Genomic DNA, 57,671 nt, shown 5'->3' on the forward strand with positions numbered 1-57,671 from the left:
GCGGCGAGCACCACCGTCTCCGCGTCGCTCGCGCGTGAGGAGAACTCGCCCTCCGTGGTCATCAGCCTGTCGTCTTCGGGCGGCGGGGACGGCCTGCTGGGCTACGAGATCAAGCGCAACGGCGTGCCGGTGGCCTTCGTCACGGCCGACCAGGATCGCTACGTGGACACCATCGCCACGGTGAACAACCGCGTCTTCACCTACGAGGTGTGCGGCGTGGACAAGCACCTCAAGCGCACGCGCTCGGTGACCCTCGATCCGGTGAAGGTGTCGCACGACGGCTCGCTCGACAAGACGGGCTGGACGGCCACGTCCACGCTCTACGCGGCCGACGATGCCACCGAGCCCGATCCCGACGGGACGAGCTGCGGCATGCCGGAGCCGGCTGCCGCGATGCGCGCCATCGACGGCGATGCGGCCACGGTGTTCGACGGCGCCCTGCCCGAGGGCAGCGCCGAGGAGGCCTCGGTGACGGTGAGCTTCGGCGAGGAGCTGGCGGTGTGCGCGCTCAAGTACCGTGCCGGCGCGGAGCATGCCGTCAAGGACTACCGCGTGGAGGTGAGCGCCGACGGCGTACGCTGGACCGTCGTCAAGGAAGGCTCCTTCGAGCTGGACGCCGACGGCCGCGCCACCGTGTGGTTCAACCGCGAGGGCGACGGCTGGCTCTACACCTACGACGCCGCCTACCTGCGGCTCGTGGCCGTGGGGCAACGCGAGGCCTCCGTGGCCGAGCTCGACGTGCTCGGCCCGACGGGCGATGACGTGGAGCTGCTGGCGAACGGCGTCGGCCGCCTGCGCAGCGACCTGCGCATCGAGGGCGGCGAGGTGGTGCCGGCCGGCTCGCTGGTCATCACCGGCTCCTACAAGGGCAACCCGGCTTACAACGCCCTCAAGCTCTACGACCAGGACGGCCGGCTCATCCCCGGCACGCAGGTGATCTTCGCCGACGTGCCCGAGCAGGGCGACCTGGGCGAGACGGCCGAGGGCCGCTGGCTGTACTACCTGACCCCCGACGACCTGAAGGAGACGGCCGTGCCCACGAAGGTGCGCGCCGAGCTGTACCGCGTCGACGACGCCCACAGCCTGGAGGGCGAGCGCCTGGTGGCTGACACGCTGCCGGTGGCCGTGCCCGCCGTGCTGCCGGACATCGAGATGTCGTTCGACCGCGTGGAGATGAGGGAGGCATGATGAGGACGAACGAGCGAAGGGAAGGCGCGCGCTGCGTGCGCGGCGCGGGATGCGGAGCGGCCGCGGGGCGCGCCGGGCGCGCCGGGGGCGTGAGCCGCGCCGCCCGCCTGCTGGCGGGGACGCTGCTGGCCGCGTGCCTGCTCGCGCCGGCGACGGCGTGGGGCTCGCCGGCTGACGGCGCGGCCGGCGACGGGGCGGCGACGGCGAAGGCCGCGCTGGGCGTGGCCCCGCTGGAGGCGCGGGACGGGGGCATCCCGCTCGCGCTGACCGGCATGGCGAAGGAGCGCTCGGTGCTCGTCCGGGTGTCCGTCGAGCCGGCCGAGGGCGCCGAGCTGCAGGAGGTCGGGTTCGCCTTCGACGCCGCCCTCGAGGAGCGCGCGGTGGTGGCGGAGTCCTCGTTCGAGGACGGCGTGCTGAGCATCGTCGCCTCTGCTGGCGATGACGACCTGGGCGCGGGCGAGGACGGCTCGCTGGCGCTCGGCGTCATCAAGGTGACGGCCGCGCCTGCCGGCGCGCGCGTGACGGTGACCGTCGAGCGCGTGGAGGCCGCGGACGCTCGTTACGTCGAGCGCGCGACGGCCGGCCCTGCGGCCGGCCCGGTGACCCTGGCCGTGACCGACGGCGCGGGCGGATCGGGCAGCGCCGGCGGAGACGGCGGCACCGGGAACGGCTCGGGCGTCGGCGGCGGCTCGGGTGACGGAGGCGGCTCGGGCGCCGCGGGCTCGGCTGGCTCGGGCGCCGCGGGCGAGCCGGGCGGGTCCGCGTCCGGCGACGGGCTGGTCGCGGCGGGCACGCCGCTCGCGCCCACGGGCGACGCCGCTCCGCTTGTGGCCATCGCGATGGCCGTCGTGGTGGTGATCGCCCTCGTGGTGCTCATCGTGGCCTGGCGCCGCCGCTAGCGCTTGGGAAAAGGGGGCGCGGGGAAAGACCCGCGCCCCCTTTCTGCGTTTTGGGCGGGAGCGGGGGACGGTGGCGGAGGGGCCGGCGTTTGGCGTGCGGGGCGCCCGGCGCGTGGGCGCCGGGGGGGTCTGCCGCGGGACGGCTGGGGAGCTGCCGCGGCGGGGCGTGCGGGACGTGCGTCAACCTGGCGCCTGGCGCGGGAGTGGGGGGGCTTGGAGCGCAGGGGAGCGCTTGGCGTGCGGGGCGGCTGGGGCTGCCGCGGCGGGGCGTACGGGACGTGCGTCAACCTAGCGCCTGGCGTGCGGGTACGCCTGCCCCCGGGCGGGCGCGAGGCGGCCGGGGGCTGCCTCGCGCACAGCGCTGGGTGAGGCGCGCGCCAACTCGACGCGTGGGCGCCGGGGGGTTGCCGCGGGGCGGGACAACAAGGTGACGGTTCTGCTTCCGTTTATGGGCTGATCGTGTGGGCTTGGTAAGGTTGCGCGCAGGACTACTATACTTCCTACCCTGAGACCACGAGCTACGCTGAAGCACACGAGAAGGATCCGCACCGTATCATGGCCGACGCCATCAACCACAACGAAGAGCAGCCCGCGACGGGGCGCGCGTCCTCTCCTGAGGGCGGCGTCCCGCCGGCGTCTTCGGCGGCGGACGGCAGGCCTCGCGTCCGTGCCCGCCGTCCGGAGGCGCGCCCCGACGACGCCCGCGTCGCCACGCGCCGGCTCAGGCGCGACGCCGCCCGGCCCCGTGCGGCGGAGGGCTCCCATCCCACCCGCCGCCTTCCCGACGCGCCGCAGCGTCCCCGCGGCTCCCGCGACGGCGTCTCCACGCGCCCGCCGCGCGTCGCAGCTGGCGGCTCCGCGTCGGCTCACGACGCGCGCACCGCCCGCCTCGGTGCCCCGCGCGAATCCCGCGGCCCTGCGGCACCCCCGCGGCAACCGCGGCAGAACCCCATCACGCGCCTGGTCAACCAATGGTTCGACCGCGTGATGGGCGCCATATCCGACGGCGGCCTCTCCGGCCAGGAGGAACACTACGCGGCCCATCGCACCACGCGCGACTTCATCTGGAACACCGTCGGCGTGGGCACGTGGGGCATGGTGTTCCCCCTGCTCACGATGATTGCCACCCAGCTCATGGGCGTCGAGCAGGCCGGCATGCTCTCCATGGCCTTCGTCACCGGATCGCTGCTCATGATCCTCGCCAACTTCGGCGTGCGCACCTACCAGATATCCGACGTGGAGGAGACCCACTCCTTCGCGGATTACCAGGTCAATCGATGGATCACCTGCGTCATCATGGTGCTCGTGGGCGTGGCCTACTGCTACGTGCGCGGCTACGAGACCGAGATGTTCTACATCTCGGTCGGCATCTACCTCTACCGCATGGTTGACGGCCTGGCCGATGTGTACGAAGGGCGCCTGCAGCAGGTGGACAAGCTCTACCTGGCCGGCGTCTCCCAGGCCATCCGCTCGGTGCTCGCGCTCGCGGCGTTCGCCGTCGCGCTGCTCGTCACGCGCAACATGGTGGCGGCCGCGTTCGCCATGGCCATCGCCGCCGCGGCTACGTTCGTGGTGGTCACCTACCCGCTGACCCTGCTCGAGACGCCGAAGTCCCGCAAGGCGCGCCCGACTAGCGTCGTGGCGCTGTTCAAGAACACGGCGCCCCTGTTCCTGGCGCTGTTCCTGTACGCGGTCATCGACAACATGCCCAAGTTCGTCATGGAAGGCTCGCTTTCCTACGACAACCAGCTGTACTTCAACGCGCTGTACTTCCCGGCGCAGGGCATCCTCATCACGGCGCAGCTCGTGTACAAGCCGCTGCTCGTGCGCATGGCCGAGGTGTGGCAGGATGCGCGCAAGCGGCGGCAGTTCGACCTGATCCTGCTCGGCATCCTCCTGGTGATCCTCGGCATCACCGTGGCGAACGTGGTGGTGATGGCGTGGATCGGCATCCCCGTGATGGGCTTCCTCTACGGCATCGACTTCGAGCAGTTCCGCGGCCTGCTGTTCATCATGCTGGCCGCCGGCGGCGTGACCGCGGCCATCGACTTTCTGTACCAGACCATCACCGTCATGCGGCGTCAGAAGGACGTGACCACGCTGTACCTGGTCACCTTCGGTTTCTCGCTGTTCGTGCCCATCCTGCTGGTGACGTTCACCGGGCTGCCCGGCGCTGTGCTGAGCTACCTCATCGTGATGAGCATCCTGTTCGTCCTGCTGGTGTGGGAGTACTTCCGCATCCGCTCCGACCTGGCCCGCCGCCCTCAGGAGACTGTCGGTTCGGCCGTGCCGCCTGGGGCGGCTGCGGGCACGGGCGCGGGAATGGGGGCAGCCGCCGCCGACCCTTGGGACATCGAGCCTCCGGCTCACGAGATAAAGGAGTAAGCCATGACCGATTACAACGATCCGGGCCAGCCGACCCCGCAGGGCCAGCCGGCCCCGACTTGCGCCCCGCAGCAGCCTGCCGCCGGGGCGCCGACCCCTGGCGCCGCGCAGCCCGCGGGAGCAGCCGCGCCGGTGGACGGTTCCGCGCAGCAGGCCGATTGGCAGGGCCAGGCGCCCGCCGGAGCCGCGCCGTCCGGCTGGCAGGCCCAGCCCGGCGCCGGTGGCACCATGCCGCCCCAGCCCCAGTCGCCCTACGCCGCGGCGCCCGTGCCGCCCCAGCCGCAGCCCGTCTATGCGGAGGGCTGCCTGAAGGCTGCCTGGCGCGACATCTCCTCATCGGAGGGTTGGAAGGGCCGCATGGCCCTGCTCGGCCTCATCGGGTGCGTGCCCATCCTCAACTTCATGGTGTACGGCTACAGCCTCAACTGGTCGCGCGAGGTACCCTTCGGCGCCAAGACGCCGCTGCCGCGCGAGGTGGTGAACGGGCGCAACTTCGAGTACGGCTTCTACTACTTCCTGATCGCGCTCGTCATCGGGCTGGTGGCCTCCATCGCGAGCGCCGTCGTTGGCTGGGTGCCGCTTATCGGCTGGGTGGCGGCCATCGCGATCATGCTGTTCGCGGGCATGCTCGAGACGCTGCTGAGCGTGCGCATGGCCATGATGGGCTCGCTCGGCGAGGGCTTCCAGATCGGCCATGCCTGGAGCGTGCTTAAGCGCAACTGGACGAGCCTGCTGGGCGCTGCCGTGGTTCCGAACCTGATCATGGGCGCCGTGGTGTCGATCGTCGGCTTCGTGTTCATGGCGATCGGGCTCGTCGGCTTTATGGGCCCGCTGATGGCGCTGGGCTCGGGCTACGGCTCGGCTGCGGTCGCTGCGGCCGCGGGCGGCATGGGTCTGGTGGGCATGCTGCTCATGCTCGTGTGGTGCGTGCTGTGCGCAGCCGGCTGGGCTCTGGCGACCGTCGTCTCGATGCGCGCCGTCGCGCATTGGGTGGGTCGCAACGCCCCCGAGTGGGCTGCCGACGCCTGGCGAGCCTCCCAGATGCGCTACTAGGAGGTCGCCGGCGCTACGCCCTGCGGTGCGGGAGCGCGCCCGCGAGGCGCTGCGGGCGGCGAGCGAACGCCATGAGATACGATGAAGGCGGAGTCGTCTGAGTGACGGCTCCGCTTTTTTTGTGGGCGCGTGCGCGGGGCGCGCGGAGGCCGCGCGAGGCCGCGCGAGGGCAAGGCGCGGGTGCGGTGGGCACGCGGGACGCAAGGCGCGGAGGGCGCGCGAGGGCAAGGCGCGGGTGTGGTGGGGGCGCGGCACGCAGGCACGCGAGGCGCAGGGGCGGTGGGGCTGTGGGTGCGCAGGGCGTGTGGTGGGTGCGCGGAGGACGCGGCGTGCAAGGCGCGGAGGGGCGCGCGAGGGCAAGGCGTGCGTGTGGTGGGGCTGCGGGCATGCGGGGCGCAGGGGGCAGGGGGCAGGGGAGGGTGCAAAGGTGGGGTGCGCAGATGCGGTGGAGCCGCGGGCGCGGCGGGTGCGGTGGGGCTGCGGGTGCGCGGATGCGCGGGACGTGGGCACGCAAGGCGCGGAGGGCGCGCGAGGGCAGGGCTGCTGGTGTGGTGGGCGCGGGGGGGGCGAGGACAGGGCGCGGAGGCCGCGCGAGGGCAAGGCGTGCGTGTGGTGGGTGTGCGGGGCGCGTGGGCGGCGTGGAAGCGCGGGGTGCAAGGCGCGGAGGACGCGGGGCTCAGGGGGCTCGCAGGGGCGGTGAGGCTGCGGGCATGTGACGGGGCGCGGAGGCGTGGGGCGCAGGAGGGGGCAAGGGCGGGTACGCAGATGTGGTGGGGCTGTGGGTGCGCAGGGCGTGTGGTGGGTGCGCGGGGGGCGAGGACAGGGCCGCGGGCGCGGTGGGCGCGCGAGGCCGGGGCGGGGCACGGAGGACGTGGCCCCCGAATGGCGTTTGGTGGACGGTGCTGCTAATGCGAGGGGGGTGTCGCCGGGACGGTTCCAGATTATAGAAACGAATGTTTCACGTGAAACACTCTGGAGTTTGATTACGCTCTAAATAATGGCGCCTTGCTGGGGCTGCGATCATGGGTGAGGGAGCGGCTTGGCGGCGGGGAAGCGACGAGCGCATGGGTCGCGGCGCCTCGGGACGTGGAGGACGGTGCTGGTAGCGCGGACGGAGGACGGCGCAGGTGCAGAGGGCGCGAAGTGGGGGCGGACGGCGGGACGCGCGGCGAGGTGCGGACGGCGGGATGCGGACGGCGGGGCGCATGGGGCACGGTCACGTGACGGACGGCGGGGCGCGCGGCGAGGTGCGGACGGCGGGGCACGCGGCGAGGTGCGGACGGCGGGGCACGCGGGGCGCATGGGGCTCGGAGGGCGGTGGCCCTCAAAGGACATTTGGCGTGCGATGCGGATGCGAGGCAAACGAGTGTTTCACGTGAAACACTCGCGAGTTGGATCCAAATGCAGGTGGCGGACGACGGGCATGCGGCCTTGCGGATGGGAGCAATGCGGCTGCGGGATACGGCGTGGGGGTGCGGACATGTAGGGCATGACGCTGGCGGCGCGAGTGTCGGGTGCGGGCACGGTGGGTCGACGCGAGTGTCGGGTGCGGGCACGGTGGGTCGACGCGAGTGTCGGGTACGGGCTCGGCGGGCTGGCATGGGCGTCGGGCGGTGGGCCACGATGAGGGCGGCGCGACGTGGCTCGCGGCGGGCCGCGCCGGCGACGTGGGCGGCGGGCGCGGGGGCGCGTGCGGGCGGCGCGGAAGCGTGGGGCGCAAGGCGCGGAGGGCGCGCGAGGACAGGGCCGCGGGGCAGCGCGGCGGCGGGCGCCGCGGGCACGACGGGTTCTGCGGCTGCGAGCGCGACAGATGCTGCGGCTGCGGCGAGCGGCGGGGCAGCGCGGCGACGGGCAGCGCGGTGGCGACGTGATGATGGGGCGTGGCGACTGCCGGGTGTCGGAGCCATGACGCGGTGGGGGAGGGACGCTGGGGGTGTCGGGGCGCGGCGCGGTGGAGGAGCGAGGGGGTGCTGGGGCGTGGAGGGCGCCGAGACACGAGGCAGGCTGCGAGTGGCCCTCGAGGCGCGCTGCCGACCGAGGAAACGCAAACGAGTGTTTCACGTGAAACACTCTGGCGTTCAATTCTCGTTCTAGATGACGGCGCCGAATTAGGGCTGCGGTAGCGGGCGGACGGGAGGGAGGAGCGGAGGAGGACGTCGCGCATTTCACGTCGGTGTGCAGGGGGCGGCTCTGGCATCGTGCTAGGATCGCTCCGCCTCAGCAGGCTCCCGCGCCTCGCCTTGCTGCGTCAGGCACGCTTCCGGGCGCTCGTGTCTTCGGGTCATCTGCATGGCTGCGTCGGCTGCTTGCTCCGCTCTCGCCTGTCATGTTGCGGCCGACCCTCCTCGTCGCTCATCCTGCGGTTGCGCGACGCGTCAGCCGGGGTTTCGTCCCGTCGCGACATTCCCGACTGCGCTTGGGGCGATCGCTCGATCCGCTTCGCTCATCACGATGACCCTCGCAGCTCTTGGCGGGGGCGTTCCGCATCCAATTTCGTGAGCTATCCGAGGCTTGGGGCCGGGAAATCCCGCACTTTTCCGGTTTTCCCGCGAGTTTTCGTCGACCTGGGCAAATGCATTCAGCGCGGGCCGCATACGCCGCTCTGCCCTTGGATAACCCGCGAAATTGGATGCGAAACGCCCCTCGCGCTGGCCCCTGCCGCCAGGGAGGGGCTAGGCGTGGGCGCGCTTCGGGAAGAAGGGGCACGCCGTCCGCAGGCATTCGGCATTGCGCGCCATGAAGGTGCAGGTCACTTGAGCGGGCAGCTCCATGGTCACGCCCATTGTCTCGGCGGTGTAGGCTGCGGCTTCCTGCAGGGCGATGAACGTACTGCGCTTGCAGCAGCGCGGGCCGCCCACGTCAGCCAGGCGATCGAGGATGCGGGAGGTCAAGCGCGCTGTCTGCCCCCAAGGACCGAGGGTCATCGGCGTGGCGCCGAGTACGATGGAGCAGTACATCCCCGCGCTGATGGCCGCGCCGCAGGTGCCCCAGTAGCCGCAGACGCCGCCGGGCACCGCCAGCGAGCGGCGGCGCAGCTCGACGAGCGCGGCGCTCAGATCCAGCGCGCCGCCGGCGTTGCGGTAGGCGGTCAGCAGCGCGGCGCCTGCTAGTGTGTGGTGCTCGGGCCCGTTGGGGTAGAGGGCGTCGTCGGCCATGATCTGCTGGGCTAGCGCGATGGGGTCGCGCAGGTCGCTTGTGGCGCAGGTGGCGAGCACGTGCTCGACGCCGCGGGCGCGATGGCACTGGTCGCATACGTAGTGCCCGGACTGGCAGATGGCGTGCGCCGTCTCGACGCGGCTGCACTCCTCGCAGGTGACCTCCTGCGCCGCCTCGAAGTAGCGCAGCGGCTCCCCGCATGCCAGGCATACTCCCAAGCTTCGAGTCATCCCGCCTCCTGTTCGTCAGCCAGTTTCGCCGCCATTATAGGCCACCTGGCGTCGGCGGGCCTTCCCACGCCGCCTTCCTTGGCGTCTACCCCGCCGCCGCCCGCCGCCGCCCGCTGCCAGCGAGGCCTTTCGCTGCGAGGGGCTTCTCTGCGTTCGGCGTTTCCCGCTTGCCGGCAGGTGGCGCTTTCCGCCGGGTCGCTGTGCCTCGTCCGGCTGCCTCGCTCGCTTCCCTCCTGTCGCCGACGCCGCCCCTCCTTGCCCCGGCTCCCGTCTTAGCCGGGCCGTCGCTCGGCGTCACCCTGATTGGCCGGCTCGTCACCCCGCAAGCTGCCTGGCGGCCTGTTTGCATGAGTCGACTGGCGCATGGGGCGGAGCGCGAGCGGTACCTTGCGCGGATTCCGGCGGAAAATGGCCATTTGCTTCGAAATTCCGAGGATGAATCCGAGAGACGGGCGCCTACGGAGGTCTTGCGTGTCGCTTGACGCCCAAAAGGGGGCGTTCGTTACACTCGTGCGTGCGGGAGACCTGCCCAAGGCCGCATCAGCCTCGGAATTTCGAAGCAAATGACCCAAAAACGGCGTCTCCTCTGCAAGGGGGCGCAGGCGGGGCGCACAGGTGGCGGGCGCGCTCTCAGGCCGAGGCGATTGCGGTGGCAGGCGCGGTGGGCGCGACGGGCGCGGCGGGCGCGATGGGCGCGGCGAGCGGAACTCCTGGCGCTTTGGGGCGCTCGTGGGTACAATAGAGCCAGCACTGACCCCGTCGCGGCCGCGGCCCGACGGAGGCTTGAGGAGAGGAAACCCATGGTACGTCCCTACGATGACGCCCCCGACGCCGAAAAGCGCGCGTCGGCTGCCGCCGATGCCCCTGGTGCGGAGGGCGCTTCCCCTGATGAAAAGGCCTCCGAGGCCGACCTGACGCCCGTCGCCGACGCATCTGCCGAGGATGGCGCGAAAGCGGCTGAGTCCGCGCCCGACCCCATCGCCGCCGCGGCCGCTGCTGCGCGGGCGGAGGCGGAGAAGGTGCGCGCCGCCGAGCGCGCTCGCGTCGCGGCCCCTGCCGACCAGACGGCTCCCGCCGACGCGACCGATGCCGCGGCCTTCGCTGGCCCCGATCCCGACCCGGCCGCCGATCCCGCGCCTGCCGGCCGCCCCGATCTCGCCCCCGACCCTGACGCGACCTCCGATCTCGCCCCCGACGTCTCCGACGCGTCCTCTTCTCGCACGGCCGCCGCGGACGACCTCGCCTACCGCCAGCCTGCTGCCACCGCTGTCATGCCGCCGCAGCAGGAGGAGCGCGTGCGCCCCGCCGTCCCTCGCCCCGCGCGAGCGGCGGCGTCCTATGGCACCGTCGAGCCGGCGCGCTCGCGCAAGGCTCGCGGCGGACGGCGCGGCATCGCCGTAGCGCTCGTCGTGGTGCTGCTGTTCGCGGCTGCGGCTGGCGGCGCGTACTGGTTCTTCCTCGCCGGCAAGTCCGAGCCTGCCGTCTCCCTCGACCGCGGCCAGCGCGTCACGCTCACGCTGACCCGCGCCCAGCAGGTGCTTGAGGGCCTGAGCATGGAGGCGCCCGACCTGGCCCAGTTCCGCTACGTGCCCACCGACAACCTCGTGGGCCCGAAGTTCGAGAACGTGGCCGTGGGCGATGTCGTGGAGCAGAAGGAGGGCGATAAGGTCGTCGCCACGCGCGAGGTCACCGCTGACGCGCTCTTCCGCAACAAGGGCATCCTGCTCACCGTGCCCGTGAAGCTCGCCTTCGCCTACGACGAGGCGGGCGAGACCTGGCGCGAAGGCGACCTGGAGCTGGGCGATATGACGGCCCAGCCGCTCTCGGCGCCGAATGCCACGCTCATCGTGGAGGACCTCGACGCGTTGCTGGCCGCCTACGACCCGGCTGTGGGCACGCTGTTCGCCGGCGTCGCGCCCAAGACCTCGTCGCGCCTGACCACCGAGGGAGGCGCCATCACTGTTGCCCTCGCCAAGGACGAGCAGGTGACGGAAGGGGAGAAGCAGCTGATCAAGCACCATAACTGCTCTGCGCAGATAGCCGTCACCTGGTCAGACACCGAAGGCTGGGTGGCGAAGGTCGACCGCCTCAACGACGAGGTGACCGTCGAGGATGTCACCACGGCCCAGCCTGACGGGGAAGACCAGGAGGAAGAGGGCGACCAGGGCGGCGAGGACGGGCCCGTCGGCCAGGAGGGCGGGCGCCCCGAGTACGGGCTCAAGTGCTCCACGGGCGACCTCGTGGAGTTGGGCGGCACGGTGAGCGGCACGCCCGGCGCGCTCACCTTCAAGCCCGACGGCGGTCTGCGCCTCACGCTCGACGGCAGCCAGCGCGATGTGTGGGCGATGACCCTCACGCTTGGCGAGGGCATTGACGCCAATGCGCTCGTCGGCCGCCACGTCACCGTGGTGGGTACCATCGGATCGGGCACCCTCGCCGCTGAGGAAGTGGCGATCGGGTAGGGAGGCCGTTCCTTCGAAGCGCGCTTTGCCGCAGAAGTCGAGGGCCCCGCAGCGCGGGGTCCCCGTGCGTTCGGGGGGGGGCGGCGTGTAGCGCCTGGCGCCTGCCGGGGCGACGCGGGCTCGCGTCGGGCGCCCGCGTGGCAGGGCTCCGCCCTCAAGGGCGCAAGCGTCAACTGCCCCTTTTCCCTCTCATACCAAGTGGTACAATGGCCAGGCATTGGCATGATGGTTGCGCCGGCAGGCGCAGGCGGGTCGCAAGGGGCGGCCGGTCTTGGGGGAATGCGGGTGAGAGTCCCGCGCTATACCAGTAACCGTAAACGCCGGCAGCGCTTCCCGCCTTGCGGGATCGCGGGCACGCGACGCGCCGCCGATCAGGCAAAGTCGGAATACCCAGCCATCGCAGAGAAGCCCTGGAAAGCGAGGTTCCGACTATGGTTGGACGCACTTCCGCGCCGCCGTCCGGCGCGAAACCCCTCACGAAACTGTTCATGCTGCTGATGGCGGCGGCGCTCTGCCTGGGCCTTATGCCCATCGCCCCCGCCTGGGCCGACGAGCCTGCCCCCGACGCCCCGGCGCCGCAGGCGGCCGAGCAGACCGTCACCCTCACGGTGCTGGCGGGCACGACTACCGATTACACCACTGGCGTGACCACCTACAATACCTGGGTGAACAAGAAATACGCCTTCAAGGAGGGCGCCACGGTGGAAGACCTGCTGAACGCTGCCGTGGAGGCCGGTGACCTCAAGGCCTACGATGCGCCCGAATCCTCGTATGGCGGCAAGTACGTCGGATCCATCACGTCCGCCAAGGGCATCGACCTGAAGAACTGGAACAGCGACGACTTCTCGGTGAGCCTGTACTGGTCTTACTACGAGAACGGGGCCTACGGCCAGGGCGACTGCGCTATCGATCATCGCGAGCTCAAGGCGGGCACGAACTACCAGCTGGCCTGGAACAAGTACTCGTCTGCGGACGACAATCTCACGTCAGCCGACTGGGATGCCTACTACGAGAAGCATCCGGTGGCTGGCGAGTCGGCCGACACGGTAACGCTTTCGCTTGTCGCGGGCTCCAAGTCCGATCCGGATACGTACGAGATGCTGCCCGTCATCTGGCTCAACAAGGCCTATCAGAGGGCGGACGTCCTGGCGGTTGCCAAGGAGCGCGACGCGAACGCGACGCTCGACACGATCACCTTGGAGGATCTGCTGAACACGGCGGTGAAGGCTGGCGACATCAAGTCCTACGCGGCGCCCGAGGGCAAGTACGGCAAGGCCGTCGAGTCCATCACCTCGAAAGAGGGCGTCAAGATGGCGAAGTGGGACTCGGCCGACTTCTCCGTGAGCCTGTACTGGGCCTCCTATCGAGATGGCGGCTATGGTGGCGCGACGCTCGACAAGGAGCTGCTGAAGGGCGCGAATGCCTTCCAGTTTGCCTGGACCATCTACAGCAGCGCCAACGCTCCCGCCGACGCGGCGGCGTGGGCTGCGTACTACCAGGACAACCCGCCTGCGGCGGCCGGGTCGGATGCCGTGCTCCCCGGCGGCGAGGAGCCGGTGGAGCCGCCGACCTCCGAGCATCCGGCCACGGGCGTGAGCCAGGCTGCCGTCGGCTCGCTCATGACCGGCATCGTCGCCTCCTACGCGGGCACCTCCGATCCGTGGGTCGTCATGAGCCTGGCGGCGCTTGACAGGGATGAGGGGGCCGATCTGGACGCCTTCTACGCCGAGGCCCTGGCCCAGGCCAAGGATCCGGGCTTTGATCCGACTGCCCTTCAGCGCAGCATCATCGCGCTGACCGCCGCGGGCTACGATGCGCGGGCGCTGGCCGATTCCCCCGCTGCCCGCGCGGCGGGCGATTTCGACGCCATCGCGGCCCTCGGCTCGCGCGTCTCCGGCTCCACCCTTCCCAATGCCCGCATGGCGGCCCTGTGGGCCTATGCCAGCGGTGACTACGCGGTGCCGGCTGACGCCGCGCTCTCCAAAGACGCCCTCATCGCCAGCGTGCTGGCCGACCAGCAGCCGGGCGGCGGCTTCGCCCTATCGGGCACCGAGGCCAACGCCGACATGACGGCTATGGCCATTAGCGCGCTCGCGCCCTACCGCGACAATCCCGAGGTGCGCAACGCCGTCAACCGCGCGCTCGTGGCGCTCAAGGGCATCCAGCTGCCCACCGGCGGCTTCGCCGACAACGACGGGCTGCCGAACGCCTGCTCGACGGCCTTCGCCGTCATCGCCCTGTGCGCGGCCGGCATCGACCCGGCCACGGAATGGGCGGTAGAGAGCGGTGCCACGCCGTTTTCCGCGCTGCTGGCCTACGGGCTGCAGGATAACTCCGGCTTTGCCTTCGAGGCGGGCGGCGATCGTGACGAGAACGCAACGGAGCAGGGTCTTCGCGCCCTTGTGGCTTATCGTGGCCTGAAGGCGGCTGGCGCGAACGGCGATTACAACCTCTATGCGCAGGCTCGCGAGGGCGGCGTGACCATTCCGTCTGCCGAGGGCCAGGAGCCGCCGAAGCAGGAGCAGCCCCAGCCTCAGCCTGAGGCGCCGGCGGATGGCGACAAGGCGGGCGCGGGCTCGGCCAAGGGCACGCCGCTGGCCCCCACGGGGGATGCGGCGCCGGCCGGGGCGGCTGCGGTGGTCGCGCTCGCGGCGGCGGCAGCCGGCGTGGTTGCGCTGCGGCGTCGAGAGGTCGCGTAGAAGGAGCCGAAGATGGCAGAGGATAAGAAGCCGGGGGCGGACGAGCGCGTCGTCCCCGATCGGATACGAGAGGATGCCGTGGAAGCCGGGGCGCCCGTCGTCCCGGAGCCGCGGCGGCGCGGGCGCGTGCCGCTGGTGGTGGGGTCGGTGTGCGCTGCGTGCGTGCTGGCGCTCGCCGTCGGTGGGTTTGCGCTGGGGGCAGCCTCCCAGGAGGGCGCGGCGGTCGACTTGTGGGCATCCACGACCGTGCCGGTGCGCGAGGTGAGCGAGGCGTCGTCCCTCGATGACTACCTGGCCGAGGTGGTGCCTGCTGCCGGCGAGGGCGCCGAGGAGCCCGCGGCGGAAGAGCCCGCCGCCGAGGAGCCTGCGGCCGGCGCATCCGCCGCCGAGAAGCCGGACGCGCCTTCCTCCGAGGCGCCCGCGACTCCGCCGGCAAGCGACTCGTCCTCTGCCGGATCGGGCGGCGGCCAGGCCGCCCAGCCCCCGGCATCGTCCGGCGGCGCGGGATCGAGCGGCGGGTCGTCCTCGGGGGGCACGGCGGAGACCCCCTCCGCGCCCCCGGCACCCGATCCGAAGCCCCAGACCATCACCGTCACCATCTCGGTCGATGGGTCGAAGGCCAAGCCCTCGGGCTACTCCGTGGGCCTGGGCTCCCGCTCGGTCACCCTGCCTGAGGGGGCCACGGTCTATGACGCCCTCAAGGCCACGGGGCTGGCCATCGGCGGCAGCGCGAGCTACGTCAGCTCCATCGGAGGCCTGGCCGAGTTCTCCTGCGGGGCTGGCAGCGGGTGGATGTACGGGGTCAACGGGTCGTATCCGAAGAAGGCCTGCAACGCCTACAAGCTGTCCTCAGGCGATAGCGTGCGCTGGGTGTACACCCTGGACAACGGCAATGACGTCTAGCGCCTCGCCGGACGGGGAGGCGCTAGACGGCGGCCAGGCGGCGCAGGCGGGGAAGGCTTCGGCCCGCCCTGCCTGCGCGCCGCCCTCCTCGGCGGGGAGCGCGCGATGGGCGCCGCCATCCTGCGGCGATGCGCGCCCGCCCGATGGCGCGGCGGCCCCGCGCGGCGCGGCCTGCGCGCCTGGCAGCGAGTCCCGGCCTGGCGCGGCGACCTCGCCCGATGCGCCGTGCGCGCCTGGCGGCGAGCCCTCGTACGGCGCGCCGCGCCGATTCGACCCGGCCTTCGCCGCGGCCCCGCCTGCGGGTGCGCCCGCCCTTGACGCGGTGCATCCCGCCATTCCCCTGGCGTTCTTCGCGACGGCACTCGGGCTTACCATGGGCGCCTTCCAGCCGGTTCTCATCGCGACGTCGCTGATGGGGGCGCTGGCCTGCGGCGCTCTGCTGCGAGGCGGCCGCGCCGTGGCCCGCGACCTGCGCTGGCAGCTGCCGCTTCTCGTGATCGTGACGCTCGTGAACCCGGTGTTCGCCGCCCGTGGCGCCACCGAGCTCTTCCGCGTGGGCAGCTTCGCCTTCTACGGCGAGAGCCTGGCCTACGGCGCGGCCATGGGCGGCCTGCTTCTGGCCACCATCGCCTGGTTCGCCAACGCGGCGGCGGTGCTCTCGGCTGATCGCGTGATGACGGCACTTGGCGGCCGCGCGCCGGCGCTCGCCCTCATGCTGTCCATGACCCTGCGCCTCGTGCCGCGGTTCAGCCGTCACGGGCGGGCTGTCGCGGACGCCCAGGCGGCTTGCTCGCGCGTGGCGCCGGCCGGCAAGCGGCAGGCGATCGCGGCCGCCGTGCGGCAGATGTCGGTGCTCGTGGGCTGGTCGATGGAGGACTGCCTGGAGACGGCGGACTCCATGCGCGCCCGCGGCTGGGCGTCGGGCGCCCGGCGAACCGCATACCGCCGCCAGCGCTTCCGTACCCGCGATGCCGCGTTCATGGCCGTGGTGCTGGGCCTCGGCGCGCTCTGCGTGGCAGTGGCCGTGGCGGCCGTCGGGCAGTTCCGCTTCTATCCCACCCTCACGCCGCTTGCACCGTGGTGGGGCTATGTTCCCTACGCCCTGTTCTTCTTTCTGCCCTGCGTTCTGATTGGAGGCGAGCGCTTGCGATGGATGCGCTGACCTACCGCGGATTCTCCTTCGCCTATCCCCGTCATGCGCCCGTGCTGGCCGAGGCGGACTGGTCGGTTCCGGCCGGCGCCTTCGCCGTGCTGGTGGGCGACACCGGGTCGGGCAAGACGACGCTTTTGCGCTGCGCCAAGCCCGAGCTGGCACCGACGGGCGAGCGCACGGGCGAGGTGCGGCTGTGGGGTGAGCCGCTCGCGGCGGGGGAGCGCGAGCCCCGTGTGGGCTATGTGTCCCAAGATGCGGACAACCAGATCGTCTGCGACAAGGTGTGGCACGAGCTGGCCTTCGGCCTGGAGAACCTGGGCGTGGCGCCCGATGACATGCGCCGCCGCGTGGCGGAGGTGGCTCACTTCTTCGGCATGGAGCCGTGGTTCCGCCGGAGTGCCGAGGAGCTCTCCGGAGGCCAGAAGGCGCTCGTGTGCCTGGCATCGGTGCTGGTCATGCAGCCGTCGGTGCTGCTGCTCGACGAGCCTACCGCCCAGCTGGACCCGGTGGCGCAGAAGAGCTTCCTGCACGCGCTGTTCCGCCTCAACCGCGAGCTGGGGCTCACGGTGGTGGTGGCCACGCACAGTCCCGAGACGATGGTCGACTACGCCACCATGGCTGCGCGCGTGGAGGGCGGTCGCGTGACGGACGTCCCGCTTGGCGAGTTTCGCTACGGCCGCGCTGCGGGCCTGCGCCCGGCGACGGGGGACGTGCGGGACGCGGCGGTCGCGCAGGGCGCGCGGGCCGTTGGCGGCGCTCGGGATACGTGGGACGCGGCGGTCGCACGGGGCGCGCAGGCCGCGGCGGGGCGCGAGCCGGGCGGGCCGTCCGCGGCTTTGGGCGCGCCTACCGGGCGGGCCGAGCGCGGGCTGGGCGAGGCTGCGGCTCGCGCGGCTTCGCCGGCTGTCTCCTTCTCCGACGCGTGGTTTCGCTACGACCGCGGGGCCGACTGGGTGCTGCGCGGCCTCGACCTCACGCTGGGGGAGGGGCTCATCCACGCCGTGGTGGGCGGCAACGGCTGCGGCAAGTCGACCATGCTGCGCGCGCTGGCGGGCACCCTGCGCCTCGAGCGCGGTCGTGTGGCCAACGCCCTCCGCGCTGACCAGGCGCTTCTGCCGCAGAACCCCAAGATGCTGCTCGTGTGCGACACGGTGGCCGAGGAGCTGGCCGAGTGGGCCGGCCCCGGTGGCTACGGCGCCGACGCCATCGCGCGAGTGACTGCCCGCCTGGGCCTTGAGGGCTTGGGCGACCGGCACCCCTATGACCTGTCCGGCGGCCAGCAGCAGAAGCTCGCGCTGGCGAAGCTCCTGCTCATCGAGCCGTGGCTGCTGCTGATGGACGAGCCTACCAAGGGCCTCGACGCGCCCTCGCGCCTGGAGATAGCCCGTATCCTGCGAGGCCTGCGCGACGAGGGCCGCACTCTGGTCATGGTCACCCACGACCTCGCCTTCGCCTCGCGCGTGGCCGATACGGTGACCATGCTCTTCGACGGCGAGGCCGCTTGCACCCAGCCCCCGGCCGAGTTCTGCGCGCGCAATCTGTTCTACCGCCCCCAGCCCGACGGGTTCACCGTCCTGTGGGATGCGCAGGTTGCCCAGGCGCAGGCCGCGAATGCCGTGCCGGCGGGCGGAGCGCCCCGACCTGACGAGGACATGCGCTCGGGCGCGGGGGAGGGGCGCGCATGAGGGCGCCGACGGCTTCCCGCGGCGGCGGGCCCGAGGCGCCTGACCGGCGGCTTCCCGCGGTCGCGGAGGCGCTCATCCTGGCTGCGGTGCCGGCGGCCCTCGTGGCGTGCGCCCTGCTCCAGCTCCAGCAGACGGCGCTGCTCACCTTCGCCGTGGCCGCTGGCGCCCTGGCCTTGTTCTTCGCCGACTTCGAGCGCTCGCGCCCTGCTCTGCGCCAGGTGGCGCCCACGGCGGTGCTCGGCGCCCTGGCCGCGGCTGGGCGCATCCTGTTCGCGCCGCTGCCGGACGTGAAACCGGTGAGCGCCGTGTGCATCCTGGCCGGCGCCGTGTTCGGCCGCCGCTGCGGCTTCATGGTGGGAGCGCTCGCGGCGCTCGTGTCGAACTTCTTCTTCGGCCAGGGCCCCTGGACGCCGTGGCAGATGTACGCCTGGGGCCTCGTCGGCTACCTGGCTGGCGTGCTGGCAGATGCCGGCCTGCTCGAGCGCCGCGGCGTGCTGGCGACCTACGGCTTCGCGTCCGGCCTGCTGTTCGGCCTGCTCATGAACACGTGGACGCTCGCGGGGTTCGTGCAGCCCATCACCTGGCCGGTGGCGCTCGGCGTCTACGCGGCCGCGCTTCCCTTCGACCTCGTCCACTCCGCAGCCACGGTGGGGTTCCTGCTGGTCATCTACGTGCCGTGGCGCAGGAAGCTCGTGCGCGTGAGGGAGAAGTTCGCGCTCTAGACTCCGCGGCGGGGCGTGATGGCCAGCCTCGCCTTGGGGCGCGATGCCACTCGCTCTCGCAGCCATTTTCGCCTCGCAACCCGCCCGCGCTGACCCTTACGGCCACTTTTTCGCCGCCGAATGGCACTAATCGACGGTTTGGTACGCCTCATCGCCCTCATTAACGTCCCCCGTCGCCCGTTCGGGGTGCGGGCGGTGGCGTTTTCCCAGGTCGGCTTTCGCGGCAGAGCCTCCGCGCGCCCGAAGCGCACCCACGCACCGTACCAAAACGTCGATTAGTGCCATCTGAGCACGGAAACGTGGCAGCGGCGTTGGTTGACGGGCCGGCTTGACGCCAATCCGGGCAGAGGGCGTTGGGCGGGCAGCTTGACGCCTGACCGTCGGCGAGCGCGAGGGGGGGGGCGACTCTCTGCCCGTCTAGCTAGCGGGCATGGGGATTCGCATCCCGTCTGCGCGCTGTGTTATGCTTGTATGAGAATAATTCATCGGGCAAGAAGGGAGTCGCCATGCTTTTCGTACTCACCGGTCAGGTGCAGACCGGGAAGACCCGCTGGCTCGAGGATGTTCTCGGCGAGCTGGCGGCCGAGGGAGTGCCTGCCTACGGGGTGACGGCCCCGGGGGTGTGGGTGCCCTCCGCCGGTCCCGAGGCTGATTCCAACGGCTTCGAGAAGCTCGGCATCGACCAGGTGCTCCTCCCAGGTGGCGAGCGCATCGGCTTTGCGCGGCGTCGTGACCTGGCCCAGGCGGATGGCGCCTACGACGCTGCCAGTCAGAGCGCTCGGGCTCAGCTGGCCTGGGCCATCGACGACGCGGCTCTCGCCCAGGTCAACGCTCACCTTGCCTCTCTCGAGTTCCGCGTGGGGGAGGACGCGCCGGGGCTGCTGGTCATCGACGAGCTCGGGCGCCTGGAACTGGAGCGCGACGGGGGTCTGACCGAGGCCTTGGCGCTGCTCGCCCGCGGCTCCCTGCCCTCGTGGCCTCATTCCCTCGTGGTGGCACGCGCCCGTCTGGCCGAAGTCGTCTCCGCGCGCTTTGGAAGTCTGTGGGGCGGCGCGCAGCTCATCGCCCCCAGCGACGAGGGACGCGCGACCTTGCGCGCCGCCCTCTCCTGAGACTGACGCCCCTTGCGGCCGGCGCCGCTCATCCCGCCGCCCGAGGCTGACGCCCCCCCCCCGCGGCCGGCGTTTCGTCCGGCCAGCCCCCCCCCTCCGGCCAGCGCGCCTGCCCCGCCGGCGGCTGCCCCCCCCGGCCAGCGTCCCCCTGGCTTGCGGCCGACCCCCCCCCCTTCCCGGGCAGCGCCGGCGTTCCGCCCGTGACCGACATCTCTGCCCATGACCGGCGTTCCCCTCCCGGCCAGCGTCGACGCCCCGCCCATGACCTGCGTCTCAGCGGTCGGCGTCTCTCCTCGGCCAGCGCCGCCCTGGCTTGCGGCCGGCGTCCCTCCCAGTCAGCGCCGCCCATCCCTGACCAAAATTATCCTTATTGCAAAATAATTACCAACTCGCTATTATTCATAATTGTGAATATCCACATATGAGAATAATATGGAGGAGGGGTGATGGAGAAAGACGAGCGCTTGGCCGCCTCCGCCAGCATGCGGCCTGGGGGCGATTGCGGCTGCCCGCGGGCCTCGGAGGCGGCGCGTCGCGGGCGGGCCGTCGTGGCGGGGCTTGCGGTGTTCGTGGTGGTGGCTGCCGGCGTCTCGCTCATGCTCGGCCGCTATCCCATCGATCCCCTCCAGGCCATCGCCATGCTCGTCGACCAGGTCGTCCCCCTCCCGCAGACGTGGACCGACCAGCAGGCCACCCTCTTCTTCAACGTACGGCTGCCCCGTGTGCTGCTGGGACTCATGGTGGGCTGCTGCTTGGCCGTGGCCGGCGCCGCCTATCAGGGCACCTTCCAGAACCCCCTCGTCTCGCCGGACATCCTGGGCGCCAGCCAGGGCGCGGCCTTCGGCGCAGCCCTGGCCATCCTGCTGGGCTTCAGCGTGGCGGGCGTGTCGCTCACGGCCTTCGCCATGGCGCTGCTCACCGTGTTCCTCGTGCTGCTCATCAGCGCCCGGGCCAAGGGCAACCACATGATGGTGGTGGTGCTGGCCGGCGTGATGGTGAGCTCGCTGTTCCAGGCGGGCGTCTCCTACGCCAAGCTGGTGGCCGACCCCACTGACGAGCTGGCCGACATCACCTACTGGCTCATGGGCTCGCTCACCGGCGCCAAGATGAGCGAGGTCACCACCGTGTTTCCCCTCATGCTCGTTGGCTGTGCTGTGCTCTTCGCGCTGCGCTGGCGCATCAACATCCTCACCATGGGCGACGACGAGGCCGCCACCATGGGCGTCAACGCGCGGCTCATCCGCATCGTCGTCATCGTGGCCGCCACCATCGTCACCGCCTCCAGCGTGTGTGTCACGGGCATGATCGGCTGGGTGGGCCTGGTCATCCCCCATCTGTGCCGCATGCTGGTGGGGGCTGACTACCGCCGGCTCATCCCCGCGTCCATGCTGATGGGCGCCGGGTTCCTGCTGGTGGTGGACGACGTGGCCCGCCTGGCCACCACCGCCGAGATCCCCATCGGCATCCTCACGGCCTTCGTGGGCGCGCCGTTCTTCCTGTACCTCATCACGCGGAGGAAGAAGCTATGAGCATCGAAGTGCGTGACCTGAGCTTCTCCTACGGCAGCCACGAGGTGCTGCGGGACGTGAGCTTCGACATCCCCGACGCCACGCTCGTCAACGTGCTGGGCCCTAACGGGGTGGGCAAGTCTACGCTGTTCCGCTGCATCCTGGGCCTGTGCCCCCACTACGCCGGCGAGATTCGGGTCAACGGCAAGGACCTGCGCCGCCTGTCGGTGCGGGAGAGGGCGCGCGAGGTGTCCTACATCCCGCAGTCCCACGCGCCGGTCTACGACTACGAGGTGCTCGACGTGGTGCTCATGGCCACGGGCAGCGACCTGCGCATGCTGAGCACGCCGGGGAAGGCCCAGGTCAAACGCGCCTACGATGCGCTCGAGCGCATTGGCATCGAGCGGCTGGCCCATCGCACCTACACCCAGATCTCCGGCGGCGAGCAGCAGCTGGTGCTCATCGCACGGGCACTCGCGCAGAACGCCCAGACCATCATCATGGACGAGCCCACCAGCGCGCTCGACTACGGCAACACCGTGCGCGTGCTGTCCTGCGTGCGCCAGCTCGCACGCGAGGGGCTTTCCATCGTGCAGTCCACCCACAATCCCGACCAGGCGTTTCTCTACTCGGACAAGACCCTCGTCATCAACGACGGCCGCGTCCGCGCCTTCGGCAGCCCCCACGACACCATCACCTCGGAGCTCATCAGCGACCTCTACGACGTGGACGTCGAGGTCAACTCCCTCTATGGCGACAAGGTGCGCGTCTGCGTGCCCGTACGCGAGCTTGAACAGCGAATATAGGAAAAGGAAGGGAAGGAACGCCATGTCCATCATGATGAGAAGGGGCGCGGCCGGCCTGCTGGCGCTGCTGTGCGCCCTGGCCCTGGCCGCGTGCCTGGGCCTCGGCCTGACCGGCTGCGCCCAGCAGGAGCAGAAATCTGCCGAGCCCCAGCAGGAGCAGAAGGCCGCTGAGCCCGAGACCCACGTCTTCACCGACGACCTGGGTCGCGAGGTGGAGCTGCCTCGCCAGATCGACCGCATCTGCCCCTCGGGCTTCACCGCCCAGCAGGTGCTGCTGACCATGGCTCCCGACAAGATGGTGGGCCTGGCCCAGGAGCTCAACGACGACCAGCTGAGGATCTTCGGCGAGAAGTTCAAGGACTACCCGGTGTTCGGCGCGGTGCTGGGCGCCACGGACAACCTCAACCGCGAGGCTGTGGCTGCCGAGAACCCCCAGGTCATCATCGACACCGGCGAGGCCAAGACGGGGGCCAAGGAGGATCTGGACGCCCTCCAGGAGCAGCTGGGCATCCCCGTGGTGTTCATCGAGGCCAAGCTCTCTGACTACGGCGCCGCCTACGAGCGCCTGGGCGAGATGCTCGCCATGGAGGATCGCGGCCAGGAGCTGGCCGACTACTGCCGCGCGGCCTACGAGAAGGTGGAGGGCGTCATGGCCACCATCCCCGAGGACGAGCGCGTGAACATGGCCTACCTCCTGGGTGAGAACGGCCTCAACGCCATCGCCAAGACGTCCTTCCAGGGCGCCGTCATGGACATGGTGGCCAACAACGTCGTGGTGGTTGACGACGTGTCGGGCAAGGGCAACGGCAACGAGGTCAGCCTCGAGCAGATCGCCCTGTGGAACCCGGAGCTCATCATCTTCCAGGCGGGCAGCATCTACGACACGGTGGGCGACGACCCGGCGTGGGCCGGCATCGCGGCCATCGACGACGGCAACTACTACCAGGTGCCCAACGACCCCTACTGCTGGATGAACAACCCGCCCACGGTGAACCAGCTTATGGGCATGCAGTGGCTGCCGCGCCTGCTCTACCCCGACAAGTTCGACGACACCATCGCCGACGTGACGCGCGCCTACTACCACACCATGTACCAGTACGACCTGAGCGATGCCGAGCTGGCCGACCTGCTGGCCGACGCCCAGCCGCGCTAAGTCCCGCCTATCCGCCTGACGGGCCGGCCGGCCTCCCTGTCCCTCCCGTGGGGGCGACCGCGCTCGTCGGATCTTCCCAGGGCCCCGCTTGGCGCGGGACCCTCGCGGCGCTTGGAGACGGGCGACCCGCCGGCCCCCTTCCCCGGCTGCTAGCCCTGGGCGTCGCGCCTCATCGAGAAAGGAATTCCCATGAACCTCACTGCTTCCTCTCCCTGGGCCCTCTACGACCGGCTCATCGCCGACGTGTCCGAGGACGTGCTCGTGCGCGACCTGTGCCTGGGCACCCACTGGTCCTACGTCGAGGCCGACTGCGGCATGGGCGTGGCCTTTACCACCACGCGCGGCGCCCAGCGCACCGACAAGTCCGACTGGCGCGGGCGTCCGCTGCGCGAGTTGGCCGAGCTGGCCAAGTCCTGGTGCTTCGAGGAGGCCACACTGGGCGTGGCGGCGCTCAACGCCTGGTACTCGCGCCCGGAGCTGGTGGTGCCCCTGGGTGCTCAGGTGGAGGAGCCGGTGGAGCTGCCCGACGGCTCCATCCGCCGTACGGACGCCTTCGAGATGGTGCGCCCCCAGGTGGAGGCCGCCGGTCCCCAGAGCTCGGTGGTGGTGATCGGCCACTTCCCCCACGTCGATCGCATCCAGGAGTACGCCCAGCTCACGGTGCTGGAGCGCGCATGCGGAGGTCCGCTCGACACGCCCGACCCCGCCTGCGAGTACGTGCTGCCCGAGGCGGACTTCGTCTTCATGACCGGCGTCACCCTCGTCAACAAGACGGCGCCGCGGCTACTGACGCTGGCATCGGGGGCCGGTGCCTTCACCACCATGGTGGGGCCCTCGGCCGTCATGGCGCCTGTGCTGCTGGAGTCCGGCGTGGACTTCCTGGCTGGCAGCATGGTGGCCGACCCGGAAAAGGCGGCCTTTGCCGTGAAGACCGGCGCGGGGCAGTTCTTCGGCGAGGCGCTGCAGATGGTAGCCCTGCGCCGCTAGGGCGCCGTGGCCGAGCGCGGCGCTCGCCCGCGTGGGGCGTCCGGGCATGTGGGGCGCGTGGGAGGGTCGTCCGGGCGTGGTTCCCGGCTGCGCAGGTGTCGCGTTTGGGCCGGCCCGGCCCTCGATGCCACTTTTTCGCCGTTTCGTGGCACTAATTCGCGTTTTGGTACGGTTTGGCGCCCCCGCCGGCGCCCATCGCGAGTCACTCGGGCCGCCATCGGCGACGTTTTCCCAGGTCGGCTTTGGCGGCGGGGCCAGCCTGCGCCCGAAGCGCACCCACGCACCGTACCAAAACGCGAATTAGTGCCATCAGGGCGCGAAAAGGTGGCGGTGGCTGTGCCAGGGTCCCGTTTCGCGGGGGGATGTTCGGCCCCGTGGGGGGGCGTCTTGCGAGGCGAGGCGGCCGTCTCGAGGCAGCAGATGGCGGCGGCTGCGCGATGGGGCCATCCCCGCGCAGGGCGCTCGAATAACCCGGGCGCCTCGCCTTGCGGAACGCCTCCGCGTGCGCTAGAGGCAGCAGATGGCGGCGGGGATTCCCGGGCCGCAGAGCATGCTGCCCCAACAGAGGCAGCAGCACAGATTGGTGGGGTCGAGGAAGCCCATGGAGAAGCCCTTCGACTCGCCCTGCTGCTGATAGGCCGCGGCGCGCTGGGTGAAGGAGCGCTCGGCGGCCAGGTAGTCGGCGTTGGCGGGATCCATCTGGCGGGCGCGGCGAATGTGACCCAGGGCCGCCGTCGGCTGGCCGGCGCCATGGCTGGCCAGCGCCATGAGGTAGTGCCAGCGAGCGTTGCGGCCGGAGCGCACCACCTTCTCCAGCGCCGAGAGGGCCTCCTGGTAGCGGCCGGCGTTGATGGCCTCCACGGCGAGCCGCGCCTCGGGGCCGTCGGATGCCGAGGCCTCCGGGTGGATGGTCGCCGCGGCCGCTCCGCCGAAGCCGGCTCCGCCGAAGATGTCCTCCCAGTTGATCTCCACCCACTGATAGCCGCCAGGCGCGCCGTAGGACCCGCCGGCGTTCGTCCCGGGGCCGGGTTGCTGCGGGCCTGCGCCGGGACGGCCATAGCCGGGGGAGTAGGGCGCGCCGTAGGCGGCGGCACGGCGGCGGGCGTCCTCGCGCGCGTACTTCTCCGGGTTCATGATGCGGTCGTAGGCCTCGTTGACCTTGTTCATGCGCTCGGCGGCGGTGGGATCGTCGGGGTTGAGGTCGGGGTGCGCCTCGCGGGCCTTCTTGCGGTAGGCCTTCTTCACCTCGTCGGGCGATGCGTCGCGGCTGACGCCGAGTATGTCGTAGGGATTCTCGGTCATGGGCCTTTCCTTCGGCCGGTCGGGCGGGATGGGCGCGGTGTGCGTGGACGCCTGGCGGCAGGCGGGATGCGGGCGTCGCGCGGAGCGCGGACCGACGCTTCCCGTGCCTCGGTGCCCGGCGCGCTAGCGCTTGGCTTCCATGGTATCCTGCTCGGTCGTGCTCGGGTACGTTCTGTTGAACTGCTGCCACACGCCTGCGTACAGCACGCTGCGCATGAGATGCAGATCCTGTTCCAAGGGTAGCCGTTCGAAGGTGTCTGCGGCGTTGCCGATGAGAACTGCAAGCAAAGTCCGCATATCCTGCGGGTTCGACTCCAGGCGGACAAAGGGGTTGTAGCTGCCGGAGCGCTCGTCGTCGGCGTAGTCGACGGCGGCGTCCATGAGGTAGACGAACTGCCCCAGCTGGCGCCCGAACCTCTCCATCTGGTCTGCCCAGATGCCCTGGTCGTGGGCGAAGAGCCGTCCGAGCAGCGCGCCGAATTCGATGGCGGCGGCATCGGGGGAGGGGTCGGAGTCGGCCTCGATGGCGCCGATGGCGGCGAGCGACCGCTCGATGGCGCCGCACTGCTCGGGGATGCGCTCGTGCGCCTTCGCGTAGGAGCCGGCCAGCAGGCGCTCAGCGGCCTTCGCGCGCAGGGCGCGGTCGTCGTGCCAGTCGTCGAGGCACTTGTGGTAGGCCAACGCGACGGTCAGGTCGGCGGCGTAGTCGGCGAAGCGCGATCGCGCATAGCTCCGCACGCGTGTGGGATGGGCGGGGCAGCGCAGCGCGCCCTCTTTCTCGGGCGGCTCGTGGAGCGCGTTGCACAGCATGAGGTAGAAGGTGAGGTCGTAGGTAAGCGTCAAGCGGCTGACCTGGCCGTACCGGTCGCGCAGCGTGCGGCACAGCCCGCAGTACAGCGCCTGGTAGCGTGCCTTCTCCTCATCGGATACGGTGCCCAAACTGGCGACGACGAAGCCGAACACGAAGCCCCCTAGGACTTTACCGTGGTCTGCGCATGGCACTTCGGGCAGGTCACGCGCAGCGTTCCCTTGCCGCGCGGCACGCTGAGGGACTGACCGCACTGGGGGCACTTAAGGTACTTGACGTCCTTGCGTCCGGCCCAGCGTCCGCGCAGGCGCGCGAGGGCCGCCCGGGGCTTGCGAAGCCAGCTCTCGAAGCGCGCGTTCTCCGTCGCGCGGGCGCCGATATTGCGCGAGTAGCAGCGAAACAGCGAGTAGGCCAGAAACGCGAGCGACAGCAGGGAGAGCAGCAGGCTCCCGAAGAAGAAGTCCAGCACCGTGAGGATGATGCCCGCGCCCAGCGCGTATTGGGCCAGCGCGTCCATGCCGTTGCGTCCCGCCATGAAGGCGTAGAGCCCGCGTCGAAGGTTGTCCGAGAATCTGCCCATGCCTGTCCCTCCTGTCTCCGTGGGGCGTTTGGGTGGCGCTCGGGTGCCCGGCGCTCGTCGGTGTTTGCCCGAGCGCTCGGGTTTGGCTGATCAATATACTTTAGTTTCTAAACTATTTAGAAACTGCCACACAAAGTGCATACGTCGCTCAAGATAGCGCTCATTGTGACAGAACGGCAGAAGAAGGATGAGATTGCGGCAATACCGTTAGAGAACGCGGGGAGGGTTTTCTGCTGGAGACCGCCATGCGCGCGGCAGCCCCAGACCGGCGCGTCCTCGGTGGCGGGGGCTTCTGTCGCATGCGCTCCCGGCATGCGTGCACGTTCCAGGCCGCAAAGTGGCCAAAAAGTGCGACCTGACGACATTTGAAGCCCGAAGACGGCCCTCTTGGGGCCGTTTTCTCGTTATCTGGAGGAAATGTCGCGAACGCGACCTGGGGATATGCGGGAGCGCAGCCAGGATCGCGGCGGCCCGCTGTCGTCAGGTCGCACTTTTTGGCCACTTTGCGGCGCGCTGCCGCACGCGGGGCGTGATGCCGTCGCTGTCCGCGCCCCGCATCCGCCGCAGCCCGCGCCCGCCGCAGCCGCCGCAGCCGCCGCAGCCCGCACTCGCCCGACGCCGTCCGCCGCGCCCCGCATCCGCCGCAGCCCGTATCCGCCATGCCCGCCGCACCCGCGCGCTCGCCCGACGCCGTCCCTCTCCGCATTCACGCCCGCGCCCGCCACAGCCGCGCGCCCGCCCGACGCCATCCGTCTGCGCCCGCGCGGACGGGGGCTATATCCTCATAGCGGCGAAGAAAGCCTCGCGGACGGCGTCGTTGATGAGGCGGGGGCGCTTGCAGTCGCCGATGACGTAGGTCTCGGGCACGGCGGCGCGCAAGGCGTCCACCTCGGCGACGGCCGGGCGCAGGCCGAGCGAGAGCACCACGGTGTCGCAGGCCAGGAGCTCCTCGACGCCGTCGGCGCGCCGCACCACGGCGCCTTCGGGCGTGCAGGCTGCCAACGTCGCGCCCTCGACGAACCGCACCCCGGCGTCGTCGCAGTACATATAGGCCTTGAACAGGTTCATCCCCTGCTCGGCCAAGAGCGCCTCGCGCGTCCGGCGCACCACCACGGTCACGTCGCGCCCGCGCCGCGCCAGGTCGAGCGCCGTCTCGGCCCCGGTGAGGCCGGCGCCCACCACCACGACGCGCTCGCCGGCCAGCGACGGGTCGGCGTCCACCGCCACGGCCTGCACGACGTTCGGCAGGTCGACCCCGGGCACGTCGGGCGTGACCGGCGCGGCGCCCAGGGCGATGACGGCGGCGTCGAAGCCCTCACCTGCCAGGAGCGCGGGGGTCGCCTCCACGCCCAGCCGCACCGCGATGCGCGGGTCGGCCGCCACCGCGCGCCGCGACCAGTCGGCATAGGCGCGCACGTCGGCCTTCAGGCTGTTCTCGCCCGCGGCGGCCAGGTTGCCGCCCAGCGCGTCGCCCCGCTCGAAGATGACCGGCCGGTGCCCGCGTCGCGCGAGCCACCGCGCCGCCTCCATGCCGCCGGCGCCGCCGCCCACGACGGCCACGTGCTTGGGCCGGGCCGCCGGCTCCACGGCGGGGAAGTCCAGCTCGCGCCCGATGAGCGGGTTCACCGCGCAGCGGGTGGGCTTGGGCTTGATGCCCGGGCCGCCGCCCGTGCAGCTGTTGCAGCGCAGGCAGGGGCGTATCTCGTCGGCGCGGCCCTCCCGCGCCTTGACGGCGCATTCCGGGTCGGCGATGAAGCTGCGGATCATCGCCACCACGTCGCAGTCGCCCGCGGCCAGGGCCTCCTCGGCCAGCGGCATCGTGTAGGAGCCCACCGAGGTCACCGGCACCGACACGCGCCGCTTGATGTGGGCGGCCAGCGCGCGGTTGGTGGCGCGCGGCATGTAGGCGCCCTGGATCATGTAGTCGCCGGCGCGCATGTCGTAGAGGTTGCCCGCGCTCACGTGCAGCAGGTCGACGGCGTCCTGCATCCGCACGGCGAACTCGGTCATCTCCCCAAGCGGCACGTTGCGCTCGGCGTCCAGGCGCTCGTCGCCGCTCATCCGCAGCTCAAGCGCCATGTTCCGCCCGATCTCCTCGCGCACGGCGGCCACCACCTCGCGGGCGAAGCGGCAGCGGTCGTCCAGGCTGTTGCAGCCGTAGCGGTCGGTGCGCTTGTTGAAGAAGGGGCTGAAGAACTGGTCGATCACGTGCCCGTGGCCGGCGTGCACCATCACCATGTCGAAGCCGGCCTGGCGCGCGTGGCGGGCGGCGGTGGCGAAGGCGTCCACGATGGCGTGCAGCTCGGCCTCGGTGTAGTCGGCCGGCAGGCGCTCCTCGTCGCGCAGGTTGAGCTCGATGGAGGCCACCGCGTCGTGGCGGTGGATGGCCTCGACCGCCCACACCAGCCCGTTGACCACCAGCGGGTCGGACAGGTTGATGGTGTAGGGGCACGTGTCGAAGTAGGCCTGGGTGACGGGGCTGTCGCCGATGGTGACGATGCCCGCTCCGCTCGAGGCCAGGGTGCCGGTGAACGCCGCGAACTCGCGGGTGACCCAGCCGTCCTTGGACGCCATGTGGTTCTCGGCCGGCGATACCTCCAGCCGGTTCTTGATGGTGAGCGGCCCCACCTTGAGCGGCCGGAAGACGTGGGGGAAGCCGCCCGCCGCGCCCACGCCAGCTGCCGCGTCCGCCGCGCCCGCGCCGCGCCAGCCGCCGCTAACCATGGCGCACCCGATCCTTCGGATCGACGGGGAAGTCCTTGTCGTGGGCCTTGTCGAACTTCTCGTAGTAGCGCGCGACCAGGGCCTTGTCGGCCGGGTCGTCGCTCAGGGCGGGCAGGCTCCACTCCATCTGCGCGAGCCCTGCCGCGAAGGCCGGGATCTTGTGGAAGGGGATCGATATGATGTGCAGCCCCGGCGGGTAGTAGCCCTGGCGCTTCATGCCGAAGTGCATCCCCGTGATGACGAAGTTGACCTTCCCCGTCATATAGGGGTAGTTGAACAGCCAGTGGCAGCCCAGCACGTTGGTGGACTTCGACTCGTAGGGGTCGCCCGTCATGAAGCTCGTGGCGCGCATGATGATGTCGGCCTTGTCGGTGGGGGCGACGAAGATGAGCAGGTCGGGGTCGAAGTCGACCTCGGCGGCGGGGCCGAACAACACGAAGTTGACCGTGCCCTCCTTGAAGAACTGGATGTCGTAGTACAGGCGCGCGTTGCAGGCCTGCTGGTTGAAGATGCCGTGGTGGAACCCGACGGCGCCCGACTCGGCGAAGGGCTCGATGGGCACGGCCCCCAGCACGTGCTTGCCCATGCAGCCCTCCTCGGCCGCCTCTATATAGTAGGTCTCGCCCGTCTCCTGCACGTCCTTGATGCAGCCGCACAGCGGCCGCTTGGGATCCTTCAGCCGGTAGCCCTCGGGCCGGTTGAAGCAGAACTTCACCGCCACGGGGCAGTAGGGCAGGTCGAGCTTCGTTATCAGGTCGCGTGTCTCCTGGCTGAGCATGGCTTCCTCCTCCGTGGGGTCGGGCTAGACGTCGGTGCGCGTGTAGCTGGTGCCGGGCAGGGCCGAGAGGTGGATGATCGGCCTCTCGAGGCTCACGATCTCGTAGGGGCAGTGGGGCACGCCGGCCGGCAGGTAGATGAAGCAGCTGCGGTCGGTCTCGACCCACTCGCCGTCGACGAAGAAGCGCAGCGTGCCGCCGAGGGACTCGGTGTCCTCCGGGTCGGTGCCGATGAAGCCCACCACCTCGTCCACGTCGTGGATGTGGGTGTGGGTGTCGTGGAGCCCGGGCGAGAGGTACCAGACCGCCGACAGGTGCATGCAGCCGGGCATCACCTCCCCGTTGATGAGCTGGGCGCTCGAGCAGAACTTCGAGCCGTCCTCGTGGTAGATGATCCCGTCGGGACGCTTGTGGTAGGAAAAGAACCTCTTCTCCGCGTCGGCCATCGCTTCCTCCTCCTCGTAGGCTGGCGGGCCGGGCGGGGGGTGGATGCCCGGCCCCGGCCCATCATAGGAAAGGGAGGGGACGCGGAATAACGACCGCCAGCGGAGAAAAAACGCCCGACTTTTGGAGCCCCCGCCAATTGACAACACCAACAGCCCCCGCCGGGCGCGGATGCCCGGCCCCCTCCCGAAAGCGCGCCGATGGCGTGCGTGTTGGGCGAGTCGTCGCGCGCAGCGGTAGCGCCTGCGGATTCGGGGGAGCCCCATTCCGCCCCGCCGGGCGCGGATGTCTCTATGCGGGGGTGCCAAAAAGGGCGGGGAATCTTGGCGGCGCGGCCAATTCATGGGGCGCGTCGCCGTCCCTATGATTACCCTGGCGGCCGCACGGCCGCCCGCCGGCGCCGCCTCCGAGGCGCCGCGGAGACGAGGAAAGGGGGCCTGCAATGGCCGATAAGCAGTGGATAACGGAAGAGGACGGCCTCACGCGCACGCGGACGTGCGCCTGGTCAGCGCCGGGGTGCCATCCCGTCGGGTGCGGCCTGCTCATCTACACCGACGCGGACGGCAACTTCGTGAAGGTGGAGGGCGACCCCGATCACCCCATCACCGAAGGTCGCCTGTGCCCGCGCTGCCTGGCCATCGGCGAGTTCCTCAACCACCCCGATCGCATCCGCCATCCCATGAAGCGCGCCCGCGAGGATCGCGGCAAGGACAAGTGGGAGGTCATCTCCTGGGACGAGGCGCTCGACATCCTGGAGACAGAGGTGCGTCACATCTGGGACACCTACGGCGCCGAGACCATCACCGTCATGAAGGGCACCGGCCGCGAGGCCACCTTCTACGCGCCGGCCATGGCCCAGGCCGTCTTCAAGACCTCGAACTCGGCCCAGGCGCTCTCCGGCAACTCCTGCTACGGCCCGCGCACCGTGGTGGCCGACTACATGCTGGGCGCCGGCTACCCCGAGCTCGACTACGCGGCGTTCTTCCCCGACCGCTACGACGACCCGCGCTACGAGGTGCCCAAGTACATCATGCTGTGGGGAAAGAGCCCGCTGCAGTCCAACCCGGACGGCCTCTTCGGCCACGCCATCGTCGACCTCATGAAGCGCGGCTCCAAGCTCATCGTCATCGACCCGCGCCTGACCTGGCTCGCCTCGCGCGCCGAATACCACATCCAGCTGCGCCCCGGCACCGACGCGGCGGTGGGGCTCGCGCTGCTCAACGTCATCATCGGCGAGGACCTCTACGACCATGAGTTCTGCGACAAGTGGGTCTACGGCCTGGACGAGCTGGCCGAGCGCGTCGCCGACAAGACGCCCGAGTGGGCCGAGCCCATCACCTGGGTGCCGGCCGACGTCATCCGCGGCGCGGCCCGCGCCTTCGCCACCAACGCGCCGTCGTCCATCCTGTGGGGGCTCGCCATCGACCAGATGCAGAACGGCGCCCAGGCCGGTCAGGAGATGCTCGCCATCGGCGCGATCTGCGGCTACATGGACGTGCCCGGCGGCATCACGCTGGCGCTGCCGAACAGCTTCATGGGCAAGTGGTCCTACGACACGCTCAAGTGCGTCGACCCCGACGTGGTGGCCAAGCGCATCGACGGCAAGGAGAACCACCCCGCCTTCGCCGTGGGCGTCTACGCGCACCCCGACGAGATCCTCGAGGTCATCGAGACCGAGCAGCCCTACGCCTTCCACATGGCGTACTTCTACGCATCCAACCCCATCGCGCCGTGCATGGGCGCCGAGCCCGAGCGCTGGTACAACGCATTCATGAAGATGGACTTCAACGCCGCGCAGGACTGCTTCATGACGCCCACCATCATGGGGCTGTGCGACCTGGTGCTGCCGGTGTCCAGCTTCGCCGAGCACGACGGCGTGGTGATGCCGCACTTCGGGCGCAACACGCACTTCATGGGCGCCATCAACACGGCCATCGACCCGGGGGAGTGCAAGTCCGACCTGGAGATATGCCTGATGGTGGGCAAGCGCCTCAACCCCGAGGCGTGGCCGTGGAACTCAGTCGAGGAGTTCTTCGACGACCAGATCCACACCCAGTACGACTGGGGCTTCAAGGAGCTCCAGAACCAGGTGGTGTTCCAGCAGCCCTTCGAGTACAGGAAGTACGAGAAGGGGATGCTGCGCCCCGACGGCGAGCCGGGCTTCAACACGCCGACCGGGCTCATCGAGGTGCGCTCGTCCATGTACGAGGACTTCGGCGAGGATCCGCTGCCCTACTTCATGGAACCGGCCATGAGCCCGTATGCCACGCCGGAGCTCTACGCGGAGTACCCGCTCGTGCTGACCACCGGCGGCCGCGACTACGCGTCGTTCCACACCGAGCATCGCCAGATCCCCAGCCTGCGTCACATCACGCCCGACCCGCTCGTGACCATCCATCCCGAGACGGCGGCGAGATACGGCATCAACGACGGCGACTACGTGTGCATCGAGAACCCCTACGGCAAGTGCGTCGAGCGCGCCCGCGTCACCAAGGAGGTGGAGCCGCGCGTCATCCACGCCACCCACGGCTGGTGGTTCCCCGAGGACGACCCCGAGGCGCCCGGCCTGTACGGCACGTGGAAGGCCAACATCAACAAGCTGCTGCCCGGCTTCAAGGTGGGCAAGCTCGGCTACGGCGCGCCGTACAAGAACCTGCTCTGCAAGATCTACAAGGTGGACGGCTACGACGCCGGCGACAGCGACCCCACCCAGTACGTCCCGCGCGAGGCCCCCTCGCCCAACTCCCTGGCGAAGGATCCCATCGAGTACAGCTACGAGCGCCAGCGCGAGCGCATCGAGGCAGGAAGAGCGTACTAACGCGTGAAGGGGGGCGCCCCGCGGGGCGCCCCCCTTCACTCCCTACGCCTCGCGCTCGTGGACGAGGGAGCCGCCGCAGCTGCTGCCGAAGCCGGCGGCGCAGCTGTAGCAGACCGGGTTCGTGCGCAGGGTGCGGGCCGGCAGGGGGCCGCGGGCCAGGTCGGCCACGGTGGCGTCGCGCGTGGGGCCGTCCGGGTCGGTCGGGTCTACGGGCAGCTGGATGGGCAGTTCCAGCACGTGGTTGACCTCGCAGTCGTAGAGGCGGCCGTCCACGTCCACGTTCACCTGGTCGCGGCACATCATGCGCTGGACGGCCAGGGCGTTGAAGTTGTCCACCAGCAGCCGCAGGTAGTCGTCGAAGAGGTTCGCGTCCAAAAGGTCGTGGGCGAAGCGCCCGAGCGGCCAGTTGTTGAAGGCGAACAGGTCGTCGAGGGCGATGCCCTCGCGGCGCGCCAGCTCCTCGCGGTAGAGGTCGGCCAGCAGGTCCTGGGGCGGCGGCAGGAAGGGGCCGCTCACGTTGTACACGAGATCCAGGGTGAGCTCCCGCGGGCCCTCCTCCGCGTCGGCGTCCGAGCCAGCGCTCGCACCGGGGCCGGAGACCTGCGCCCCCGCCACGCCGTAGCCGCGGGCGTTGAGCTCCTTGATGACGCGCATGGCCCGCTCGAACACGCCGCGCCCGCGCTGGGCGTCGGCAGCCGACGAGTCGTAGTAGGGCAGCGACGCCGTGAGCGCCGCCCCCGCGGCCGCGTAGTCGTCCAGGTAGTGGGCGTGCTCCGGCCGGTCGAGCAGCGTCAGGTTGGTGCGCACGATCAGCTTGCCGCCGCGCTCGCGCACGCGCCGGCCCGCCTCGGCCAAGAACCACGGGAAGTCCGGGTGCAGCTCGGGCGAGCCGCCGGTCACGTCGAGCGTGTGGAAGCCGCCGGCCTCGTAGGCGTCGAGCACCGCCTCCATCGTCGCGCGGTCCATGCGCTCTTCGCTGCGCGGCGAGCACTCCAGGTAGCAGTGGCGGCAGGCCAGGTTGCAGGCGTAGGTGATGTTGGCCTGCAGCGTGCCGTTGCCCTCGGGCGCGGTGAGCACGGCCGGCGCGTCCACGCGCTCCTCGAAGGAGGGGGCGCCGATGCGCGCGAGCGCCTCGTCCAGATACGCCAGGTCGACGGCCTTCTTCCCGCGGCGCGCCTCTACGGCGTCCTGGGCCCGCGCGAAGTCGAAGGCGCCGCGGTGGGCGCCGCGCGGGGTTATCTCGAAGTGGCGGCCGTAGCGCGACTGGGCCAGCATCTCGGCCATGTTGCCGCTCACGGCCACGGGCCGCCCCTTGATGAGGCGGATCTCGTCGGTCAGGTCGAAGTAGCGGGGCATCTCGGGGATGGTGCCCAGGTAGCGGGCCGTCTGCCCCCAGTTCTCGTGGCGGTCTTCCAGGCCGGCGGCCTTGATGGCGCGCACGGTGCGCGACGTGAAGCCGGTGAAGCCGAGCTTAGTCTCGAGGGCCAGGTCGCTCACGTGGATGTCGTCCACCACGGTGCAAAGCCAGCTGGCCCACCCCAGGCGGGCCATCATGCGGCGGAAATCCTCCAGGTAGATGGCGCCCCCCAGGCACTCCCCGCGCAGGACGGGGTCGTCGCGCAGCTCGTCGGGCATGCGGCGGTCGCAGAACACGTCGGAGAAGTAGAGCTCGCCGCCGGGTTTGAGCACCCGGTACACCTCGCCGAGCACCTGCTCCTTGAACGGCGTCAGGTTGATGACGCAGTTGGATACCACCAGGTCAACCGACTCGTCGGCGATGCCCAGCTCGGCCAGGTCCTCGATGTAGCCTTGGCGAAACTCCACGTTGGACGCCTCGAAGCCGAAGAGCTCGGCCATCTCGGCCTGGTGGCGGCGGGCCACCTCCAGCTGGGCCTCGGTCATGTCCACGCCGATGACGCGGCCCGTCGGCCCCACCAGCTTGGACAGTACGTACACGTCGCGGCCCACGCCGCAGCCCAGATCCACCACCGTGCAGCCCTCCAGCGCCGGCGGGATGGGGCTGCCGCAGCCGTAGAAGCGCTCCATCACCTCGTCGGCGATGAGCGGCATCACGTCGCGCACGTACTTGGGCGGCGCGTCGGTGGTGCAGCAGGTGGCGTTGGTCTTCAGGTCGTCCGAGCCGGCGAGGATGCGGCCGTAGTATTCCCGCACCTGGTCGTGGACGGAGAGCCCCGCGTCGGGAATCTGCGACCCGTCGAGCGAGGGCACGAGCGAGGTGCGGGCCACGCCGGGGGCGGGGGCGGGGACGCCCGCAGGCGCTCCCGGCGTGCCGGCCGCCGCTTCCTGCGCGGCCACTAGCGGCCCTCGTCGGCCATGCCGAAGCACTCGGTGAAGAACACCTGGCAGTCCAGCCCGTAGCGCTCGCACACCTCGTCCACGGCGTCGTCGACCAGGCGCGCGAGCGGCCGCGACTCGCATACCGCGCGAGCGTTGATGATCATGCGCATGTTCTTGTGGTCGCGCAGGAACTGCTGCTCGTACTCGATGTCGTAGTCGACGCCGATGAGCGACGCCTTGTTGAAGTCGCCGTTGCCCGACGTGGCGAAGGTCTTGAGGTGCGGCACGTTGCGCTTGCGCTCGATGAGCCCCATGCGGATCTCCTCGATGAGATCCTCGACCACGGCGTTCATGTCTATCTTCCCGTCGTCGGTGGTCTTGAAGTACATGCGGCGGTTGTACCAGGTCAGCTTGGCCTCGGCCTGCTCGAACTCGTGGTTGTCGCGCACTGAGAAGTTCTTGAGCGCCGATCCGCGGGTGGTGATGAAGTCGGCCAGCTCGGCGATGCCCGTCTTCTCGCGCGCCGATATGCACAGCACCGGGATGTCCGGAACCGCGGTCTTGAGGAACTCCACGTAGCGGGCCTGCTCCTCGTTCGTCAGCAGGTCGCATTTGTTGAGCACCACCAGGTCGGCCTCCTCGAGCTGCAGCTGCAGCAGGTACACGAGCTCCTCCGGGAGGTTGATGTCCGCCTTCTCCGGCATGATCATGCGCAGGCGCTCCGGGTCGGTGATGACGGTAAAGGGGGCCAGCTGGAACTCGTCGGCGTGCTCGCGGGCCAGCGTGTGGTACACGTGGTCGAGCGCACCCACGCCGCAGCCGGGGATGTCGCTCATGACGAAGACGGCGCGGTCCTTGTCGCGCAGGCGCCGCAGCTGATCCACCACGTTGTCCATCTGGTAGCAGATGCAGCCCGAGGCTATCTCGGTGACGGTGCAGCCGCTCGTCTGGGTGAGGCTGGTGTCGACCAGGTTGGCGCCGAGGTCGTTGGCGATGATGGCCGTCTCGCCGTAGGTGGCGTTCATGTGCTCGGCCAGGGCGATCATCGTGGTGGTCTTGCCGGCTCCCAGAAAGCCGCTGACGACCATGAACTTGATAGGTTCCATGCTCTTCCTTCACGTAGCTCGGTTGGTGGTCAGGCGCATTATACCGTCGCACCCGATCACCTTCGGGGTGACGCTGGCGCAGCGGGCGCGCCTGGGCTGGCTAGCAGCAGCTGGCCTGGATGGGGCGGTCATCCTCGTCGAGGACCCCCTCGAAGTCGGGCGCCGTCTTGATGATGGCGTCGCCGTGGATGTCCCCGTAGTGGACGGAGCGGTCGCCGATCACCGTGATGACCTTGGCATAGCGGCAGCCGTCCAGGCCGAGCGCCGACACGTTGTCGCACACGGGGCACTCCTGGTTGGCGGGGAAGCGGATGTCCTTGTCGAACAGGAAGAAGTCGGGGTATCCGGGCAGCGAGCCGTCGTAGACCACCTTCTCGCCGTAGTTCTCGCAGTGGTCGCTCGTCAACTCCGAGGCGAGCAGGCGGGAGGTGATGGTGGCGAAGGCGATGCCGGGGTAGACGGCCTGCTCCTCGGCGGTGAGCGGTGTCTTCCACGTCATGACGTAGCGCGGGTCGTGGAAGCCGGCCGCCTGGGCCATGCGGCGGAAGTCCTCGACGAACAGGGCGCCGCCCAGCCGCTGGGCCACGTTCTCCACCTGGTCGGAGACGTCCTGGGGGATGCGCCGATCGGTGTACACGTCGGTGAAGTACCACTCGCCCTGGGGCTTGAGGATGCGGCGCACCTCGCGGATGTAGGCGCCCTTGTCGGGGGAGAGGTTGAAGGTGCAGTTGGAGATGACCACGTCCACGCTGCCGTCGGGGATGAAGGAGAGGTCCTCGGGCACGGCGTTCACCAGCTCCACGTTGGCCTGGTCGTAGCCGAACTGGCGCATCTCCTGGGCCAGGTACTTGCGGGCGATGCCCAGGCGCTCGGCGTCGGGCTCCACGCCGATGACCTTGCCCGCGGGGCCCGCCAGCTGGGCGGCCAGGTAGGTGTCGCGGCCGCTGCCGCAGCCCAGGTCGACCACCGTGCAGCCCTCTAGCAGCGGCGGCAGGGGAGCGCCCAGCTCGTGGAAGGTGTTCTTGATCTCGGCCGCCACGTTGAACAGCAGCTCGCGTGCCTCGACGGGGATGGTGCCGTCAGCATCGCGGGTGCGGGCCGTGGCCTGGGGGTCGCGCGGGGAGGCCGCGGCGATGGCGGCGTAGTAGGCGGCATAGTCGTCGCTCTTGCGGTAGTAGGCCTCGTAGTCCATGGCGCTTCCTTTCATAGTTGGCGTATGGCTTCTAATGGATAGTGATTAATACTTGACATAGTCTATCATGTTATGGGGACGGCGCAAGGGGCGCGCAGGGGGCTGGCAGGAGGGGGGGCGCTGACGGGCGGGAAGGCGCCGCGCGGGTGCCGGCGCGCGGGCGCCGATGCGCGGGGGACGCTGGCTGGCGGCGCGGGCGCGAGGGGCGTGCCGTCGGAAGGGGCGCCGCCGGGGGCGTGTTGGCGCTGGTGTGCGGACGGCGTGCGCGCGGGAGCGGCGCGTTGGCGGGCGCGGCGTGCGCGCGGGGCGCGTTGGCGGGTGAACGACACGCTGGCGGCGCCGGCGCAGGCGCGCGGGGGCGGCGCGTTGGCAGGCGCGGCGTGCGCGGGGCGCGCCGTTGGGTAGACGACGCGCTGGCTGGCGGCGCCGGCGCAGGCGCGCGTGCGGGCGCGGGATCGTCGCCTACCGAGTGCGCAAGGCGTTCATTCCGCCGCGGATGAACGTGTCGATGGCCGCCTGGGCCCGAGGCCAGCTGTCGTCTCGGTCGTGGGCGAGGGCCGCGGCATAGCAGCCGGTCATCTGGAAGCGGTAGAGCGTCCGGGCCAGCTCGCCGTCCAGGTCGAGCGCGTGGTAGGCGTTGAGCGCAGGATTGTCCTCGTTCTCGATCAGGGCGAGCACCGTGGGCAGGAACAGCGGGTCGCGCACCAGGGGACGCCAGCGTCCGCCATCCCGAAGGGCCACGCAGAAGGGCACGCTCGCTGCGGGGGCCGTCCCGCCGTCCGTTTCTCGTAGGGGCGCCTGATCCTCCGCAGGGCCGCTTCCGTCGCCTCGGGGCGCTGCCTCATCCTCGCCGGTGCCCAGAACCTCCCGGCAGGCCGCGCAGCGCAGCTGGGCCGGCAGCGGGCGCACCTCGCGCAGGAAGTCGCGGACGAGGGCGGTGAGCACACGCTGGGTATTGGCGTAGTGAACGTAGAAGGTGGAGCGACTCACGCCAGCCTCGGCGGCCAGCTCGGCCACGGTGACCTGGGCCAGCGGCTTGGCGGCCAGCAGGCGCAGCAGGGCCTCCTTGATGGCGTGGCGGGTGCTCTCGATGCGGCGGTCGGTCACGGGGCTCCTCGGGGTGGGCGGTACTTTTCGGACACATTGTACGACTTTGTTCAGCATCGTGCCGCCTGCGCGGATAACGTAACGGGCTGAGACTGTCGGCGGCCCGAGGAGCGATGCGGCGATGATATTCGAGATAACCCTAGAGCGCATGATCGTGTTCTTCCTGATACTGGCGGTGGGCTTCGTCGCCGCCAAGCTGAACGTCATCGGGCGAGACTACCTGCCGAGCCTGGCCAAGCTCATCACCAAGGTGCTGCTGCCGGTGATGATCTTCTACTCTACCTGCGTTGGCTGCACGCGCCAGGCCCTCTTCGACAACCTGGCCATGGTGGTGCTGGCCGCGCTGTTCTACGCGCTGGTGTCGCTCGTGCTGTTTCTGCTGGCCCGTGTGCTCCGGCTGCCCCACGACAAGGATCGTGTGTTCCAGTTCTGCTTCATCTTCGGCAACACGGGGTTTGTGGGCATCCCGCTGCTGGCAGCGGTGTTCCCCGAGGCGGGCCTGCTCTACATGATGCTGTTCTCCCTGGTTGACCAGGCGGTGTTCTGGACCTACGGGGTGTGGCTGGCCACGGCCCGCGATCGGCAGGTGGCGCGTTTCAGCCCGCGCTCGCTCGTGACGCCTAACACGGTGGCCATCGCGGCGGCTTTGGTGTTCGTGCTGGCGGACATCCCCCTGCCGCGGCTGGCGGCGCTCACCTTGGGCACCATCAACAACGCCACCAGCGCGCTGTGCATGATGTACCTGGGCGCGCTCGTGTGCTTCTCGAACGTGGGCGCCGTGCTGCGTCGCCCCGAGCTCTATGTGGGCGTGGCGGTGAAGATGGTGGCGCTGCCCGTGTTGGCCGGCCGGCTGCTGGCGCTGACGCCGCTGCCGGGCGACCTGGTGTCGGCGCTGGTCATCATCATGGCGCTGCCGGTGATGACGGTGGTGCCCATGGTGGTCGCCCAGAACGGCGACGAGGGCGAGTACGCCACGGGCATCACCGTGGCCACCCTGGTGGCGAGCGTCGTGACCATCCCGCTGACGGTGCTTCTGGCGTGACGGCGCGGGCTGTGCATGGAATGGGGCGGAAAAAGGCCATTTACTTCGAAATTCCGAGGCTGCGCTCTCCGTTTGTCGCGTGGCCGCTGACGTTTTCCCAGGTGGCAAGAGCGGGTTGCTCTCGTCGAGGGTAGATCGAGCCTCTGGGGGGCCTGAAAGCCTCGGAATTTCGAAGCAAATGGCCAGAATGCGGCGATTCCGATGCATGGGGGCGCCGCGACGCCTCCCCGGGTGCGAAACGGCGAAGTTCGCTGGCCTCCCACGACCGCCCCGCCCCCCCCGACCGCGCTGCGCCCTTGGGAGGCGCCCCTAGCGCTTGAGCGCGCCGAAGAGCCCGCGCACTAGCTGGCGGCCGGCCTCGCGGCCTATCTGCCCCAGCACGGAGCTGGCGGCCTTGGCGGCCTGCGCCCGCTGGCGCTCGGCCTCGCGGGCGGCCCGCTCAGCCTCCTTCGCGGCGGCGACGCGCGCTCGCTCGGCCTCCTTGGCCAGGCGCTCCCGCTCGCGCTCGGCGGCCTTCTGCGCCTGGGCGTCCTCGGCCGCCCGCTGCGCCTCGAAGGCGGCGCGCTCCCGTTCGAGCGCCTTCCGCTCGGCGGCCAGGGCGTCGGCCTCGGCGGCTGCGGCCCGCTCGCCGGCGATGAGCTCGTAGGCGCTCTCGCGGTCGATAGCCTGGCCGTACTTGGCCGCTAGGGGCGCGGCGGCCTCCAGCGCGGCGGCCATCGTCTCGGGCGGCGCGGCGCCCATCGAGCACTCTGGCGGCAGCACCTTGGCGCGCTGCACCACGCTTGGCCGGCCCTCTTCGTCGAGCAGCGAGACGAGCGCCTCGCCGGTGCCCACCTCGCCGAGCGCGGCCTCGGCGTCGAGGTCGGGGTTGGCGCGGAAGGCGGCCGCCGCGGCGCGCACGGCCTTCTGCTCGGCAGGGGTGTAGGCGCGCAGCCCGTGCTGGATGCGGTTGGACAGCTGGGCCAGCACCTCGTCGGGGATGTCGGAGGGCGACTGCGTGATGAAGTACACGCCCACGCCCTTGGAGCGGATGAGCTTCACCACCTGCACGATGCGATTCACCAGCTCCTTGGGCATGTCGTCGAAGAGCAGGTGGGCCTCGTCGAAGAAGAAGACGAAGCGCGGCCGGTCGCCGTCGCCCACCTCGGGCAGCGTCTCGAACAGCTCGCTGAGCATCCACAGCAGGAACATGGCGTAGACCTGGGGGCTCGTGATGAGCCCCGCGGCGTTGAGCAGGTTGACGTAGCCGCGGCCCGTCTCGTCGCAGGCGAACCAGTCGGCCAGGTCGAGGGCCGGCTCGCCGAAGAACACGTCGCCGCCCTGATCCTCCACGGCGATGAGCGCGCGCAGGATGGCGCCGACGGACTGGGGCGACACGCGACCGTACTCCAGCTCGAACTCCTTAGCGTGCTCGCCCACGTAGTTGAGCAGGGCGCGCAGGTCCTTGAGGTCGATGAGCAGCATGCCGCGGTCGTCGGCCACGCGGAACACCACGTTGAGCACGCCCTCCTGCACCTCGGTGAGCCCGAGCAGTCGCGCCAGCAGCACCGGCCCCATGTCCGACACGGTGACGCGCACGGGGATGCCCGGCCCGCCCAGCATGTCCCACTGGCGCACGGGGCAGCCGGCCGGCGCCCAGCCCGGCGCGCCCAGCTCGGCGGCGCGGGCGGCCAGCTTGCCATTGGCGTCGTCGGCGGCCTGGGCCATGCCGGTGACGTCCCCCTTCACGTCGGCCATGAACACGGGAACGCCCGCCTGGGAGAACCCCTCGGCCATCACCTTGAGCGTAACGGTCTTGCCCGTGCCCGACGCGCCGGCGATGAGCCCGTGGCGGTTGGCCTGGTCGAGCCGCAGGAGGCAGGCGACGTCGAGAGGGGAGCCCGCGGCATCGACCGCCTGGGCCATCCGGATGGTTCCGTCTTCCAGCATGGGGGATCCTTTCGCGCGGGAGGGGCCGGCGCTATCGTAGCATCGCCCCGGCGCTGTCTTCGGGCTGACGTGCGACTGTGCGGCAGCCGTTAGCTGGCAGAAACGCGCCCGCAGGGCTCATTGGCATTCGCCCGCGCGGGTCGGCGGACCTGTTTTCTTGGCCCGCTTGCGAACTTTTCCCTTGCCCGGTCCCGATGGGGCCGCTAGCATCGGAACATTCGCTTTTTTACGGATTCTAAGCAAATGAGAGTGAGGTTAGAGCTCATGACCCTTGGTGTTGGAAGAAAAGAGCTGGTGATGGTGGGCGTGCTGCTGGTGGGCGTGCTGCTGGCGGTGCTCAACCAGACGCTGCTCTCCCCGGCGCTGCCGGCGATCATGGCCGACCTGGAAGTGGATGCCACCACCGTGCAGTGGCTGACGAGTGGCTATTCGCTGGTGGAGGCCGTCGTCATCCCGCTTTCCGCGTACCTGATCGGCCGATTCTCCACGCGGCAGCTGTTCATCACGGCCTTCGCGCTGTTCACGGCCGGCAGCTTGGCCGCTGCTGTGTCGCCGAGCTTCTGGGTGCTGCTGCTGGGCCGCGTGCTGCAGGCGGCGTGCACCGGCATGGCCATGCCCATGGTGTTCACGGTGATCCTGCTCGTGTTCCCCCGCGAGAAGCGCGGCACGGCCATGGGCGTCATCGGGCTCATCATCGGCTTCGCCCCGGCGGTGGGGCCGTCGGCGGCGGGCCTGCTGGTGGATTCCGTGGGCTGGCGGGCGCTGTTCGCCATCGTGACGGCGCTCTCGGTGGTGGTGATCGTGCTGGCCGTGGCGGTCCTGCGCAACTACGGCAGCTTCGCCCGCGCTCCCTTCGACAAGCTCTCGGTGGCGCTGTCCACCGTGGGCCTCGTGTGCCTGCTCTACGGGCTGTCTACCTTCGCGTCGTCGGATAACCTGGCGGTCACCGCGGCGCTCATCGCGGTGGGCCTGGTGCTGTGCGCCCTGTACGTGCGGCGTCAGGTGACGCTGCCCGAGCCCATGCTGCAGGTGGGGATTCTGCGTTCCAGGAACTACGCTATCGCCGTGGTCATCATCGTCATCGTCCAGGCGGCGCTCATGGGCACGGGCGTCATCACGCCGCTCTACGTGCAGGGCGTGCTGGGCTTCTCGGCCACCATGTCCGGTGTGGCCATGCTGCCCGGCGCGCTCATCGGCGCCTTCATGGGACTGGTGTCGGGGCGCCTGTTCGACCGCTTCGGCGTGCGCCGCGTGGTCATCCCCGGCGTCATCGTGGCCGTGCTGGGCGCCTCGGGGCTGGCGCGCCTGGGCATCGACAGCAGCTTCCTCAACCTGACGCTCACCTATACCGTGCTGGTGGTGGGCCTGCAGTTCACCATGACCCCGCTCAACACCTGGGGCGTCAACTCCCTGGATAACAGCGTCATCCAGCATGCGCAGGGCGTGTCCAACACGCTCAACCAGGTGGCGGCGTCCATCGGCACGGCGGTTCTCGTCTCCATCTCGGCCCTTGCCCCGATGGTGGCGCCCCAGGCCGCGCCGCTTGAGCAGAGCTACCTGGGCGACCACATGGCCTTCATCGCCACCTTCGCCCTCATGTGCGTGGCGGGCCTGGTCATCCTGTTCCTCGTGCGCGACCGCAAGGGGGCGCCGGCCACGGCGGCCGAGCGCGGCCAGGAGCCCGTCGACTACTCCGCCGGCTTCGACGGCGTGACGGTGGATGCCACGCGCGGCGAGCGCCTCGACCCCGAGCGCGTCTACGTGGCCGCAGACGTGATGAACCGCCAGCCCGTGTGCGCGAGCGCCGGCGACACGATGGCCGAGGTCATCCGCCTCATGGCCGCCAACGAGACGAGCGGGCTTCCCGTGGTGGACGGCGCCGGCGCGCTGGTGGGCTTCGTGTCCGACGGCGACGTGGCCAACTACCTGGGCAAGACCGAGATCTCGGTGGTGGACAGCACGCTCAACCTGTACCGCTACGTGGACGATACCAAGACCATGGATCGCCTGCGTGCGCTGCTGGCCCTCAACGTGATGGACGTGGCCACCCACCGCGTGGTGTCGGTGAGCGCGGACACGCCGGTGGACGAGGTGTGCCAGCTGTTCGCCAGCAAGCGCATCAAGAAGGTGCCTGTGGTGGACGCCGAGGGCAAGCTCGTGGGCGCCCTCAGCCGTCGCAACATCATCCGCTCGCTGGCCGAGACCATCGATCTGATGGAGAAGTAGACCGCGCCTGCTTCGCGCGCCGTGAGGGGCCGCTCGGGATTCGTCCCGGGCGGCCCCTCGCGTAACAGGCGGGCAAGCGGTCGGGGCGCGGTGTGCGACGCGCGCGGTCGGCTGGGGTACGGGTGGCTGCGGCGGCGGGCTGGGGCGCGGCACGCGGACGGTCGGGGCGCGGTGCGCTGCGGCGATGGGCAAGCGGCTGCGGCGGGCGCGGTGTGCTGCAGCGGCGGGCAAGCGGCTGGGACGCGACGCGCGCGGTCGGTTGGGGCGCGGCGCGCGGGCGGCGGGCGCTGCGGCGGGCGCGGGTACTGGTGCGCGCTGGGATTCCGCGTGAAATGGCCAAAAATGGCGGTCTGACGACAAGAACGGCCCCTCGAAGCGCCTTCCCCGGAGCGCAGGAGACTTGATGGTGAGAAGCGTTCGACGCCGACCTGGGGTTTTGCCGCGGCAGCTCGGCTTCTTCCCGCCGCCTGCGTCGTCAGACCGTCATTTTTGGCCACTTTGTCTCTGATTTCTGGCGCAGCGCAGTCTCGCGAGTGTTTCACGTGAAACAACAGCCCGCCCTGGGCCTCAGCGCGATCCGCGCTCGCCCCCTTGCGATCCCGCAACCCCGAAAGGGCCCACGACCCTCACGCCCCCGCGATCCCCATGCCCCGCGACCCCGCGACTTCACAACCCCACGAGGGCCCACGCCCCCCACGTCCCCGCGGCCCCCATGCCTCCACCTTCCCTCGCGCGCTGCTCACACCCCCCCCCTATGCCCCGCCCCCTCACGTCCCGCGGCCCCCACGCCCTCACGGCCCCCGCGACTCCCACCCCCCTCTCTCACGCGTAGTCCGCCCTCCCTCCCCCTCACGCCCCCCCGTGCCCCCACGCCCCCCGTGCCCCCACGCCCCCCACGCCCCGCGACCCCCGCGACTCCCACGCCCCGCGACCCCCCACGCCCCCGCGCTTCCTCGCGATCCCCGCCCCCGTGCCCCCGCCCCCGGCTCCTCATCGATCATAGGGAAAACTTGATAGGTATTGACTTAGGTTTTCTTCTCCTTACAATGTGCTATTAGCAAACGAGCAAGGAGAGTGCTAACGCGGTCTTGCGGGGCGGAAACGATTCCGTGGCGCTTCGTGGCGCCGCGGGCGCGCGGCCGCAGCCGGGCCCTAGGCTCGACGGCGGCGCCTGTCGACGCCCGCCGCGACTGCGCTCGGCTGCCAAGACCGACGCCTGCTGCAGTCGCCCCAGCTGACGGCGCGCTCCTCGCACCATCTCTGACAGGAAAGAAGGAACACAAGCATGCGCAAGTTCAAAACCGAGAGCAAGAAGCTGCTCGACCTCATGATCAACTCCATCTACACCAACCGCGAGATCTTCCTGCGCGAGCTCATCTCCAACGCCTCGGACGCGGTGGACAAGCTCTACTTCCGCAGCCTCACGGATGACTCCGTGCAGATCAACCGCGCCGACCTGGCCATCACCGTGGCCTTCGACGAGGTCGCGCGCACCATCACCGTGTCGGACAACGGCATCGGCATGACCAAGGACGACCTGGACAAGAACCTCGGCACCATCGCCCACTCCGACTCCTACGAGTTCAAGGCCGCCAACGCCAAGAACGAGCCGGGCGAGGAGAAGGGCCTCGACGATATGACCGACGTGGACATCATCGGCCAGTTCGGCGTGGGCTTCTACTCCGCGTTCATGGTGGGCAAGAAGGTGCGCGTCGTCTCGCGCGCCTACGGGTCTGACGAGGCCTGGGCCTGGGAGAGCGACGGGGTGGAGGGCTACGCCATCGAGGCTGCCGAGCGCGCCGGCCACGGCACCGACGTCATCATCTACCTGAAGGACGACGCCGGCGACGAGACCTACGGCGAGTACGCCACCGAGTACGGCCTGACCGACCTCATCAAGCGCTACAGCAACTACGTGCGCTATCCCATCCAGATGGAGGTCACCAAGAGCCGCATGAAGCCGCGCCCGGCGGACGCCGATGACGAGTATATGCCCGAGTTCGAGAACTACACCGAGGTGGAGACCGTCAACTCCATGGTGCCCATCTGGAAGCGTAAGGGCTCCGAGGTGTCCCAGGAAGAGTACAACGAGTTCTACAAGACCGACTTCCATGACTACGAGGACCCTGCCCGCACCATCACCGTGCACGCCGAGGGCACGCTCAACTACGACGCGCTGCTGTTCGTGCCGTCTCACGCGCCGTTCGACCTGTACACCAAGGAGTACAAGAAGGGCCTGGCCCTCTACAGCTCCAACGTCCTCATCATGGACAAGTGCGAGGACCTGGTGCCGGACTACTTCAACTTCGTGCGCGGCGTGGTTGACTCGGCCGACCTGACCCTTAACATCTCCCGCGAGACGCTCCAGCACAACGGCCAGCTGCGCGCCATCGCCCGTCGTCTGGAAAAGAAGGTCAAGGCCGACCTGGCCGCCCTGCGCGACGACGACCGCGAGGCCTACGACAAGTTCTTCGAGCAGTTCGGCCGCACGCTCAAGTTCGGCGTCTACTCCAGCTACGGCATGGCCAAGGACACCCTGGCCGACCTTCTGCTGTTCTACTCGGCCAAGCAGAAGAAGATGATCACCCTCGACGAGTACCTGGCCGACGCCCCGGCCGACCAGGAGTCCATCTTCTTCGCCGCCGGCGAGGGCCTGGAGCACCTGGCCAAGATGCCCATCGTCACCACGGTGCTGGCCAAGGGCTACGACGTGCTGCTATGCACCGAGAACGTCGACGAGTTCTGCATGATGGCGCTCGGCGACTACGCTCGGAAGGACAGTGACGAGGAGAAGTCCTTCCCCCTCAAGAACGTGGGCAGCGAGGACCTGGGGCTGACCACCGAGGAGGAGAAGAAGGAGGCCGCCGAGGCCACCGAGGAGAACCGCGAGCTGTTCGACGTGATGGCCGAGGCCCTGGGCGGCCGTGTGGAGAAGGTGGTCGTGTCCACGCGTCTCACCGACGCGCCGGTGGTGCTGACCACCGAGGGCGCCGTGTCGCTCCAGATGGCGCAGATGCTCAAGAACGCGCCGGGTGCCGAGGATGCCCCCAAGAGCCAGGTGGTGCTGGAGGTCAACCCCAAGAGCCCCGTCTTCGACACGCTCAAGGCGGCTCACGCCGCAGGCGATGACGCCAAGGTGCGCACGTACACGGAGATCCTGTTCGACCAGGCGCTTCTGGTGGAGGGCCTGCCCATCGAGGATCCCATCGCCTTCTCCCAGGCGGTCACCGCGCTCATGAAATAGGGGAGAATCCCCGTTTATTCGCCGAGGGCGCCTCCTGCGGGAGGCGCCCTCGCGTATGCTAGGGCTTCCGCTTGCCGCCGGATAGTTGACATGATCTAATATATGACACTATTCTATGTGTGCCATAGTAAACTATAAGCCCAAGGCAATAGGGGAGCGCCGCAGGAGGCGCGGCCGCGGGGGAGAGAAAGGAAGCCCTCATGACGCTCAGCAGAAGAACCTTCGTGAAGGTGGCCGGCGTGTCCGCCGCCACGCTTGCCCTGGGAGGCCTGGCGGCCTGCTCCGATGGCGGCGAGAAGGCCGACGCCCCGGGCGACGCGCCCGCTCAGGCCGGCCCCCAGGACGAGGCGTTCATGAGCGAGGGCAAGGGCGAGCACCTGGTGTGCGCCGTCACCGGCAAGCTCATCAAGATCGCGCCGGCCATCATCGCCCAGCAGAAGGGCTTCTTCGCCGAGGAGGAGTGCGACGTCGAGTTCCAGACCATCGCGCTGGCTGACGCCATGGCCTCCATGTCGGTCAACCGCCTGGACATCGACTTGTTCGGCGTCGTGCCGGCCTGCTCCTACGTGTCCCAAGGCGCCGAGATCTACGTCTTCGGCGGCACCATCCTCAACGGGTCGGAGATGCTCTCCACCGAGGCCTTCGACCGCGAGCTCAAGACGGCCGAGGACTTCCGCGGCCTGCGCATCAACTGCTCGCGCGAGGAGACCGGCCAGATGGCCCTCAAGAACTATCTGCAGGAGGCCGGCCTCACTCTGGGCGAGGACGTGTTCTTCGAGTACGTCGACAACAACACCACCGCCATGGAGGGCCTGCGCTCGGGCCAGTGCGACCTGTTCGTCACGAACAACGCCATGGGCTATTCGCTCGGCGTCGATGGCATCAAGGTGGCCGGCATCGTGCGCGACGTGACGGGCGACTACCCCTGCTGCCGCCAGAACTGCTCGGCGGAGGCCTACACGTCCAAGTACCTGTCGCTCGTCGACTTCGAGGTGGCCATCCTGCGCGGCTACGACTACTACCTCAACAACAAAGACGAGGTCATCCAGATGCTCTGCGACTACTCGAGCCAGGAGCCGGACTACGTGGAGGCCGCCATGTACGGCACCGACGCGTACCGCAACGTGATGAACCTCTCGCCCGACCCGCACACCAAGGACGTCAAGCAGTTCTACAAGGCGCTCCAGAACATCAACGAGATCGATCCCGACTCACCCTATGACATGGAGCCCTACGCGGTGTCCGGCATCTACCGCAAGGCCCTCGACATCCTGCTCGACCGCGAGCCGGACAACGAGACGTACAAGGCACTCGACGCCGAGTTCGCCAAGAACAACGACTAGGAGCGACGGCCCGCCACCGCACGGGCCGCTTCGGCGCGGACGCCCGCGGAGGCGTCCGCGCGCCTTCGGACGGAAAGGAAGCAGAGGAGGAAGATGGGAGCGCTCGTTCTCGATGATGTGTGCTTCGCCTACGAGGATGACCTGAGCGTCCGGCGCCGGCGAAGGGGAAAGGGCACCGAGCCTGCGAGCCTTGTTCTCAAGCACCTGGATCTGACGGTGGCCGACGGCGAGTTCCTCTGCCTGGTGGGACATTCCGGCTGTGGGAAGACCACGCTCCTGCGCACGCTCGCCGGCCTGCAGCGGCCCACGTCCGGCTCGCTTTCCATCGACGGAAAGCCGCTCGACGGCCCGGGGCTCGATCGCTCGGTGGTGTTCCAGAACTACTCGCTGTTCCCGTGGATGACGGCGCTCAAGAACGTGGAGTTCGGCGTGCGCCAGGCCTCCGTCGAGCTGGGGCGCGGCCTGACCAAGGCGCAGATAACCGAGGTCTCGCGCGAGTACCTGGCCAAGGTGTCCATGGCCGACGCGGCCGATCTGCACCCCTACCAGCTGTCGGGCGGCATGCAGCAGCGCGTGGCCATCGCCCGCGCGCTCGCCATGGACACGGAGATCCTCCTGTTCGACGAGCCCTTCGGCGCGCTGGACGTGCGCACGCGCCGCGAGCTGCAGGCCCTCATGAACCGCCTGTGGATGCAGGAGGATCGTGACCGCAAGAAGACAGCCGTCTTCGTCACCCATGACATCGACGAGGCGCTGCTGCTGGCCGACCGCATCGTGTTCATGAGCGGTGGCCGGTTCTTGGCCGACATCCCGGTGGCCGCCGCGCGCCCGCGCGATCCGGAGGACTTCCTGCGCCGCCCCGCCGTGCGCCTCATCCAAGACGAGCTTCTCGGGCTGTTCTACGATGCGGAGGAGACGAGGCGGGATGTGGCCGAGCGCGAGCTGGTCTTTGGCGAGGGGGGTGTCCTATGAGACGGATAGCCGTCGAGTTCGCCGTCGCCCACGTGCTGATGGCAGCGCTCGTGGGCGTGGTGCTGCTCATGCCCGATGCGCGCAAGGTGTATCCCTGCGACGCGTTCCTCGTGGCCATCGCGCTCATCGAGGCGGCCTACCTGCTCGCGCTCTTCCGCGGCCGGCGCCTCGATCCGATGCCCTCGGGGTCGTCCGACATCGTGTGCGCCGTGTGGGTGCTTCTGCTTGTGTGGGAGCTCGCGTCCACGAAGCTCGGGGTGGCCCACAGCGTGCTCATCCCGTCGCCGGAGAACGTGTTCTACGTATTCGAGCGCTCGGGCCCGGAGCTGTGGGGCAACGTGGTCTCGTCACTCGAGCTGCTGGTGACCGGGTATGTGCTCGGCACGGTGCTCGGCGTGTTCCTCGGCATCGTGGTGGGGTGGGTGCCGCGCCTGCGCGCGATGTTCTACCCCATCGCCAACGTGCTCGCGCCCATCCCGTCGGTCATCTTCACGCCGTTCCTCGTCATCCTCATGCCGACGTACCGCTGGGCGGCCATCATGGTCATCCTGCTGGGCGTGTTCTGGCCGCAGTTCCTGTCGATGATCCTGCGCGTGGGCTCGCTGCCCGCCGCCATCACCGACAACGCCCGCGTGCTCAAGGTGAGCAGCTGGACGATGATCACCAAGGTCATCCTTCCGTTCATCGTGCCGGACGTGCTCGGGAACATGCGGGTGTCGCTGACCACCGGCTTTCTCATGCTCATGTACGCCGAGAGCTTCGGCGCGAAGTCGGGCATCGGCTACTGGATATCCAACGCCAACGTGTTCGCCAACTACGCGAACATCGTGGCGGGCGTCATCACCTGCGGCATGACGGTGACGGCGCTCAACTACTTGACGGCATGGGCGCAGAAGCGCTTCACCACCTGGCGGTAAGGGGCCGGCGCGGCCCGCAGAGAGAGGGAGAGACATGAACCAGGAAACCAAGGCGCTTATTGACCGTGTGTTCGACGAGGGGTCGCGCGGCGCTTCCCAGCCCCGCGAGGTCATCATCGCGCTGCTCGAGCTCGATCCGGCGTCGGAGGAGGTGGCCTACCTCAAGGAGCGCGCTGCCGAGCTGGCCCACCTGGCCACGGGTAACAGCGCGTCCATCGCGGGGGCCATCGGCGTGGATCTGTGCAGCTGCGACATGAACTGCAAGTTCTGCTCCTTCGGCACGGCCTGGGGCCTGGTGGAGGAGGACGTGATCTACTCCAAGGAGGAGATCATCGAGCTGGTGCGCGAGTACGTGGAGGCGGGCGTCACCACCATCACCCTGCGCTCGACGGAATTCTACGACCTGAACGTGCTCTCCGAGTGGCTCGCCGACATCCGCGCGGCGGTGCCGGGCAGCTATCTCATCAACCTCAACGTGGGTGAGATGAGCCCGGCCATGGCCGAGGCCGCCTACCAGGCCGGCGCCACGAGCGCCTACCACGTGGTGCGCATGCGCGAGGGCATCGACACTCCCTTCGACGTGGGTCTGCGCTGGCAGACCATCGACGCCATCAGCAACTCGCCGCTGCGTTGGCTGACCTGCGTGGAGCCTTTGGGCGTGGAGCACACCAACGAGGAGATAGCCGACCGCATCCTGGAGAACCTGGCCCACCGCCCCTATGCCATGAGCGTGATGGCCCGCGTCAACGTGCCGGGCACGCCCTTCGAGGGCATGGAGGCCATCAGCGAGGAGCGCATGCTGCACCTGCTGGCAACGCTGCGCCTGGTGGTGGGCACCAAGGTGCGCAGCTGCGGCATGCATCCGGCCACGCCCGCCGCGCTCTATGCCGGCGCCAGCAGCTTTACCGTCGAGCGTGGCGCCAACCCGCGTGACACCTCGTTCAACACCGAGGTCTGGCGCGGGTTCACCGTGGAGGAAGCCAAGGCGCTCATCGAGGAGGCAGGGTTCGTCTGCCGCTCCGAGAACCCCGACCCGCGCTTCCCCGCCGAGGGAAAGCCGTGGTGGAAGGTGGGAGACCCAGCCGATTACGTGATGCCCGATCCCACCGGGCCGTGCTGCGGGAAGCACAGCTAGGGCGGCGCGCGACGCTGGATTGGCGAGGGGCCCGGTCGAAGTCGACCGGGCCCCTCGCGTGTGGGCGTCGCCGGGGCGCGACGCTGGCGGCGGCTGGGCGCGAGGGCGCGGGACGCCTGGGGCCGTGCGCGGCGGCTGGGCGCCCGCGCGGGCGCCCTACGCGTAGTAGCGCGACGGGCCCTCCCAGACCTTCCAGTCGCACTCGGCGTAGAGCTCGCGGCACTGCCCGACGGAGTACCCGCGGAGGGTCTCGGTGGTGGTGTCGCGGGGCGAGGTGCCGCGCTCGGCCCAGATGACGTTGGCGCCGGCTTGGGCGCACAGCTGGCTGGGCTCGTGGGTGCAGTTTCCGCGGATGTCCGGGCCGGTGGCCAGCGCGATGGCGCCCGCGTAGGTGGCCAGGCGGCCGTAGCTGATGTTGCCGTACTTCGAGAACGCCGTGTTCGGGATGGTGTTGCGCCGCATGGCGCCGCTGAAGCCCACCTCCAGGCTGCGGGCCAGCAGGATGAGGTCGGCCAGCTCGTCGGGCGTGTGCTCCGGCCCGATGGGCTCGATGCAGTTGCCTACCACCAGGCCCGCCTCCTTCGCCGCCTCGATGGTGGCGATGCGCGCGTCGCGGTCGCAGCGGGTGTAGGTGCCTTCGCCCAGGCGCATGACGTGGTAGGCGCCGGCCACGCCCGCGGCCTTGAGCTCGCGCGCGTAGGCCAGGTCGAAGTCGGCGATGTTCGCCACGATGGGGATGTCGCGGGTGAGCACGCCGCGCACCGCGTCCACCACCTCCAGGAAGCGCTCCTGGTCGTAGCGGGCGGTGGTCACCAGGTACAGCGCGTTCACCCCGTCAGCATCGAAGGTGCGCGCCTCGTCGAGGATGCGCTCAAGCGGCAGCTCGGTCTTACGGCGGAAGATGCCGGCGCTCGCGGCGAACGAGCAGAACGCGCAGTCGCAGGGGCACGGCGAGGCGTCGAGTCCGATGTGGCTGTGGATCTCGGCGTAGCCGTCGTTGAGCGACTCCGTGAAGGTGCGCCCGGCCTGCTGGATGGCGAAGGCCTCGGGGGAGAGGTTCTCCACGGACAGCAGCGCGATGATCTCGGCGCGGTCAAGCAGCGTGCCGTCCTGGGCCTTCTCGATGATACTGAGGATGTTCTTGTCCATGACGCCCTCCTAATTCACCGCGTGGAGCGAGAATACCTCCGCGTCGGTCGCCTCGGCGATGACCTCGCGCGGGTTCAGGAAGGCCAGCTCCAGGAAGAAGCCCATGCCGGCCAGGGTGGCGCCGGTGCCTTCGATCATCTTCACCACGGCGCGCACGGTGCCGCCGGTGGCCACCAGGTCGTCCACGATGAGCACCACGTCGTCGGGCGTGAGCGCGTCCTGGTGAATCTCCAGCGCGTCGCTGCCGTACTCGAGCTCGTAGGTGGCCGCGTAGGTGGCGCGCGGGAGCTTGCCCGGCTTGCGGGCGGGCACGAACCCGGCGCCCAGTGCCACGGCCACCGGCGCACCCACGATGAAACCGCGCGCCTCCGCGCCGACGACCTTGGTGATGCCGCGCCCGGCGAAGTGGCCGGCAATGCCGTTGACCACGGCGGCGAGCGCTTCAGGGTCGGCCAGCACGGGAGTGATGTCCTTGAAGACCACGCCGGGCGCGGGGTAGTCGGGCAGGTCGATGATGAGCGATGCGGGGTCGACGGCCATGGGAGGGTTCCTTTCAGCGGACGCGGGGATGTCGGCGAGCGGGTGGGCGTCGGGTGGCGCGCATCCGCCGCTGCCGTCCAGCGCGGGTTTTGGCAGCCGAACTATTCTAGCCTAACGGGTCGTCTCCTTGAAATGAGCGCGCAAAAATGCAAATTCGAGCGGTTTTGCACTCGCGAGGGGTCGGCGTAGAGGCGAAGCGCGCCGTGCGTTCAAAGCCGACCTGGGAAAACGCTGCGTGCTCTTGCGATCGGCATCGGATAAGGCGTAGCCGAGGGTGCAAAACCGTTCGAATTTGCAGCGCAGGCGAAAAAAACCGGGGCCCGCTCGCAGCGAGCCCCGGATCTCTGCGGCGACCGCCGTGCGCAGGCCCCGGCGTGCCGTGCTAGGCGGTCGTCTTGACCGCGCCCTTGTCGCAGCGGTTGCCCCAGCTGTCGATGATGTCCTTGTCGCGATAGACGCAGATGATCTCGCAGTGGTTGGCGCACTTGCCGCACTCCACCTCACGCGTCTTGAAGTCAAAGTCGAGCATGGCCTCGAAGTCGAGCACGCCGCTGGCGAAGGGGCCGGACTCGGCGTCGGTGATGGGGCCGGCGTCGGCGGCCAGCAGCGCGGCGCCGAACGCGCCCATGAGGTGGCCGTCCGGATCCACCGTCACCTCCATCCCCAGCTGCTCCTCGAAGGCGTGCACGACGCCTGCGTTCTTCGACACGCCGCCCTGGAACACCACGGGCGCCTCGATCTTCTTGCCCTTGCCCACGTTGTTGAGGTAGTTCGACGCCACGGCGTTGCACAGGCCGGCGATGATGTCCTCGCGCGCGTAGCCTACCTGGATCTTATGCACCAGGTCGGACTCGGCGAACACGGTGCAGCGCGCGGCGATGTTGGCCGGCTTCTGGGAGGTGAGCGCGATGTCGCCGAACTCCTCCACCTCCACGCCCAGGCGATGGGCCTGGCTCGAGAGGAACGAGCCGGTGCCCGCGGCGCACAGCGTGTTCATGGCGTAGTCGACGGCGATGCCGTTCGCCACGCAGATGATCTTGGAGTCCTGGCCGCCGATCTCCAGGATGGTGCGCACCTTGGGGTGCAGGAAGGTGGTGCCCACCGCATGGGCCGTGATCTCGTTCTTGATGACCGACGCGCCGAGCATGGCGCCCACCAGCCGGCGCGCGCTGCCCGTGGTGCCGGCGCCCACGATCTGGACGCCCTTGCCCTCCACCTGGGACTCCAGCTCGCGCACGACGTTGCGCGAGGCCTCGGTGGGGTTGCCCTCGGTCCACAGGTACGACCGCGCGATGATGGCGCGGTTCTCGTCGATGATGACGCCTTTGGTGGAGATGGAGCCGATGTCGATTCCGAGGTAGCCTTGGGTCATTTCGTCTTCTCCTTCTTCATGGAAAGCATGTCGTAGAACGCCTCGAGGCGCGTGTCCAGGCCGGTGTCGGAGGTCTGGGAGTCGTAGGTGAGGTAGAGGATGGGCATGGCCGCGTCGGCGCTCACGCGCTGGAGCACGGGCATGCAGTCGATCTCCGGCGTGCAGCCGGCCGACTTGGCGTGGATGACGCCGTCGAAGCCCTCGCGGGCGTAGCGGTGGGCGGCCACCACGGTGAGCGTGGAGGTGGGACCCATGTCGTAGGTGAGGTACCCCGCGGCGCTGCGGCGCAGGTTGGGCTCGTTGTAGCGCACGAAGCGGTTGGTGAGGTTCATCATGCGGTGCACCTCCACGCCCATGGACAGCAGCTTGTCGTCGAGCTCCAGGTTGGAGCGCTCGTCGATGGCCGTGAACATCTCGCCCACCACGCCGATGCGGATGGGGTCGTCCGGCTTGTCGAGCGGGATGGCGCGCATGGCGTCCATGGCCTGGCGGAAGGCCTCGTTGATGTCGCGGTCGCCGGTGGCGCCGCGCAGGGCGTCCAGGTAGGAGGCCCAGACGCGCTTGAAGGCGCCGCGCTCGCGCTCGAACCCGGCGTTGGCCAGGTAGAAGTCGCGCGCCTCGTCCAGCTTGACGGCCATGTTGGCCGTGGCGGCCAGCTTGGGCAGGGCGGCGGGCACGTTGATGTCGGGGTTCACCGTCTTGAGGCACTGCTTGGCCCAGCCGAGCGCCCCCTGCTCGATGCCGCGCGAGAAGTTGAGCATCTGGAACTCATAGCCCATGTCGCGCAGGATGGCTTCCTGCAGCTCGCCGTAGTAGCCCAGGCGGCAGGGGCCGCCGAACTGCACGAGCACGTCGGCGCCGGCCTCGAGCGCCTCCACGTAGTCGCCGAGGATGTGCTTGAAGGGCGTGCACACGTAGTCGGTGGAGTTCTGCTCGCCGATCTCGGTAGTGCGCTTGGTGGCCTCGGGCAGCGTGAGGAAGTCGGCGTCGAGCACCTGCTCCACGAAGAACTTGAACGCCGGATCGTAGTAGCAGTAGCGGAAGAACGCCACCTTGATGCGCTTGTGGCGGTCGCGCTTGAACTTGCGCCGCCCCATCTTGGGCTCGCGGCGGCGCTCCAGCTCGACCGCGATGCGCGAGCGCGCCTCCTGCGGGAGCGTGAGGATGTCAGCCATGGACGTAGCCTCCCTTCTGGTGGTAGCGCAGGATGTCGACGAAGCTCTCGATGCGCGTCTCCACGCCGGCGGTGCCGCTCTGGGCGTCGATCATCAGGTTGAGGATGGGGGTGCCCTGGATGTAGCGCATGATGGCGTCGTCGGTCATGGAGTCGGGGCCGCAGGGGAAGGCGCTCACCAGCACGATGCCGTCCACCTTGTCCTGCAGCAGCAGGATCGACCCGATGAGCTCGCGGTTGACCACCCACGGCAGCGTGTCGGTGAACTCGAAGCTGGCCTTGTAGGCGCGGGCGTGGTTGGTCTCGTCGGCGAACAGCACCGTGACGCCCATGGCCTCGAGGGACTCCACGATGGTGCCGCAGAGGTACTCGTCGTGGGCCAGGTAGGGGTGGGCCACCAGCAGGATGGCGAGCGGCCGCTCCTGGGTTCCGGTGGGGTCGGACGCGGCGACGACGCGGTATTCGGCCAGCAGGCGCAGGGTCTCCTCCTGGGCTGCGGCCTGGGCGCGGCGCGCGTCCTCGAGGGCGCGGACGCCGGCCTTCCACGCGCGCTTGGCCAAGGCGGGGCTGGCGCCCAGGCGCGCGGCCATCTCGGTGAAGGCGCGGCGCACCTCCTTGGGCTTGGACACGTTCTCCACCAGGCACGACAGCACGCGCACGCCGCGGTCGCGGAACGTGTTGGCCACGAGGTCCGGCGCGGCTTGGAACTTGGTGCAGAAGCCGGCGCGCGGGTCGCAGCTGGCGTAGCAGGGCACGAACACGGCATCGCAGCGGCCGATGAGGCTGTCCACATGGCCCATGTAGGCCTTCGAGGCCAGGCAGCACTCGTCCACGGAGAGCACGGTGCCGGTCTCGACGATGGCGCGGTCGGTCTCGTCGCTGACGATCACCTCGCGACCGAGCTCGCGCAGGAAGGTCTCCCACAGCGGGCCGTAGCGATGGTACAGGAACCCGCGCGGAATGCCGACGATGTGGATGTCGGCCAAGTCGGGCTGGGGTTTGAGGGCCAAGGGGCGCTCCTTCTCGCTTGCCTTCACGGGGCCGGTGCCTCGCGTGCCCTGCCCCGCGTCCGCCCGGCGGGCGGAGAGTTAGTTTGATGATCTTAGCACTTACGGTTGGCGCTGTCCGCCCCGAGACGCCGGCGGTCGCGCGGCGCCTGTGGCGGGAGGGCGGAGCGGGTGGGGGGGCGGCTGGCGCGCGGCCGGCCTGCTCGCGCGAATGCCCCACGGCGGGGGTGGGACGCTCCCGCGGCCGGGGCAGGTGCGCTTGCGTGCCGCCCCGGTGGGCGTGCGCCCCCCCCCGGATAGGCGTGCTCGATGGGGCGCTCACGCGGCCGGCACGTGGGGTCAGGATGCTCGTCCCAGGTACGGCG

At 69.8% G+C, this 57,671-nt stretch carries 40 protein-coding genes and 1 riboswitch (1 of these 41 only partly in view); of the genes, 23 read left to right on the top strand and 17 right to left on the bottom strand.

The genetic code is table 11. The annotated features are described in order from the left end of the window. The 4 genes from AC6I0Y_RS01330 to AC6I0Y_RS01345 all read left to right on the top strand — a co-directional run. Positions 1-1,188: the 3' portion of a fibronectin type III domain-containing protein gene (locus AC6I0Y_RS01330; protein WP_497732510.1), read on the top strand. 4,089 nt of this gene lie to the left of the window's left edge; the window shows 1,188 of its 5,277 coding nt (coding positions 4,090-5,277); its start codon lies beyond the left edge, outside the window; it ends in the stop codon at positions 1,186-1,188. Continuing rightward, on the top strand, positions 1,185-2,087 hold the full coding sequence (locus tag AC6I0Y_RS01335; protein ID WP_497732512.1) for a hypothetical protein: 903 nt from the start codon (positions 1,185-1,187) through the stop codon (positions 2,085-2,087). Before AC6I0Y_RS01330 ends, AC6I0Y_RS01335 begins: the two co-directional genes overlap by 4 nt. Before the next feature lie 555 nt (positions 2,088-2,642). Beyond that, on the top strand, positions 2,643-4,472 hold the full coding sequence (locus AC6I0Y_RS01340; RefSeq protein ID WP_497732515.1) for a lipopolysaccharide biosynthesis protein: 1,830 nt from the start codon (positions 2,643-2,645) through the stop codon (positions 4,470-4,472). A 3-nt stretch (positions 4,473-4,475) separates the two neighbouring features. After that, on the top strand, positions 4,476-5,525 hold the full coding sequence (locus tag AC6I0Y_RS01345) for a DUF4013 domain-containing protein (protein WP_497732518.1): 1,050 nt from the start codon (positions 4,476-4,478) through the stop codon (positions 5,523-5,525). A 2,672-nt stretch (positions 5,526-8,197) separates the two neighbouring features. Here AC6I0Y_RS01345 and AC6I0Y_RS01350 read toward each other — a convergent pair. Next, positions 8,198-8,911, bottom strand: coding sequence for a DUF5714 domain-containing protein (locus AC6I0Y_RS01350; protein ID WP_160710273.1), 714 nt, complete (start codon positions 8,909-8,911; stop codon positions 8,198-8,200). Positions 8,912-9,711: 800 nt separating this feature from the next. On the opposite strand from AC6I0Y_RS01350, the gene AC6I0Y_RS01355 reads away from it, so the two are divergent. The 11 genes from AC6I0Y_RS01355 (at position 9,712) to AC6I0Y_RS01405 (ending at position 24,101) form a co-directional block, all read left to right on the top strand. Beyond that, a complete protein-coding gene (locus AC6I0Y_RS01355) occupies positions 9,712-11,373 on the top strand; it encodes a hypothetical protein (RefSeq protein ID WP_497732522.1) in 1,662 nt (553 codons plus the stop codon). A gap of 258 nt (positions 11,374-11,631) precedes the next feature. Then, a riboswitch (adenosylcobalamin-variant (AdoCbl-variant) riboswitch) is annotated at positions 11,632-11,713 on the top strand. A gap of 148 nt (positions 11,714-11,861) precedes the next feature. Continuing rightward, positions 11,862-14,072 carry a prenyltransferase/squalene oxidase repeat-containing protein gene (locus AC6I0Y_RS01360; RefSeq protein ID WP_497732525.1) on the top strand — a complete coding sequence of 737 codons (2,211 nt, stop codon included), beginning with the start codon at positions 11,862-11,864 and terminating at the stop codon, positions 14,070-14,072. 12 nt (positions 14,073-14,084) lie between these two features. Next, a complete protein-coding gene (locus tag AC6I0Y_RS01365) occupies positions 14,085-14,975 on the top strand; it encodes a DUF4430 domain-containing protein (RefSeq protein WP_497732527.1) in 891 nt (296 codons plus the stop codon). 373 nt (positions 14,976-15,348) lie between these two features. Next, a complete protein-coding gene (locus AC6I0Y_RS01370; RefSeq protein ID WP_497732530.1) occupies positions 15,349-16,137 on the top strand; it encodes an energy-coupling factor transporter transmembrane component T in 789 nt (262 codons plus the stop codon). After that, positions 16,125-17,813, top strand: coding sequence for an ABC transporter ATP-binding protein (locus tag AC6I0Y_RS01375; protein ID WP_497732532.1), 1,689 nt, complete (start codon positions 16,125-16,127; stop codon positions 17,811-17,813). The genes AC6I0Y_RS01370 and AC6I0Y_RS01375 overlap by 13 nt, the downstream gene beginning before the upstream one ends. Continuing rightward, a complete protein-coding gene (locus tag AC6I0Y_RS01380) occupies positions 17,810-18,535 on the top strand; it encodes an ECF transporter S component (protein WP_497732534.1) in 726 nt (241 codons plus the stop codon). The genes AC6I0Y_RS01375 and AC6I0Y_RS01380 overlap by 4 nt, the downstream gene beginning before the upstream one ends. 506 nt (positions 18,536-19,041) lie before the next feature. Next, positions 19,042-19,647, top strand: coding sequence for a hypothetical protein (locus AC6I0Y_RS01385; protein WP_160709866.1), 606 nt, complete (start codon positions 19,042-19,044; stop codon positions 19,645-19,647). Between the two features lie 446 nt (positions 19,648-20,093). After that, a complete protein-coding gene (locus AC6I0Y_RS01390; RefSeq protein WP_497732536.1) occupies positions 20,094-21,176 on the top strand; it encodes a FecCD family ABC transporter permease in 1,083 nt (360 codons plus the stop codon). Next, entirely contained in the window at positions 21,173-21,961 is a 789-nt protein-coding gene (locus AC6I0Y_RS01395; RefSeq protein ID WP_497732538.1) for an ABC transporter ATP-binding protein, read from the top strand. Before AC6I0Y_RS01390 ends, AC6I0Y_RS01395 begins: the two co-directional genes overlap by 4 nt. A gap of 22 nt (positions 21,962-21,983) precedes the next feature. Further along, complete coding sequence (locus tag AC6I0Y_RS01400; protein WP_497732541.1) at positions 21,984-23,114, top strand: ABC transporter substrate-binding protein; 1,131 nt, start codon at positions 21,984-21,986, stop codon at positions 23,112-23,114. Between the two features lie 189 nt (positions 23,115-23,303). Beyond that, entirely contained in the window at positions 23,304-24,101 is a 798-nt protein-coding gene (locus tag AC6I0Y_RS01405) for a Rossmann-like domain-containing protein (protein ID WP_497732543.1), read from the top strand. A gap of 507 nt (positions 24,102-24,608) precedes the next feature. On the opposite strand, the gene AC6I0Y_RS01410 is transcribed toward AC6I0Y_RS01405, so the two are convergent. The 6 genes from AC6I0Y_RS01410 to AC6I0Y_RS01435 all read right to left on the bottom strand — a co-directional run bounded on the left by AC6I0Y_RS01410 (position 24,609) and on the right by AC6I0Y_RS01435 (position 30,737). Further along, positions 24,609-25,403: a J domain-containing protein gene (locus tag AC6I0Y_RS01410; RefSeq protein ID WP_497732545.1), complete on the bottom strand. Its 795-nt coding sequence runs from the start codon at positions 25,401-25,403 to the stop codon at positions 24,609-24,611. 123 nt (positions 25,404-25,526) lie between these two features. Further along, on the bottom strand, positions 25,527-26,366 hold the full coding sequence (locus tag AC6I0Y_RS01415) for a DUF5685 family protein (RefSeq protein WP_497732547.1): 840 nt from the start codon (positions 26,364-26,366) through the stop codon (positions 25,527-25,529). Between the two features lie 8 nt (positions 26,367-26,374). Then, positions 26,375-26,791 (bottom strand): hypothetical protein, encoded by a 417-nt coding sequence (locus AC6I0Y_RS01420; RefSeq protein ID WP_497732549.1) that lies wholly within the window; start codon positions 26,789-26,791, stop codon positions 26,375-26,377. A gap of 774 nt (positions 26,792-27,565) precedes the next feature. Beyond that, positions 27,566-29,515 (bottom strand): oxidoreductase, encoded by a 1,950-nt coding sequence (locus AC6I0Y_RS01425; RefSeq protein ID WP_497732551.1) that lies wholly within the window; start codon positions 29,513-29,515, stop codon positions 27,566-27,568. After that, entirely contained in the window at positions 29,508-30,293 is a 786-nt protein-coding gene (locus AC6I0Y_RS01430) for a DUF169 domain-containing protein (protein ID WP_497732554.1), read from the bottom strand. Before AC6I0Y_RS01430 ends, AC6I0Y_RS01425 begins: the two co-directional genes overlap by 8 nt. Positions 30,294-30,317: 24 nt before the next feature. After that, complete coding sequence (locus tag AC6I0Y_RS01435; protein WP_242163065.1) at positions 30,318-30,737, bottom strand: hypothetical protein; 420 nt, start codon at positions 30,735-30,737, stop codon at positions 30,318-30,320. A 440-nt stretch (positions 30,738-31,177) separates the two neighbouring features. Between AC6I0Y_RS01435 and AC6I0Y_RS01440 the strand changes: the two genes are divergently transcribed. Next, positions 31,178-33,553 carry a molybdopterin-dependent oxidoreductase gene (locus AC6I0Y_RS01440; RefSeq protein ID WP_497732557.1) on the top strand — a complete coding sequence of 792 codons (2,376 nt, stop codon included), beginning with the start codon at positions 31,178-31,180 and terminating at the stop codon, positions 33,551-33,553. A gap of 42 nt (positions 33,554-33,595) precedes the next feature. On the opposite strand, the gene AC6I0Y_RS01445 is transcribed toward AC6I0Y_RS01440, so the two are convergent. The 4 genes from AC6I0Y_RS01445 to AC6I0Y_RS01460 all read right to left on the bottom strand — a co-directional run bounded on the left by AC6I0Y_RS01445 (position 33,596) and on the right by AC6I0Y_RS01460 (position 39,256). Beyond that, entirely contained in the window at positions 33,596-35,869 is a 2,274-nt protein-coding gene (locus AC6I0Y_RS01445; protein WP_497732560.1) for a DUF3641 domain-containing protein, read from the bottom strand. Beyond that, positions 35,869-36,957, bottom strand: coding sequence for a GTP-binding protein (locus AC6I0Y_RS01450; RefSeq protein WP_497732562.1), 1,089 nt, complete (start codon positions 36,955-36,957; stop codon positions 35,869-35,871). The genes AC6I0Y_RS01445 and AC6I0Y_RS01450 overlap by 1 nt, the downstream gene beginning before the upstream one ends. A 100-nt stretch (positions 36,958-37,057) precedes the next feature. Further along, positions 37,058-38,149, bottom strand: a complete 1,092-nt coding sequence (locus tag AC6I0Y_RS01455) for a methyltransferase domain-containing protein (protein ID WP_497732564.1) — start codon at positions 38,147-38,149, stop codon at positions 37,058-37,060. A gap of 462 nt (positions 38,150-38,611) precedes the next feature. Next, positions 38,612-39,256, bottom strand: coding sequence for a TetR/AcrR family transcriptional regulator (locus AC6I0Y_RS01460; protein WP_497732566.1), 645 nt, complete (start codon positions 39,254-39,256; stop codon positions 38,612-38,614). Positions 39,257-39,377: 121 nt separating this feature from the next. Here AC6I0Y_RS01460 and AC6I0Y_RS01465 point away from each other — a divergent pair, with 121 nt between their 5' ends. Further along, positions 39,378-40,298, top strand: a complete 921-nt coding sequence (locus tag AC6I0Y_RS01465) for an AEC family transporter (protein WP_497732568.1) — start codon at positions 39,378-39,380, stop codon at positions 40,296-40,298. Between the two features lie 309 nt (positions 40,299-40,607). On the opposite strand, the gene AC6I0Y_RS01470 is transcribed toward AC6I0Y_RS01465, so the two are convergent. Continuing rightward, positions 40,608-42,227 (bottom strand): helicase HerA-like domain-containing protein, encoded by a 1,620-nt coding sequence (locus AC6I0Y_RS01470; RefSeq protein ID WP_497732570.1) that lies wholly within the window; start codon positions 42,225-42,227, stop codon positions 40,608-40,610. A 243-nt stretch (positions 42,228-42,470) separates the two neighbouring features. Here AC6I0Y_RS01470 and AC6I0Y_RS01475 point away from each other — a divergent pair, with 243 nt between their 5' ends. The 6 genes from AC6I0Y_RS01475 to AC6I0Y_RS01500 all read left to right on the top strand — a co-directional run bounded on the left by AC6I0Y_RS01475 (position 42,471) and on the right by AC6I0Y_RS01500 (position 52,064). After that, positions 42,471-44,453, top strand: coding sequence for a DHA2 family efflux MFS transporter permease subunit (locus AC6I0Y_RS01475; RefSeq protein WP_497732572.1), 1,983 nt, complete (start codon positions 42,471-42,473; stop codon positions 44,451-44,453). A 1,285-nt stretch (positions 44,454-45,738) separates the two neighbouring features. Then, positions 45,739-47,697, top strand: a complete 1,959-nt coding sequence (htpG, locus tag AC6I0Y_RS01480; protein WP_497732575.1) for a molecular chaperone HtpG — start codon at positions 45,739-45,741, stop codon at positions 47,695-47,697. Between the two features lie 200 nt (positions 47,698-47,897). Then, positions 47,898-49,040 carry an ABC transporter substrate-binding protein gene (locus tag AC6I0Y_RS01485; RefSeq protein WP_497732578.1) on the top strand — a complete coding sequence of 381 codons (1,143 nt, stop codon included), beginning with the start codon at positions 47,898-47,900 and terminating at the stop codon, positions 49,038-49,040. 93 nt (positions 49,041-49,133) lie between these two features. Then, complete coding sequence (locus tag AC6I0Y_RS01490) at positions 49,134-50,012, top strand: ABC transporter ATP-binding protein (RefSeq protein ID WP_497732580.1); 879 nt, start codon at positions 49,134-49,136, stop codon at positions 50,010-50,012. Further along, entirely contained in the window at positions 50,009-50,929 is a 921-nt protein-coding gene (locus tag AC6I0Y_RS01495) for an ABC transporter permease (RefSeq protein ID WP_497732583.1), read from the top strand. The genes AC6I0Y_RS01490 and AC6I0Y_RS01495 overlap by 4 nt, the downstream gene beginning before the upstream one ends. A gap of 34 nt (positions 50,930-50,963) precedes the next feature. After that, positions 50,964-52,064: a biotin synthase BioB gene (locus AC6I0Y_RS01500; RefSeq protein ID WP_160710030.1), complete on the top strand. Its 1,101-nt coding sequence runs from the start codon at positions 50,964-50,966 to the stop codon at positions 52,062-52,064. 156 nt (positions 52,065-52,220) lie between these two features. Here the strand turns inward: AC6I0Y_RS01500 and AC6I0Y_RS01505 are convergent, their stop codons facing one another. From AC6I0Y_RS01505 to AC6I0Y_RS01525, 5 genes are all read right to left on the bottom strand, one after another. Continuing rightward, complete coding sequence (locus AC6I0Y_RS01505) at positions 52,221-53,213, bottom strand: radical SAM protein (RefSeq protein ID WP_497732586.1); 993 nt, start codon at positions 53,211-53,213, stop codon at positions 52,221-52,223. Positions 53,214-53,222: 9 nt separating this feature from the next. Then, positions 53,223-53,753 carry an adenine phosphoribosyltransferase gene (locus AC6I0Y_RS01510; RefSeq protein WP_160710032.1) on the bottom strand — a complete coding sequence of 177 codons (531 nt, stop codon included), beginning with the start codon at positions 53,751-53,753 and terminating at the stop codon, positions 53,223-53,225. A 382-nt stretch (positions 53,754-54,135) separates the two neighbouring features. Further along, the gene (locus AC6I0Y_RS01515; RefSeq protein ID WP_497732589.1) at positions 54,136-55,125 is read right to left on the bottom strand and encodes an acyl-CoA dehydratase activase; all 990 of its coding nucleotides are present in this window, start codon (positions 55,123-55,125) and stop codon (positions 54,136-54,138) included. Beyond that, positions 55,122-56,300 carry a hypothetical protein gene (locus AC6I0Y_RS01520; RefSeq protein WP_236643461.1) on the bottom strand — a complete coding sequence of 393 codons (1,179 nt, stop codon included), beginning with the start codon at positions 56,298-56,300 and terminating at the stop codon, positions 55,122-55,124. Before AC6I0Y_RS01520 ends, AC6I0Y_RS01515 begins: the two co-directional genes overlap by 4 nt. Continuing rightward, positions 56,293-57,309 carry an acyl-CoA dehydratase activase-related protein gene (locus AC6I0Y_RS01525; protein WP_497732591.1) on the bottom strand — a complete coding sequence of 339 codons (1,017 nt, stop codon included), beginning with the start codon at positions 57,307-57,309 and terminating at the stop codon, positions 56,293-56,295. Before AC6I0Y_RS01525 ends, AC6I0Y_RS01520 begins: the two co-directional genes overlap by 8 nt. Positions 57,310-57,671 lie beyond the last annotated feature (362 nt).

It is taken from the genome of Adlercreutzia sp. St.1H8 (assembly GCF_059728655.1).

Coding starts and splice junctions, on each gene's coding strand:
- AC6I0Y_RS01335 (WP_497732512.1), top strand. CDS start 1,185: ATGATGAGGACGAACGAGCGAAGGGAAGGCGCGCGCTGCGTGCGCGGC.
- AC6I0Y_RS01340 (WP_497732515.1), top strand. CDS start 2,643: ATGGCCGACGCCATCAACCACAACGAAGAGCAGCCCGCGACGGGGCGC.
- AC6I0Y_RS01345 (WP_497732518.1), top strand. CDS start 4,476: ATGACCGATTACAACGATCCGGGCCAGCCGACCCCGCAGGGCCAGCCG.
- AC6I0Y_RS01350 (WP_160710273.1), bottom strand. CDS start 8,911: ATGACTCGAAGCTTGGGAGTATGCCTGGCATGCGGGGAGCCGCTGCGC.
- AC6I0Y_RS01355 (WP_497732522.1), top strand. CDS start 9,712: ATGGTACGTCCCTACGATGACGCCCCCGACGCCGAAAAGCGCGCGTCG.
- AC6I0Y_RS01360 (WP_497732525.1), top strand. CDS start 11,862: ATGCTGCTGATGGCGGCGGCGCTCTGCCTGGGCCTTATGCCCATCGCC.
- AC6I0Y_RS01365 (WP_497732527.1), top strand. CDS start 14,085: ATGGCAGAGGATAAGAAGCCGGGGGCGGACGAGCGCGTCGTCCCCGAT.
- AC6I0Y_RS01370 (WP_497732530.1), top strand. CDS start 15,349: ATGGGCGCCTTCCAGCCGGTTCTCATCGCGACGTCGCTGATGGGGGCG.
- AC6I0Y_RS01375 (WP_497732532.1), top strand. CDS start 16,125: ATGGATGCGCTGACCTACCGCGGATTCTCCTTCGCCTATCCCCGTCAT.
- AC6I0Y_RS01380 (WP_497732534.1), top strand. CDS start 17,810: ATGAGGGCGCCGACGGCTTCCCGCGGCGGCGGGCCCGAGGCGCCTGAC.
- AC6I0Y_RS01385 (WP_160709866.1), top strand. CDS start 19,042: ATGCTTTTCGTACTCACCGGTCAGGTGCAGACCGGGAAGACCCGCTGG.
- AC6I0Y_RS01390 (WP_497732536.1), top strand. CDS start 20,094: ATGGAGAAAGACGAGCGCTTGGCCGCCTCCGCCAGCATGCGGCCTGGG.
- AC6I0Y_RS01395 (WP_497732538.1), top strand. CDS start 21,173: ATGAGCATCGAAGTGCGTGACCTGAGCTTCTCCTACGGCAGCCACGAG.
- AC6I0Y_RS01400 (WP_497732541.1), top strand. CDS start 21,984: ATGTCCATCATGATGAGAAGGGGCGCGGCCGGCCTGCTGGCGCTGCTG.
- AC6I0Y_RS01405 (WP_497732543.1), top strand. CDS start 23,304: ATGAACCTCACTGCTTCCTCTCCCTGGGCCCTCTACGACCGGCTCATC.
- AC6I0Y_RS01410 (WP_497732545.1), bottom strand. CDS start 25,403: ATGACCGAGAATCCCTACGACATACTCGGCGTCAGCCGCGACGCATCG.
- AC6I0Y_RS01420 (WP_497732549.1), bottom strand. CDS start 26,791: ATGGGCAGATTCTCGGACAACCTTCGACGCGGGCTCTACGCCTTCATG.
- AC6I0Y_RS01425 (WP_497732551.1), bottom strand. CDS start 29,515: ATGGTTAGCGGCGGCTGGCGCGGCGCGGGCGCGGCGGACGCGGCAGCT.
- AC6I0Y_RS01430 (WP_497732554.1), bottom strand. CDS start 30,293: ATGCTCAGCCAGGAGACACGCGACCTGATAACGAAGCTCGACCTGCCC.
- AC6I0Y_RS01435 (WP_242163065.1), bottom strand. CDS start 30,737: ATGGCCGACGCGGAGAAGAGGTTCTTTTCCTACCACAAGCGTCCCGAC.
- AC6I0Y_RS01440 (WP_497732557.1), top strand. CDS start 31,178: ATGGCCGATAAGCAGTGGATAACGGAAGAGGACGGCCTCACGCGCACG.
- AC6I0Y_RS01450 (WP_497732562.1), bottom strand. CDS start 36,957: ATGGAACCTATCAAGTTCATGGTCGTCAGCGGCTTTCTGGGAGCCGGC.
- AC6I0Y_RS01455 (WP_497732564.1), bottom strand. CDS start 38,149: ATGGACTACGAGGCCTACTACCGCAAGAGCGACGACTATGCCGCCTAC.
- AC6I0Y_RS01465 (WP_497732568.1), top strand. CDS start 39,378: ATGATATTCGAGATAACCCTAGAGCGCATGATCGTGTTCTTCCTGATA.
- AC6I0Y_RS01470 (WP_497732570.1), bottom strand. CDS start 42,227: ATGCTGGAAGACGGAACCATCCGGATGGCCCAGGCGGTCGATGCCGCG.
- AC6I0Y_RS01475 (WP_497732572.1), top strand. CDS start 42,471: ATGAGAGTGAGGTTAGAGCTCATGACCCTTGGTGTTGGAAGAAAAGAG.
- htpG (WP_497732575.1), top strand. CDS start 45,739: ATGCGCAAGTTCAAAACCGAGAGCAAGAAGCTGCTCGACCTCATGATC.
- AC6I0Y_RS01485 (WP_497732578.1), top strand. CDS start 47,898: ATGACGCTCAGCAGAAGAACCTTCGTGAAGGTGGCCGGCGTGTCCGCC.
- AC6I0Y_RS01490 (WP_497732580.1), top strand. CDS start 49,134: ATGGGAGCGCTCGTTCTCGATGATGTGTGCTTCGCCTACGAGGATGAC.
- AC6I0Y_RS01495 (WP_497732583.1), top strand. CDS start 50,009: ATGAGACGGATAGCCGTCGAGTTCGCCGTCGCCCACGTGCTGATGGCA.
- AC6I0Y_RS01500 (WP_160710030.1), top strand. CDS start 50,964: ATGAACCAGGAAACCAAGGCGCTTATTGACCGTGTGTTCGACGAGGGG.
- AC6I0Y_RS01505 (WP_497732586.1), bottom strand. CDS start 53,213: ATGGACAAGAACATCCTCAGTATCATCGAGAAGGCCCAGGACGGCACG.
- AC6I0Y_RS01510 (WP_160710032.1), bottom strand. CDS start 53,753: ATGGCCGTCGACCCCGCATCGCTCATCATCGACCTGCCCGACTACCCC.
- AC6I0Y_RS01515 (WP_497732589.1), bottom strand. CDS start 55,125: ATGACCCAAGGCTACCTCGGAATCGACATCGGCTCCATCTCCACCAAA.
- AC6I0Y_RS01520 (WP_236643461.1), bottom strand. CDS start 56,300: ATGGCTGACATCCTCACGCTCCCGCAGGAGGCGCGCTCGCGCATCGCG.